General features: G+C 60.8%; 52 protein-coding genes and 3 pseudogenes. 34 read left to right on the top strand and 21 right to left on the bottom strand.

All coding sequences use genetic code 11. The features are described 5' to 3' along the window. The first annotated feature begins 726 nt into the window (after positions 1 to 726). The 15 genes and pseudogenes from K0H47_RS18975 (at position 727) to K0H47_RS19040 (ending at position 16,253) form a co-directional block, all read left to right on the top strand. Complete coding sequence (locus K0H47_RS18975; RefSeq protein WP_003219575.1) at positions 727 to 1,140, top strand: NADH-quinone oxidoreductase subunit A; 414 nt, start codon at positions 727 to 729, stop codon at positions 1,138 to 1,140. A 10-nt stretch (positions 1,141 to 1,150) separates the two neighbouring features. Then, positions 1,151 to 1,825, top strand: a complete 675-nt coding sequence (locus K0H47_RS18980; RefSeq protein ID WP_003219572.1) for an NADH-quinone oxidoreductase subunit B family protein — start codon at positions 1,151 to 1,153, stop codon at positions 1,823 to 1,825. A 72-nt stretch (positions 1,826 to 1,897) separates the two neighbouring features. Continuing rightward, a complete protein-coding gene (gene nuoC, locus K0H47_RS18985) occupies positions 1,898 to 3,682 on the top strand; it encodes an NADH-quinone oxidoreductase subunit C/D (protein WP_003219570.1) in 1,785 nt (594 codons plus the stop codon). 2 nt (positions 3,683 to 3,684) lie between these two features. Next, entirely contained in the window at positions 3,685 to 4,182 is a 498-nt protein-coding gene (gene nuoE / locus K0H47_RS18990; protein ID WP_219273410.1) for an NADH-quinone oxidoreductase subunit NuoE, read from the top strand. After that, entirely contained in the window at positions 4,179 to 5,534 is a 1,356-nt protein-coding gene (gene nuoF, locus K0H47_RS18995; protein WP_093198717.1) for an NADH-quinone oxidoreductase subunit NuoF, read from the top strand. The genes nuoE and nuoF overlap by 4 nt, the downstream gene beginning before the upstream one ends. Positions 5,535 to 5,669: 135 nt before the next feature. Continuing rightward, a complete protein-coding gene (nuoG, locus tag K0H47_RS19000) occupies positions 5,670 to 8,384 on the top strand; it encodes an NADH-quinone oxidoreductase subunit NuoG (RefSeq protein ID WP_177070318.1) in 2,715 nt (904 codons plus the stop codon). Beyond that, complete coding sequence (nuoH, locus tag K0H47_RS19005) at positions 8,381 to 9,388, top strand: NADH-quinone oxidoreductase subunit NuoH (RefSeq protein WP_003219563.1); 1,008 nt, start codon at positions 8,381 to 8,383, stop codon at positions 9,386 to 9,388. Before nuoG ends, nuoH begins: the two co-directional genes overlap by 4 nt. An 11-nt stretch (positions 9,389 to 9,399) precedes the next feature. After that, positions 9,400 to 9,948 (top strand): NADH-quinone oxidoreductase subunit NuoI, encoded by a 549-nt coding sequence (gene nuoI / locus K0H47_RS19010; RefSeq protein ID WP_003174725.1) that lies wholly within the window; start codon positions 9,400 to 9,402, stop codon positions 9,946 to 9,948. Between the two features lie 9 nt (positions 9,949 to 9,957). Further along, positions 9,958 to 10,461 carry an NADH-quinone oxidoreductase subunit J gene (gene nuoJ / locus K0H47_RS19015; protein WP_017476146.1) on the top strand — a complete coding sequence of 168 codons (504 nt, stop codon included), beginning with the start codon at positions 9,958 to 9,960 and terminating at the stop codon, positions 10,459 to 10,461. Positions 10,462 to 10,463: 2 nt separating this feature from the next. Further along, positions 10,464 to 10,772 carry an NADH-quinone oxidoreductase subunit NuoK gene (nuoK, locus tag K0H47_RS19020; protein WP_003219560.1) on the top strand — a complete coding sequence of 103 codons (309 nt, stop codon included), beginning with the start codon at positions 10,464 to 10,466 and terminating at the stop codon, positions 10,770 to 10,772. Then, a complete protein-coding gene (nuoL, locus tag K0H47_RS19025) occupies positions 10,769 to 12,622 on the top strand; it encodes an NADH-quinone oxidoreductase subunit L (RefSeq protein ID WP_003219559.1) in 1,854 nt (617 codons plus the stop codon). Before nuoK ends, nuoL begins: the two co-directional genes overlap by 4 nt. 49 nt (positions 12,623 to 12,671) lie before the next feature. Next, positions 12,672 to 14,204, top strand: a complete 1,533-nt coding sequence (gene nuoM / locus K0H47_RS19030; protein ID WP_017476147.1) for an NADH-quinone oxidoreductase subunit M — start codon at positions 12,672 to 12,674, stop codon at positions 14,202 to 14,204. Between the two features lie 7 nt (positions 14,205 to 14,211). Further along, positions 14,212 to 15,675 (top strand): NADH-quinone oxidoreductase subunit NuoN, encoded by a 1,464-nt coding sequence (nuoN, locus tag K0H47_RS19035; RefSeq protein ID WP_017476148.1) that lies wholly within the window; start codon positions 14,212 to 14,214, stop codon positions 15,673 to 15,675. An 80-nt stretch (positions 15,676 to 15,755) separates the two neighbouring features. Continuing rightward, a pseudogene (locus tag K0H47_RS31430) lies at positions 15,756 to 15,833 on the top strand (outer membrane lipoprotein carrier protein LolA); the annotation flags it as partial. Between the two features lie 105 nt (positions 15,834 to 15,938). Beyond that, positions 15,939 to 16,253: a DNA-binding transcriptional regulator gene (locus tag K0H47_RS19040; protein WP_017476150.1), complete on the top strand. Its 315-nt coding sequence runs from the start codon at positions 15,939 to 15,941 to the stop codon at positions 16,251 to 16,253. Positions 16,254 to 16,312: 59 nt separating this feature from the next. Here K0H47_RS19040 and K0H47_RS31435 read toward each other — a convergent pair whose 3' ends face one another. The 3 genes and pseudogenes from K0H47_RS31435 to K0H47_RS19050 all read right to left on the bottom strand — a co-directional run bounded on the left by K0H47_RS31435 (position 16,313) and on the right by K0H47_RS19050 (position 19,382). Further along, positions 16,313 to 17,134: a methyl-accepting chemotaxis protein gene (locus tag K0H47_RS31435; RefSeq protein WP_374106764.1), complete on the bottom strand. Its 822-nt coding sequence runs from the start codon at positions 17,132 to 17,134 to the stop codon at positions 16,313 to 16,315. Positions 17,135 to 17,170: 36 nt separating this feature from the next. Then, positions 17,171 to 17,992, bottom strand: a pseudogene (locus tag K0H47_RS31440) (cache domain-containing protein); the annotation flags it as partial. Between the two features lie 70 nt (positions 17,993 to 18,062). Next, positions 18,063 to 19,382, bottom strand: coding sequence for a Na+/H+ antiporter family protein (locus tag K0H47_RS19050; RefSeq protein ID WP_167410187.1), 1,320 nt, complete (start codon positions 19,380 to 19,382; stop codon positions 18,063 to 18,065). A 1,390-nt stretch (positions 19,383 to 20,772) separates the two neighbouring features. On the opposite strand from K0H47_RS19050, the pseudogene K0H47_RS31445 reads away from it, so the two are divergent. Together K0H47_RS31445 and K0H47_RS31450 are read left to right on the top strand one after the other, a co-directional pair. Continuing rightward, positions 20,773 to 20,919: pseudogene (locus K0H47_RS31445) on the top strand (HAMP domain-containing protein); the annotation flags it as partial. Between the two features lie 102 nt (positions 20,920 to 21,021). Beyond that, a complete protein-coding gene (locus K0H47_RS31450) occupies positions 21,022 to 21,777 on the top strand; it encodes a methyl-accepting chemotaxis protein (protein ID WP_373568913.1) in 756 nt (251 codons plus the stop codon). 42 nt (positions 21,778 to 21,819) lie between these two features. On the opposite strand, the gene K0H47_RS19060 is transcribed toward K0H47_RS31450, so the two are convergent. Genes K0H47_RS19060 through K0H47_RS19075 form a run of 4 tightly spaced genes read right to left on the bottom strand, consistent with a single transcriptional unit; the run spans position 21,820 to position 24,432 of the window. Next, complete coding sequence (locus K0H47_RS19060) at positions 21,820 to 23,136, bottom strand: sensor histidine kinase (RefSeq protein WP_219273412.1); 1,317 nt, start codon at positions 23,134 to 23,136, stop codon at positions 21,820 to 21,822. Continuing rightward, entirely contained in the window at positions 23,133 to 23,801 is a 669-nt protein-coding gene (locus tag K0H47_RS19065; RefSeq protein WP_017476155.1) for a response regulator transcription factor, read from the bottom strand. The genes K0H47_RS19060 and K0H47_RS19065 overlap by 4 nt, the downstream gene beginning before the upstream one ends. Then, a complete protein-coding gene (locus K0H47_RS19070; protein ID WP_063031437.1) occupies positions 23,801 to 24,124 on the bottom strand; it encodes a PepSY domain-containing protein in 324 nt (107 codons plus the stop codon). Before K0H47_RS19070 ends, K0H47_RS19065 begins: the two co-directional genes overlap by 1 nt. Next, the gene (locus tag K0H47_RS19075) at positions 24,124 to 24,432 is read right to left on the bottom strand and encodes a PepSY domain-containing protein (protein ID WP_093198738.1); all 309 of its coding nucleotides are present in this window, start codon (positions 24,430 to 24,432) and stop codon (positions 24,124 to 24,126) included. Before K0H47_RS19075 ends, K0H47_RS19070 begins: the two co-directional genes overlap by 1 nt. 159 nt (positions 24,433 to 24,591) lie before the next feature. On the opposite strand from K0H47_RS19075, the gene K0H47_RS19080 reads away from it, so the two are divergent. From K0H47_RS19080 to codA, 7 genes are all read left to right on the top strand, one after another. Next, positions 24,592 to 25,671 (top strand): hypothetical protein, encoded by a 1,080-nt coding sequence (locus K0H47_RS19080; protein WP_063031441.1) that lies wholly within the window; start codon positions 24,592 to 24,594, stop codon positions 25,669 to 25,671. A 180-nt stretch (positions 25,672 to 25,851) separates the two neighbouring features. After that, positions 25,852 to 26,208: a 6-carboxytetrahydropterin synthase QueD gene (queD, locus tag K0H47_RS19085; RefSeq protein ID WP_003190259.1), complete on the top strand. Its 357-nt coding sequence runs from the start codon at positions 25,852 to 25,854 to the stop codon at positions 26,206 to 26,208. Positions 26,209 to 26,301: 93 nt separating this feature from the next. Continuing rightward, positions 26,302 to 26,754, top strand: a complete 453-nt coding sequence (locus K0H47_RS19090; protein WP_177070324.1) for a GNAT family N-acetyltransferase — start codon at positions 26,302 to 26,304, stop codon at positions 26,752 to 26,754. Positions 26,755 to 26,764: 10 nt separating this feature from the next. After that, a complete protein-coding gene (locus K0H47_RS19095; RefSeq protein WP_093198753.1) occupies positions 26,765 to 27,388 on the top strand; it encodes an NUDIX hydrolase in 624 nt (207 codons plus the stop codon). 201 nt (positions 27,389 to 27,589) lie between these two features. Further along, entirely contained in the window at positions 27,590 to 28,858 is a 1,269-nt protein-coding gene (codB, locus tag K0H47_RS19100; RefSeq protein ID WP_063031447.1) for a cytosine permease, read from the top strand. Next, the gene (locus K0H47_RS19105) at positions 28,855 to 30,072 is read left to right on the top strand and encodes a PucR family transcriptional regulator (RefSeq protein ID WP_219273413.1); all 1,218 of its coding nucleotides are present in this window, start codon (positions 28,855 to 28,857) and stop codon (positions 30,070 to 30,072) included. The genes codB and K0H47_RS19105 overlap by 4 nt, the downstream gene beginning before the upstream one ends. Before the next feature lie 27 nt (positions 30,073 to 30,099). Beyond that, positions 30,100 to 31,335: a cytosine deaminase gene (gene codA / locus K0H47_RS19110; protein WP_093198764.1), complete on the top strand. Its 1,236-nt coding sequence runs from the start codon at positions 30,100 to 30,102 to the stop codon at positions 31,333 to 31,335. Positions 31,336 to 31,337: 2 nt separating this feature from the next. Here codA and K0H47_RS19115 read toward each other — a convergent pair whose 3' ends face one another. The 6 genes from K0H47_RS19115 to K0H47_RS19140 all read right to left on the bottom strand — a co-directional run bounded on the left by K0H47_RS19115 (position 31,338) and on the right by K0H47_RS19140 (position 39,230). Continuing rightward, on the bottom strand, positions 31,338 to 33,488 hold the full coding sequence (locus K0H47_RS19115) for a lipase family protein (protein ID WP_219273414.1): 2,151 nt from the start codon (positions 33,486 to 33,488) through the stop codon (positions 31,338 to 31,340). A gap of 11 nt (positions 33,489 to 33,499) precedes the next feature. After that, on the bottom strand, positions 33,500 to 34,294 hold the full coding sequence (locus K0H47_RS19120; RefSeq protein ID WP_219273415.1) for a hypothetical protein: 795 nt from the start codon (positions 34,292 to 34,294) through the stop codon (positions 33,500 to 33,502). Next, positions 34,287 to 35,129, bottom strand: a complete 843-nt coding sequence (locus K0H47_RS19125; RefSeq protein ID WP_219273416.1) for a DUF4123 domain-containing protein — start codon at positions 35,127 to 35,129, stop codon at positions 34,287 to 34,289. The genes K0H47_RS19120 and K0H47_RS19125 overlap by 8 nt, the downstream gene beginning before the upstream one ends. Continuing rightward, positions 35,129 to 37,171 (bottom strand): type VI secretion system tip protein TssI/VgrG, encoded by a 2,043-nt coding sequence (gene tssI, locus K0H47_RS19130; RefSeq protein ID WP_219273417.1) that lies wholly within the window; start codon positions 37,169 to 37,171, stop codon positions 35,129 to 35,131. The genes K0H47_RS19125 and tssI overlap by 1 nt, the downstream gene beginning before the upstream one ends. 311 nt (positions 37,172 to 37,482) lie before the next feature. After that, the gene (locus K0H47_RS19135; protein WP_219273418.1) at positions 37,483 to 38,472 is read right to left on the bottom strand and encodes a diaminopimelate epimerase; all 990 of its coding nucleotides are present in this window, start codon (positions 38,470 to 38,472) and stop codon (positions 37,483 to 37,485) included. After that, positions 38,469 to 39,230 (bottom strand): FadR/GntR family transcriptional regulator, encoded by a 762-nt coding sequence (locus K0H47_RS19140; protein WP_017476170.1) that lies wholly within the window; start codon positions 39,228 to 39,230, stop codon positions 38,469 to 38,471. The genes K0H47_RS19135 and K0H47_RS19140 overlap by 4 nt, the downstream gene beginning before the upstream one ends. A 234-nt stretch (positions 39,231 to 39,464) precedes the next feature. Between K0H47_RS19140 and K0H47_RS19145 the strand changes: the two genes are divergently transcribed. Genes K0H47_RS19145 through K0H47_RS19175 form a run of 7 tightly spaced genes read left to right on the top strand, consistent with a single transcriptional unit; the run spans position 39,465 to position 45,662 of the window. Continuing rightward, positions 39,465 to 40,205: an SDR family oxidoreductase gene (locus tag K0H47_RS19145; protein WP_177070340.1), complete on the top strand. Its 741-nt coding sequence runs from the start codon at positions 39,465 to 39,467 to the stop codon at positions 40,203 to 40,205. 28 nt (positions 40,206 to 40,233) lie between these two features. Beyond that, positions 40,234 to 41,079 carry an ureidoglycolate lyase gene (locus tag K0H47_RS19150; RefSeq protein WP_219273419.1) on the top strand — a complete coding sequence of 282 codons (846 nt, stop codon included), beginning with the start codon at positions 40,234 to 40,236 and terminating at the stop codon, positions 41,077 to 41,079. Positions 41,080 to 41,099: 20 nt separating this feature from the next. Continuing rightward, entirely contained in the window at positions 41,100 to 42,377 is a 1,278-nt protein-coding gene (locus K0H47_RS19155) for an L-fuconate dehydratase (protein WP_218264542.1), read from the top strand. Positions 42,378 to 42,415: 38 nt separating this feature from the next. Further along, positions 42,416 to 43,276 (top strand): amidohydrolase, encoded by an 861-nt coding sequence (locus tag K0H47_RS19160; protein ID WP_219273420.1) that lies wholly within the window; start codon positions 42,416 to 42,418, stop codon positions 43,274 to 43,276. Continuing rightward, positions 43,273 to 44,046, top strand: coding sequence for an SDR family oxidoreductase (locus K0H47_RS19165; RefSeq protein WP_063031471.1), 774 nt, complete (start codon positions 43,273 to 43,275; stop codon positions 44,044 to 44,046). The genes K0H47_RS19160 and K0H47_RS19165 overlap by 4 nt, the downstream gene beginning before the upstream one ends. Continuing rightward, on the top strand, positions 44,043 to 44,390 hold the full coding sequence (locus K0H47_RS19170) for an L-rhamnose mutarotase (RefSeq protein WP_219273421.1): 348 nt from the start codon (positions 44,043 to 44,045) through the stop codon (positions 44,388 to 44,390). The genes K0H47_RS19165 and K0H47_RS19170 overlap by 4 nt, the downstream gene beginning before the upstream one ends. A gap of 51 nt (positions 44,391 to 44,441) precedes the next feature. Continuing rightward, positions 44,442 to 45,662: a sugar MFS transporter gene (locus K0H47_RS19175; RefSeq protein ID WP_219273422.1), complete on the top strand. Its 1,221-nt coding sequence runs from the start codon at positions 44,442 to 44,444 to the stop codon at positions 45,660 to 45,662. Here the strand turns inward: K0H47_RS19175 and K0H47_RS19180 are convergent. Beyond that, positions 45,604 to 46,425: a helix-turn-helix domain-containing protein gene (locus K0H47_RS19180; protein WP_219273423.1), complete on the bottom strand. Its 822-nt coding sequence runs from the start codon at positions 46,423 to 46,425 to the stop codon at positions 45,604 to 45,606. The genes K0H47_RS19175 and K0H47_RS19180 overlap by 59 nt on opposite strands. 92 nt (positions 46,426 to 46,517) lie before the next feature. Between K0H47_RS19180 and K0H47_RS19185 the strand changes: the two genes are divergently transcribed. Further along, the gene (locus K0H47_RS19185; RefSeq protein WP_201139869.1) at positions 46,518 to 46,763 is read left to right on the top strand and encodes a hypothetical protein; all 246 of its coding nucleotides are present in this window, start codon (positions 46,518 to 46,520) and stop codon (positions 46,761 to 46,763) included. A gap of 277 nt (positions 46,764 to 47,040) precedes the next feature. Beyond that, positions 47,041 to 48,192, top strand: a complete 1,152-nt coding sequence (locus K0H47_RS19190; protein ID WP_063031481.1) for an MFS transporter — start codon at positions 47,041 to 47,043, stop codon at positions 48,190 to 48,192. Positions 48,193 to 48,236: 44 nt separating this feature from the next. Here K0H47_RS19190 and K0H47_RS19195 read toward each other — a convergent pair whose 3' ends face one another. The 6 genes from K0H47_RS19195 to K0H47_RS19220 all read right to left on the bottom strand — a co-directional run bounded on the left by K0H47_RS19195 (position 48,237) and on the right by K0H47_RS19220 (position 54,940). Further along, entirely contained in the window at positions 48,237 to 48,851 is a 615-nt protein-coding gene (locus tag K0H47_RS19195) for a hypothetical protein (protein WP_063031483.1), read from the bottom strand. A 491-nt stretch (positions 48,852 to 49,342) separates the two neighbouring features. Continuing rightward, positions 49,343 to 49,549, bottom strand: a complete 207-nt coding sequence (locus tag K0H47_RS19200) for a hypothetical protein (RefSeq protein WP_063034008.1) — start codon at positions 49,547 to 49,549, stop codon at positions 49,343 to 49,345. Positions 49,550 to 49,766: 217 nt separating this feature from the next. After that, a complete protein-coding gene (locus K0H47_RS19205; RefSeq protein ID WP_257626699.1) occupies positions 49,767 to 50,417 on the bottom strand; it encodes a hypothetical protein in 651 nt (216 codons plus the stop codon). Positions 50,418 to 50,930: 513 nt separating this feature from the next. Continuing rightward, positions 50,931 to 53,336, bottom strand: coding sequence for a TonB-dependent receptor (locus K0H47_RS19210; RefSeq protein WP_063031485.1), 2,406 nt, complete (start codon positions 53,334 to 53,336; stop codon positions 50,931 to 50,933). Positions 53,337 to 53,432: 96 nt separating this feature from the next. Next, a complete protein-coding gene (locus K0H47_RS19215) occupies positions 53,433 to 54,407 on the bottom strand; it encodes a FecR family protein (protein WP_093210107.1) in 975 nt (324 codons plus the stop codon). A gap of 32 nt (positions 54,408 to 54,439) precedes the next feature. Then, positions 54,440 to 54,940, bottom strand: coding sequence for a sigma-70 family RNA polymerase sigma factor (locus tag K0H47_RS19220; protein WP_063031487.1), 501 nt, complete (start codon positions 54,938 to 54,940; stop codon positions 54,440 to 54,442). Positions 54,941 to 55,086: 146 nt separating this feature from the next. Between K0H47_RS19220 and K0H47_RS19225 the strand changes: the two genes are divergently transcribed. Continuing rightward, the gene (locus tag K0H47_RS19225; protein WP_081253180.1) at positions 55,087 to 55,644 is read left to right on the top strand and encodes a GNAT family N-acetyltransferase; all 558 of its coding nucleotides are present in this window, start codon (positions 55,087 to 55,089) and stop codon (positions 55,642 to 55,644) included. Here K0H47_RS19225 and K0H47_RS19230 read toward each other — a convergent pair. Continuing rightward, positions 55,622 to 56,500, bottom strand: coding sequence for an EamA family transporter (locus tag K0H47_RS19230; protein ID WP_219273424.1), 879 nt, complete (start codon positions 56,498 to 56,500; stop codon positions 55,622 to 55,624). The genes K0H47_RS19225 and K0H47_RS19230 overlap by 23 nt on opposite strands. Between the last annotated feature and the right edge of the window lie 7 nt (positions 56,501 to 56,507).

Here is a 56,507-nt window from a genome sequence, read left to right on the forward strand (position 1 = left end):
TTAGAAGCAAAATCAAAAGCTAAAGCGGGCACGGTCAAATGTGGGAGCTGGCTTGCCTGCAATAGCATCAACTGGGTGTACCTGATCCACCGAGTTGTCTGCATCGCAGGCAAGCCAGCTCCCACAGAAAAGCAGAGCCACCCCGCCCGTAGCAGCTGTCGAGCCTAGGCGAGGCACCGAGTGGTGGGGCAAAGACCTTTTGGTTAATTTTGGCTGGGCCGGCATTCCGGGCGTTTGCCAAAAGTGACCCGCTCCGTTACCGCAGCAACGGATATGTATACAGCCCCCTACGCCCCCCCCCTCACCACCAAATTTCGACCAAAACATTGATCCAGAGCGGTATCCCCACCCGCAAAGTCAGTTAAAAGATCCGCTTTACCAACTAACACCACCCACACAAGTAACAGCAACTTCCTCCGCTAAACCCCGAACAGCTGTTTAAAACCCACGCAAACAATATTCATTATCATTTAGAGCATGAAAACTTCTTTACAGCTTAAACAAAACATAATTGGTGAAATGCCCGCTAATGCCCGCCCCACAAGGGCTACAGCCCCAAGAAGGTGCACTATGTCCTTATTCCATCGAATAATTTCGCTATAGGAATTTTACTTGCCCGGTGTTTAGCCATAAAATCACCGCGATTGATTGCGCTGCGACATATCGTCACTGCATCGTTACTTTTTCGAGCTCAGAGACCTTTGCTCTCTGTTAAGGATTTCCAGCATGACCGAAGCGACAGGACTCATGGCCCACAACTGGGGCTTTGCCATTTTCCTCCTCGGTGTTGTCGGCCTCTGCGCCTTCATGCTCGGTGTCTCCAGCCTCCTCGGGTCAAAAGCCTGGGGCCGCAGCAAAAATGAACCGTTCGAGTCCGGCATGCTGCCTACAGGTGGCGCCCGCTTGCGGCTCTCAGCCAAATTCTATCTGGTCGCGATGCTCTTCGTGATCTTCGATATCGAAGCCCTTTTTCTCTTTGCCTGGTCTGTGTCCGTCCGCGAAAGCGGCTGGACCGGATTCGTCGAAGCCCTCGTTTTCATAGCAATTCTGTTGGCAGGCCTTGTCTACCTATTCCGAGTGGGCGCCCTTGACTGGGCTCCGGAAGCTCGTCGTAAGCGGCAAGCGAAGCTGAAACAATGAGGCTTTGGCGATGCAATACAATCTCACCAGGATCGACCCGGATGCTCCTAACGAGCAGTACCCCATCGGCGAACGGGAAACCGTTTCCGATCCGTTAGAAGACCAAGTCCACAAAAACATCTACATGGGCAAGCTGGAAGACGTGCTGAGTGGCGCGGTCAACTGGGGACGTAAGAACTCCCTGTGGCCGTACAACTTCGGTCTGTCCTGCTGCTACGTGGAAATGACCACCGCCTTCACGGCGCCCCACGACATCGCGCGCTTTGGCGCCGAAGTTATCCGGGCATCGCCGCGTCAGGCGGATTTCATGGTTATCGCCGGTACCTGCTTTATCAAGATGGCGCCGATCATTCAGCGTCTCTACGAGCAAATGCTCGAGCCAAAGTGGGTTATCTCCATGGGTTCGTGCGCCAACTCCGGTGGCATGTACGACATCTACTCCGTAGTTCAGGGGGTGGACAAGTTCCTGCCCGTGGACGTCTACGTGCCTGGCTGCCCGCCCCGCCCTGAAGCATTTCTGCAAGGCTTGATGCTGTTGCAGGAATCGATTGGCAAGGAGCGTCGCCCACTTTCCTGGGTTGTCGGAGATCAAGGCGTATACCGCGCCGAGATGCCGTCACAAAAGGAACAGCGCCGCGAACAGCGTATTCAGGTAACCAACCTGCGCAGCCCCGACGAAGTCTGATCCAGAACCGCTTCTTTTATAGAACGAAAACCTGGCTTCATTCTTTACGTTGACCGAAAGCGATAAAAAACCATGACTACAGGCAGTGCTCTGTACATCCCGCCTTATAAGGCAGACGACCAGGATGTGGTCGTCGAACTCAATAACCGTTTTGGCCCTGACGCCTTCACCGCCCAGGCCACACGCACCGGTATGCCGGTGCTGTGGGTGGCGCGTGCCAGGCTCGTCGAAGTCCTGAGCTTCCTGCGCAACCTGCCCAAGCCGTACGTCATGCTCTATGACCTGCATGGCGTGGACGAGCGCCTGCGCACCAAGCGCCAGGGACTGCCGAGCGGCGCCGATTTCACCGTGTTCTACCACCTGATGTCGCTGGAACGTAACAGCGACGTGATGATCAAGGTGGCCCTCTCCGAGAGCGACCTGAGCGTCCCGACCGTGACCGGTATCTGGCCCAACGCCAACTGGTACGAGCGTGAAGTGTGGGACATGTTCGGCATCGACTTCCCGGGCCACCCGCACCTGTCGCGCATCATGATGCCGCCGACCTGGGAAGGTCACCCGCTGCGCAAGGACTTCCCTGCCCGCGCCACCGAATTCGATCCCTTCAGCCTGACCCTCGCCAAGCAGCAGCTTGAAGAAGAGGCTGCACGCTTCCGTCCGGAAGACTGGGGCATGAAGCGCTCCGGCACCAACGAAGACTACATGTTCCTCAACCTGGGCCCGAACCACCCTTCGGCTCACGGTGCCTTCCGCATCATCCTGCAACTGGACGGCGAAGAAATCGTCGACTGCGTGCCGGACATCGGCTACCACCACCGTGGTGCCGAGAAAATGGCCGAGCGTCAGTCGTGGCACAGCTTCATCCCGTACACCGACCGTATCGACTACCTCGGCGGCGTGATGAACAACCTGCCGTACGTGCTCTCGGTCGAGAAGCTGGCCGGCATCAAGGTGCCGGACAAGGTCGACACCATCCGCATCATGATGGCCGAGTTCTTCCGGATCACCAGCCACCTGCTGTTCCTGGGTACCTATATCCAGGACGTCGGCGCCATGACCCCGGTGTTCTTCACCTTCACCGACCGTCAGCGCGCCTACAAGGTCATCGAAGCCATCACCGGCTTCCGCCTGCACCCGGCCTGGTACCGCATCGGCGGTGTCGCACACGACCTGCCACGTGGCTGGGAACGTCTGGTCAAGGAATTCATCGACTGGATGCCCAAGCGCCTGGACGAGTACCAGAAAGCCGCCCTGGACAACAGCATCCTCAAGGGCCGGACCATCGGCGTCGCCCAGTACAACACCAAAGAGGCCCTGGAATGGGGCGTCACCGGTGCTGGCCTGCGTTCCACCGGTTGCGATTTCGACCTGCGCAAGGCGCGCCCGTACTCCGGCTACCAGAACTTCGAATTCGAAGTCCCGCTGGCGGCCAACGGCGATGCCTACGACCGCTGCATCGTGCGCGTCGAAGAAATGCGCCAGAGCCTGAAGATCATCGAACAGTGCATGCGCAACATGCCGGAAGGCCCGTACAAGGCGGATCACCCGCTGACCACGCCGCCGCCGAAAGAGCGCACGCTGCAACACATCGAAACCCTGATCACGCACTTCCTGCAAGTTTCGTGGGGCCCGGTGATGCCGGCCAACGAGTCCTTCCAGATGATCGAAGCGACCAAGGGTATCAACAGTTATTACCTGACGAGCGATGGCGGCACCATGAGCTACCGCACCCGGATTCGTACGCCAAGCTTCCCGCACCTGCAGCAGATCCCTTCGGTGATCAAAGGTGAAATGGTCGCGGACTTGATTGCGTACCTGGGTAGTATCGATTTCGTTATGGCCGACGTGGACCGCTAAGCATGAATAGCACGCTTATCCAGACAGACCGTTTCACCTTGAGTGAAACCGAGCGCTCGGCCATCGAGCACGAGCTGCATCACTACGAAGACCCGCGCGCGGCGTCGATCGAAGCCTTGAAGATCGTCCAGAAGGAACGTGGCTGGGTGCCCGACGGCGCCCTCTACGCCATCGGCGAGATCCTCGGCATCCCCGCCAGCGACGTTGAAGGCGTGGCGACGTTCTACAGCCAGATCTTCCGCCAGCCGGTTGGCCGCCACATCATTCGCGTGTGCGACAGCATGGTCTGCTACATCGGTGGCCACGAGTCCGTGGTCAGCGAAATCCAGGGCAAGCTGGGCATCGGCCTGGGCCAAACCACTCCGGACGGCCGCTTCACGCTGCTGCCGGTGTGCTGCCTGGGCAACTGTGACAAGGCGCCGGCGTTGATGATCGACGACGACACATTCGGTGACGTGCAGCCTGCTGGCGTCACCCAATTGCTCGAGGGCTACCCATGACCCTGACTTCCTTCGGTCCTGCCAACCGCATCAAGCGCACGGCTGAGACTCACCCGCTGACCTGGCGCCTGCGTGACGACGGCGAAGCCGTTTGGCTCGACGAGTACCAGGCCAAGAACGGTTACGCGGCCGCGCGCAAAGCCTTTGCCGACATGGCCCAGGACGACATCGTCCAGACCGTGAAAGACGCAGGCCTTAAGGGCCGCGGCGGTGCAGGCTTCCCCACCGGGGTCAAGTGGGGCCTGATGCCGAAAGACGAATCCATCAACATCCGCTACCTGCTGTGCAACGCGGATGAAATGGAGCCGAACACCTGGAAAGACCGCATGCTGATGGAGCAACTGCCCCATCTGCTGATCGAAGGCATGCTGATCAGTGCTCGCGCACTGAAAACCTACCGTGGCTACATCTTCCTGCGTGGCGAGTACACCACCGCCGCCAAGCACCTCACCCGTGCCGTGGAAGAAGCCAAGGCAGCCGGCCTGCTGGGTAAAAACATCCTCGGTTCGGGTTTCGACTTCGAACTGTTCGTGCACACCGGCGCCGGGCGTTACATCTGCGGTGAAGAAACCGCACTGATCAACTCCCTCGAAGGCCGCCGCGCCAACCCGCGTTCCAAGCCGCCCTTCCCTGCCGCCGTGGGCGTGTGGGGCAAGCCGACTTGCGTGAACAACGTTGAAACCCTGTGCAATGTGCCGGCAATCATCGGCGACGGCGTGGAGTGGTACAAGTCGTTGGCCCGCGCAGGCAGCGAAGACATGGGCACCAAGCTCATGGGCTTCTCCGGCAAGGTCAAGAACCCGGGCCTGTGGGAACTGCCTTTCGGCGTGACCGCACGGGAGCTGTTCGAGGACTACGCCGGCGGCATGCGCGACGGCTATACCCTCAAGGCCTGGCAGCCAGGCGGCGCCGGTACCGGCTTCCTGTTGCCTGAGCACCTGGACGCACAAATGTACGCCGGCGGCATCGGCAAGGTGGGCACCCGTATGGGTACAGGCCTGGCCATGGCCGTAGACAACACCGTGAACATGGTGTCGTTGCTGCGCAACATGGAGCAGTTCTTCTCCCGTGAATCCTGTGGCTTCTGCACCCCGTGCCGCGATGGTTTGCCATGGAGCGTCAAGCTGCTGATGGCCCTGGAAAACGGCGAAGGCCGCGAGGGTGACATTGAGACCCTGCTGGGTCTGGTCGGTTTCCTCGGCCCAGGCAAGACCTTCTGTGCTCACGCACCGGGCGCCGTGGAGCCATTGGGCAGCGCGATCAAATACTTCCGCTCGGAGTTCGAAGCCGGCATCGCGCCTACCAGCGCCGCCGTCCCGCCTCTGGCAAGGCCGATTGTTGTCGGCGCGTAACGCTTAACAAGGCGAAGGGTCCGTGCCCTTCGCCTTCTCATGTGCTGACGCCTTCAAGGCTGTGTTGATGCACATGAATAACAAGATTCCATTAGCCACGCCCGCTGACACCGGGCCAACGAAGAACTTTGAACCATGGCCACTATCCACGTAGACGGCAAAGAGCTCGAAGTCGATGGGGCAGACAACCTGTTACAGGCGTGTCTGTCGCTAGGCCTCGACATTCCATATTTCTGCTGGCACCCCGCCCTTGGCAGCGTTGGCGCTTGCCGCCAGTGCGCGGTCAAGCAGTACACCGACGAGAACGACACCCGTGGTCGTATCGTGATGTCCTGCATGACCCCTGCCACCGACGGCAGCTGGATCTCCATCGAAGACGAAGAAGCGAAAGTGTTTCGCGCCAGCGTCGTCGAATGGCTGATGACCAACCACCCGCACGACTGCCCTGTGTGTGAGGAAGGCGGCCACTGCCACCTGCAAGACATGACCGTGATGACCGGCCACAACGAGCGCCGGTATCGCTTCACCAAGCGCACCCACCAGAACCAGCAACTGGGCCCGTTCATTTCCCACGAGATGAACCGCTGCATCGCTTGCTACCGCTGCGTGCGCTTCTATAAGGACTACGCTGGCGGTACCGACCTCGGTGTGTTCGGCGCCCACGACAACGTGTACTTCGGTCGCGTTGAAGACGGCACCCTGGAAAGCGAGTTCTCCGGCAACCTCACCGAGGTCTGCCCGACCGGTGTGTTCACCGACAAGACTCACTCCGAGCGCTACAACCGTAAGTGGGACATGCAGTTCTCGCCGAGCATCTGCCATGGCTGCTCCAGCGGTTGCAACATCTCCCCGGGCGAGCGCTACGGCGAACTGCGTCGGATCGAAAACCGCTTCAACGGTTCGGTCAACCAGTACTTCCTGTGCGACCGTGGCCGTTTCGGCTATGGCTACGTCAACCGCGAAGACCGCCCACGTCAGCCACTGCTGGCCGACGGCGCCAAGCTGAGCCTCGACGAAGCATTGGATAAAGCCGCTGACCTGCTGCGCGGTCGCAACATCGTCGGTATCGGTTCGCCCCGCGCCAGCCTCGAAAGCAACTATGCGTTGCGCGAGCTGGTAGGCGCCGAACACTTCTACTCGGGTATCGAAGCCGGTGAGCTGGAGCGTATCCGCCTGGTGCTGCAAGTTCTGAACGACAGCCCGCTGCCGGTTCCGAACATGCGCGACATCGAAGACCACGATGCGATCTTCGTCCTCGGTGAAGACCTGACCCAAACCGCTGCACGCGTGGCCCTGTCCCTGCGCCAGTCGGTAAAAGGCAAGGCCGAAGACATGGCCGACGCCATGCGCGTCCAGCCTTGGCTCGACGCTGCGGTGAAAAACATCGGCCAGCACGCGCTGAACCCGCTGTTTATCGCCAGCCTGGCTGAGACCAAGCTCGACGACATCGCTGAAGAATGCGTACACGCCGCGCCTGACGACCTGGCCCGCATCGGTTTCGCCGTGGCCCACGCCCTCGACGCCAGCGCGCCGGCCGTTGAAGGCCTGGACGCTGAAGCCGTTGAACTGGCCAAGCGTATTGCTGACGCCCTGCTGGCCGCCAAGCGTCCATTGATCATTGCCGGTACCTCGCTGGGTTCCAAGGCGCTGATCGAAGCCGCTGCCAACATTGCCAAAGCCTTGAAGCTGCGCGAGAAGAACGGGTCCATCAGCCTGATCGTGCCAGAGGCTAACAGCCTTGGCCTGGCCATGCTCGGTGGCGAGTCCCTGGACGCCGCCCTGCAAGCGGTGACCGACGGCAGCGCCGATGCGATCGTGGTACTGGAAAACGACCTGTACACCCGTACTGATTCGGCCAAGGTCGACGCAGCGCTGAACGCGGCCAAAGTGGTGATCGTTGCCGACCACCAGAAAACCGCCACCAGCGACCGCGCCCACCTGGTACTGCCCGCCGCCAGCTTTGCTGAAGGCGACGGTACCCTGGTCAGCCAGGAAGGCCGCGCCCAGCGCTTCTTCCAGGTGTTCGATCCGAAGTACATGGACGCCAGCATCCTGGTTCACGAAGGCTGGCGCTGGCTGCATGCCCTGCGCGCTACCCTGCTGAACCAGCCGATCGACTGGACCCAGCTCGACCACGTGACTGCCGCCACAGCCGCAGCCGCACCGCAACTGGCACGCATCGTCGACGCTGCACCGTCTGCCTCGTTCCGTATCAAGGGCATGAAACTGGCCCGTGAACCGCTGCGTTATTCCGGCCGTACCGCCATGCGTGCTGACATCAGCGTGCATGAGCCACGTACGCCACAAGACAACGACACCGCGTTCGCCTTCTCCATGGAAGGTTACTCGGGTTCGGTCGAGCCACGTCAGCAGGTGCCTTTTGCCTGGTCGCCGGGCTGGAACTCGCCGCAAGCCTGGAACAAGTTCCAGGACGAAGTCGGTGGTCACATCCGTGCTGGCGACCCGGGCACCCGCCTGATCGAAAGCACCGGTGACTCGCTGAACTGGTTCGCCAGCGTTCCGCGTCCGTTCAATCCGGCCCAGGGCACCTGGCAGGTTGTGCCGTTCTTCCACCTGTTCGGCAGCGAAGAAACCTCTTCCAAAGCCGCGCCGGTACAAGAGCGCATCCCACAAGCCTACGTGTCTGTTGCCAAGTCCGAAGCCGACCGCCTGGGCGTCAACGACGGTGCCCTGCTCAGTTTGAACGTTGCTGGCAAGACCCTGCGTCTGCCACTGCGCATCAACGAAGAGTTGGGTGCTGGCCTGGTTGCATTGCCAAAAGGCCTCGCGGGGATTCCTCCGGCGATCTTCGGCCTCACCGTTGACGGTCTGCAGGAGGCAGCTCAATGACCTGGTTCACCCCTGAAGTGATCGACGTGATCATCGCGGTGGTCAAGGCCATCGTGATCCTGTTGGCCGTGGTCGTGGCGGGCGCCTTGCTCAGCTTCGTCGAACGTCGCCTGCTGGGCTGGTGGCAGGACCGTTACGGTCCGAACCGCGTTGGCCCGTTTGGTATGTTCCAGATCGCCGCCGACATGCTGAAAATGTTCTTCAAGGAAGACTGGACCCCGCCGTTTGCCGACAAGGTGATCTTCACCCTGGCACCGGTCGTGGCCATGAGCGCCTTGCTGATTGCCTTCGCAATCATCCCGATCACCCCGACCTGGGGCGTGGCGGACCTGAACATCGGCTTGCTGTTCTTCTTCGCCATGGCCGGCTTGTCGGTCTACGCGGTGCTGTTCGCCGGTTGGTCGAGCAACAACAAGTTCGCCCTCCTGGGCAGCTTGCGGGCTTCGGCCCAGACCGTGTCCTACGAAGTGTTCATGGGCCTCGCGCTGATGGGCATCGTGGTGCAGGTGGGCTCGTTCAACATGCGCGACATCGTCGAGTACCAGGCGCAGAACCTGTGGTTCATCATTCCGCAGTTCTTTGGCTTCTGCACCTTCTTCATCGCTGGCGTCGCCGTGACTCACCGTCACCCGTTCGACCAGCCGGAAGCGGAACAGGAACTGGCCGACGGTTACCACATTGAATACGCCGGCATGAAATGGGGCATGTTCTTCGTAGGTGAGTACATCGGCATCATCTTGATCTCGGCCCTGCTGGTCACGCTGTTCTTCGGTGGCTGGCACGGTCCGTTCGGCATCCTGCCGCAGCTGGCGTTCTTCTGGTTCTTCCTGAAGACCGCGTTCTTCATCATGTTGTTCATCCTGCTGCGCGCTTCCATCCCGCGTCCACGGTATGACCAGGTGATGGATTTCAGCTGGCGATTCTGCCTGCCGCTGACCCTGATCAATTTGCTGGTGACTGCTGCCGTTGTGTTGTTGAACACGCCAGCGGGCGCGGTTCAGTGAGGATTTGACCCATGTTCAAATATATTGGCGACATCGTTAAGGGTACCGGTACCCAGTTGCGAAGCCTGGTGATGGTGTTCGGTCACGGCTTTCGCAAACGCGACACCCTGCAATACCCGGAAGAGGCGGTGTACCTGCCGCCGCGTTATCGCGGCCGCATTGTCCTGACCCGCGACCCCGACGGCGAAGAGCGCTGCGTGGCCTGCAACCTGTGCGCCGTGGCGTGCCCGGTAGGTTGCATCTCGCTGCAGAAAGCTGAAACCGAAGACGGTCGCTGGTACCCGGACTTCTTCCGCATCAACTTCTCGCGCTGCATTTTCTGCGGCCTCTGCGAGGAAGCTTGCCCGACCACCGCGATCCAGCTGACACCGGATTTCGAGATGGCCGAGTTCAAACGTCAGGACCTGGTGTACGAGAAAGAAGATCTGCTGATCTCTGGTCCCGGTAAAAACCCTGATTACAACTTCTATCGTGTTGCAGGTATGGCCGTTGCCGGTAAGCCGAAAGGCGCCGCACAAAACGAAGCCGAGCCGATCAACGTGAAGAGCTTGCTGCCTTAAGGAAGAAAGATGGAATTCGCTTTCTATTTCGCATCGGGTATTGCAGTGGTGTCCACGCTTCGCGTGATCACCAACACTAACCCCGTGCACGCCCTGCTCTACCTGATCATTTCGCTGATCGCCGTGGCCATGACCTTCTTCAGCCTCGGCGCACCGTTCGCCGGTGTGCTGGAAGTGATCGCCTACGCCGGCGCCATCATGGTGCTGTTCGTGTTTGTGGTGATGATGCTCAACCTGGGGCCGGCCTCGGTCGCCCAGGAACGCGTCTGGCTCAAGCCCGGCATCTGGCTCGGCCCGGTGATCCTGGCAGCCCTGCTGCTGGCTGAACTGCTGTATGTGCTGTTCGCTCACCAGAGCGGCCAGGCCATCGGCCACACCACCGTAGACGCGAAAGCCGTGGGCATCAGCCTGTTCGGCCCGTACCTGCTGGTGGTCGAACTGGCTTCGATGCTGCTGCTCGCTGCAGCCATCACCGCCTTCCACTTGGGCCGCAACGAAGCCAAGGAGCAATGACGATGCCTGCTATCCCTTTGGAGCATGGTCTGGCGGTCGCCGGCATCCTGTTCTGCCTTGGCCTGGTCGGCCTGATGGTCCGCCGCAACATTCTGTTCGTGTTGATGAGCCTGGAAATCATGATGAACGCCGCGGCACTCGCGTTCATCGTGGCCGGTAGCCGTTGGGGCCAGCCGGATGGACAAGTGATGTTCATCCTGGTGATCAGCCTGGCAGCCGCCGAGGCCAGTATTGGCCTGGCGATCCTGCTGCAACTGTATCGTCGCTTCCACACGCTTGATATCGACGCTGCCAGTGAGATGCGCGGATGAACATGATCTTTCTGACTTTCGTATTTCCCCTGATTGGTTTCCTGCTGCTGTCGTTCTCCCGTGGACGCTGGTCGGAAAACCTCTCGGCCTTGGTGGGCGTGGGTTCCATCGGCCTGTCGGCGATTGTCGCCGCCTACGTCATCTGGCAATTCAACGTTGCGCCGCCTGAAGGCGGTCACTACACCCTGGTGCTGTGGCAGTGGATGTCGGTGGAGGGCTTCAAGCCCAACTTCGCCCTCTACGTCGACGGCCTGTCGATCACCATGCTTGGCGTGGTGGTGGGTGTGGGCTTCCTGATCCACCTGTTCGCGTCGTGGTACATGCGCGGTGAAGCCGGTTACTCGCGCTTCTTCGCCTACACCAACCTGTTTATCGCGAGCATGCTGTTCCTGGTGCTGGGCGATAACCTGTTGTTCCTGTACTTCGGCTGGGAAGGCGTGGGCCTGTGCTCGTACCTGTTGATCGGTTTCTACTACAGCAACCGCAACAACGGTAACGCCGCACTCAAAGCCTTTATCGTGACCCGGATCGGCGACGTGTTCATGGCCATCGGCCTGTTCATCCTTTTCCAACAGGTGGGCACGCTGAACATCCAGGAACTGCTGGTGCTGGCACCGCAGAAATTCCAGGTTGGCGACTTCTGGATCACCCTGGCAACCCTGATGCTGCTGGGCGGCGCTGTCGGTAAATCCGCGCAACTGCCGTTGCAAACCTGGTTGGCGGATGCGATGGCCGGTCCTACCCCGGTTTCGGCACTGATCCACGCCGCAACCATGGTGACCGCCGGTGTCTACCTGATTGCCCGTACCCACGGCCTGTTCACCCTGGCGCCAGAGATTCTGCATCTGGTGGGCCTGGTAGGTGGCGTGACCCTGGTACTTGCAGGTTTTGCTGCCCTGGTCCAGACCGACATCAAGCGTATCCTCGCCTACTCGACCATGAGCCAGATCGGCTACATGTTCCTGGCCCTGGGCGTCGGTGCCTGGGACGGCGCGATCTTCCACCTGATGACCCACGCCTTCTTCAAGGCCCTGCTGTTCCTTGCTTCCGGTGCGGTGATCGTTGCCTGCCACCACGAGCAGAACATCTTCAAGATGGGTGGCCTGTGGAAGAAACTGCCGTTGGCCTACGCCAGCTTCATCGTCGGCGGTGCGGCCTTGTCGGCCCTGCCACTGGTGACCGCAGGTTTCTACTCGAAAGACGAAATCCTCTGGGAAGCCTTTGCCAGCGGTAACCATGGCCTGCTGTACGCCGGCCTGGTGGGTGCATTCATGACCTCGCTGTACACCTTCCGCCTGATCTTCATCACCTTCCACGGTGAAGCCAAGACTGAAGCCCATGCAGGCCACGGCATTTCCCACTGGTTGCCACTGTCGGTGCTGATCATCCTGTCGACCTTCGTCGGCGCCATGATCACCCCGCCTCTGGCCGGTGTTCTGCCGGAAAGTGCCGGTCATGCCGGTGGTGCAGCCAAGCACAGCCTGGAAATCGCCTCGGGTGCCATCGCCATCGCCGGTATCCTGTTGGCCGCCCTGCTGTTCCTCGGCAAGCGCCGCTTCGTCACCGCCATCGCCAACAGTGGCATTGGCCGCTTCCTTTCGGCCTGGTGGTTCGCTGCCTGGGGCTTCGACTGGATCTACGACAAACTGTTCGTCAAGCCTTACCTTGCGATCAGCCACGTTCTGCGCAAAGACCCGCTCGACCAGACCATCGGTTTGATCCCGCGCGCCGCCAAGGCCGGTCACACCGCCCTGAGCCGCAGCGAGACTGGCCAATTGCGCTGGTATGCAGCTTCCATGGCGGCCGGTGCCGTCCTGGTGATCGGCGCCATCATCGTGGTCGCGGTCTGACTATGCACATTGCGAACTTTGCGAACTTGCGAAAGGAAACGAGCCCGTCATGATTCTGCCCTGGCTAATCCTGATCCCTTTTATCGGCGGCCTGCTCTGCTGGATGGGTGAACGCTTCGGCGCCACCCTCCCCCGCTGGATTGCGTTGCTGACCATGTCCCTGGAACTTGCTCTCGGCCTCTGGCTGTGGGCCCATGGTGACTATTCATTTGCTCCGGCACCGGGTGTCGATCCAACCTTCGCGCTTGAATTCAAGCACGTGTGGATCCAGCGCTTCGGCATCAACGTGCACCTGGCCCTCGACGGCCTGTCACTGTTGATGATCCTGCTGACCGGCCTGCTGGGTATCCTTTCGGTACTCTGCTCCTGGAAAGAGATCCAGCGTCACGTGGGCTTCTTCCACCTGAACCTGATGTGGATCCTGGGCGGTGTTGTCGGCGTGTTCCTCGCCCTCGACCTGTTCATGTTCTTCTTCTTCTGGGAAATGATGCTGGTGCCGATGTACTTCCTCATCGCGCTCTGGGGTCACAGTTCTTCGGACGGCAAGAAAACCCGGATCTACGCGGCGACCAAGTTCTTCATCTTCACCCAGGCTTCCGGCCTGATCATGTTGGTGGCGATCCTGGGTCTGGTACTGGTCAACTTCAACAGCACGGGCGTGATCACGTTCAACTACGCCGACCTGTTGAAAACCAAGATGTCCCTGACCACCGAGTACATCCTGATGCTGGGCTTCTTCATCGCGTTCGCGGTGAAGCTGCCGGTGGTGCCGTTCCACTCCTGGTTGCCTGATGCTCACGCCCAGGCGCCGACCGCAGGTTCTGTGGACCTGGCCGGTATCCTGTTGAAGACGGCGGCCTACGGCCTGCTGCGTTTCGCCCTGCCGCTGTTCCCGAATGCCTCGGCCGAGTTTGCGCCGATCGCCATGACCCTCGGTCTGATCGGGATCTTCTACGGTGCGTTCCTGGCCTTCGCCCAAACCGACATCAAGCGTCTGATTGCCTTCTCGTCCGTTTCCCACATGGGCTTCGTACTGATCGGCATCTACTCCGGCAGCCAACTGGCGCTGCAAGGTGCGGTGATCCAGATGCTGGCGCACGGTGTGTCGGCAGCGGCACTGTTTATCCTCAGTGGTCAGTTGTACGAGCGCCTGCACACCCGGGACATGCGTGAGATGGGTGGCGTGTGGTCGCGTATCGCCTACCTGCCGGCCATCAGCCTGTTCTTCGCCGCCGCGTCCCTGGGCTTGCCGGGTACCGGTAACTTCATCGGCGAGTTCCTGATCCTGATGGGTGCCTTCGTGCATACACCTTGGATCAGCGCAATCGCTACCTCCGGCCTGGTGTTCGGTTCGGTCTACTCGCTGATCATGATCCACCGCGCGTACTTCGGTCCGGCCAAGTCCGACACCGTGCTGCACGGCATGGACGGTCGCGAACTGATCATGGTGCTCGGCCTTGCGGTACTGCTGGTGTTCATCGGCGTGTACCCGCAACCGTTCCTGGATACCTCTGCCGCAACGATGCATGGCGTGCAGCAATGGTTCAGCACCGCCTTCACTCAACTCGCTTCGGCCCGGTAAGAGCGCTATGGAATTCACGATCCAACACTTTATCGCGCTTGCGCCGCTGCTGATTTCCAGTCTCACCGTTGTGGTGGTGATGCTGGCGATCGCATGGCGCCGCAACCACTCACAGACCTTCCTGATTTCCGTGGCAGGTTTGAACCTGGCCTTGCTGTCGATTATCCCGGCACTCAAGGTCGCACCGCTGGCGGTCACGCCGCTGTTGATGGTCGATGACTTCGCGCTGCTGTATATCGCGTTGATCCTCGTGGCCACCCTGGCCTGCGTCACCCTCGCCCACGCCTACCTCGGCGAAGGCGGCACGGGTTACCCGGGCAACCGCGAAGAGCTGTACCTGCTGATCCTGCTGGCTGCGACCGGCGGTATCGTGCTGGTCAGCGCGCAGCATCTGGCCGGCTTGTTCATCGGCCTGGAACTGCTGTCGATTCCGGTCTACGGCCTGGTGGCGTATGCCTTCTTCAACAAGCGTTCCCTGGAAGCCGGCATCAAGTACATGGTGCTGTCGGCCGCCGGTTCCGCGTTCCTGTTGTTCGGTATGGCCCTGCTCTACGCAGAAGCCGGCAGCCTGAGCTTCAGCGGTATCGGTCACGCCCTGGCAGCCTCCGGCAGCCCTGCGCCCATCGCCCAACTGGGCCTGGCCATGATGCTGATCGGCCTGGCGTTCAAACTGTCGCTGGTGCCATTCCACCTGTGGACCCCGGACGTGTACGAAGGCGCCCCGGCGCCGGTGGCTGCGTTCCTGGCTACTGCGTCGAAAGTCGCCGTGTTTGCGGTGATGGTGCGTCTGTTCCAGATCTCCCCTGCGGCCAACACCGGTGTACTCAGCAACGTGCTGACCATCATCGCCATCGCCTCGATCCTGTTCGGTAACCTGCTGGCGCTGACCCAGAACAACCTCAAGCGTCTGCTGGGTTATTCGTCCATCGCGCACTTCGGTTACCTGCTGATCGCCCTGGTGGCGAGCAAGGGCCTGGCGATGGAAGCCATCGGCGTGTACCTGGTCACCTACGTGATCACCAGCCTCGGTGCCTTCGGTGTGATCACCCTGATGTCCTCGCCTTACAAAGGCCGTGACGCAGACGCCCTGTACGAATACCGCGGCCTGTTCTGGCGCCGTCCGTACCTGACTGCCGTACTGACCGTGATGATGCTGTCCCTGGCCGGTATCCCGCTGACCGCTGGCTTCATCGGCAAGTTCTACATCGTGGCGACCGGTGTTGAAGCCCACGAATGGTGGTTGGTAGCCTCCCTGGTACTGGGCAGTGCCATCGGCGTTTTCTACTACCTGCGCGTGATGGTGACCTTGTACCTGATCGAGCCAAACCTGCGCCGTGTGGACGCCGAGTTGCACTGGGAACAGAAAGCAGGCGGCGTGATGCTGCTGGCAATCGCCCTGCTGGCGTTCTTCCTGGGTGTGTACCCACAACCGTTGCTCACCTTGGTGCAGCATGCGGTGATGGCGGGTTGATCGCTTAGTTAGATGCAGTAAACAAAACGGCGCCTTCGGGCGCCGTTTTGCTTTCCACTGTAGGAGCAAGCTTGCTCGCGATGGTCGTTAACGATGACGCGGGGTATCTGAAACAACGCAGCGCTTTTCAGTTTTTCGCGAGCAAGCTCGCTCCTACAGAAACGGCGGAGTTGTCTGACCCCACACACAATCTCTACTGATATCGCCCTCTCAAGCGCCACCGTAGAGTTGCCGGCCTATACGCAATCTACGTAGGCATACCCATGAAACGTGACATCTTTTCCGAACTGGTCGAAGGCCTCGACGCGCTGGCAGATGAACGAGAAGGCAAGGTAACGCTGCGCAGCCACAAGGTGCAGTTGAGCAAGCTGGCACCGCTCACTGCCGACGAAGTAGTCGCTGTGCGTCAACAACTCAATCTGTCGCGCTCGGTGTTTGCGATGTACCTGCGCACCAACACCCGGACCCTGGAAAATTGGGAGCAAGGCCGGGCCACACCCAATGCTCAAGCGGCGACCTTAATTCGGCTGGTGGCGAAGTTTCCGGAGACGGTGGAACGTTTGGCGCTGTTGACCTGATCGATCAATCTAGCCGGCCCCATCGGCAACAGGACGTTGCCGATGGCTCAAGCCTGCAATCAAATCCTGAACTGCCCCACCAACTGCCCCAACCGCTGCCCCAGGTCCGCCAGGCTGCGGGAGGTCTGGGCACCCTGTTGGGTTTCATCGGCCACGCTGTCCACCGCCACCGCGATCTGATGCACGCTGCGGTTGATCTCTTCGGCCACGGCGGTTTGTTCTTCCGCCGCGCTGGCGATCTGCGCGTTCATTGAGTTGATGGTGCCAATCAGTTGCGACATGGTGTCCAGGGACGCACCGGCTTCGTTAGCCTTGGCCGAAGTCCCGTCGCCGGCGTCGCTGGAGCGGCGCATGGATTCCACGGCGGCTTCGGTGCCTTTTTGCAGGCGGTCGATCATGCCCTGGATTTCCTGGGTGCTCTGCTGGGTGCGGCTGGCCAGCGCCCGAACTTCGTCGGCGACCACGGCAAACCCACGGCCGGCCTCCCCTGCCCGCGCGGCTTCAATCGCGGCGTTGAGGGCAAGCAAGTTGGTCTGCTCGGCAATCGAGCGGATCACCCCCAGCACACTGACAATCGAGGAAACGTCCTGCTGCAAGCTGTCCAGAGATACGCCGCTGGTGCGGATGTCGTTCACCAGCGCGTGAATCTGCGCGATGCTGCCATCCACGACTTTTTTCGCGGCCTGGCCTTCGGCGTCAGTCTGCTGCGCCGCAACCGCCGCGCCTTGGGCACTGCGGGCTACTTCATGGGCCGCGGAGGACATTTCGTTGATCGCAGTAGCCACCTGGTCCGTCTCGTGACGCTGGCGTTCCATGGCTTTTTCCGAGCGATTGGCTTGCTCGGCGACCTGGCTCACCAGGCCGGTAAGCTGGGAAGTCATTTCAGTGATCTGGCGCACCAAGCCGTGGATCTTGTCGACAAAGCGGTTGAACGAACCGGCCAGTTCCCCCAGTTCGTCCTGGCTGGTGATGGCCAGGCGGCGGGTCAGGTCACCCTCACCGGCCGCGATGTCGTCGAGGTTGATCTTCATCAAGTGCAGCGGTCGCAGGATGGTATTGGCCACCAGCATGCCCACGGCGGCGATCACCAACAGCACTACCACGGCAATCCCGATAATACTCAGCACCACGCCTTCCATGCGCTTCTCGACCTTGGCCTGAACCTCGGCAACTTGTGCATCGATACCGTCCAGGTTCACCGACGTACCGATCACCATGTCCCACTTGGGCAGGTATTCGGTGTAGCCGAGCTTGGGCACCAGTTCGGTCTGGCCGGGCTGCGTCGAGCTGTATTGCAGATAGTGGGTGCCGTCCTTGCCGACTTTCACCAGGTCACGGTTGACGTAGACGCCATTCGGGTCGCGGTTGTCCTTGAAGCTTTTGCCGACGCCGTCCGGGCTGTTGCCCTTGAACAGGCGAATGGTCTCGGAGTCGTAGCCGAAGAAATAACCGTCCTTGCCGTAGCTGGTGTTGGACAGCAGCTTGACCACCTGTGCCCGCGCCGCCGTGTCGCCCTGGGCGGCAGCGTCGTACAGCGGCTTGATGGTGGTCATGGCCACCTCGACGTAACCGCGCAAGGTGGTCTTGGCGTCGTTGAGCAGGTTCTGACGGGTTTCTTCAACCTCGTTACGAGCCTGCTCCCGGAGGATCCAGACCGTGGTCAGGCTGATGATCACGGCAAACAACAACACGGGCAGGACAGCAAGGGACAGTACTTTGGCCTTTAGACTCAGACGCATGGCTCTTCTCTCTTAAGGGACAACTTAAGAGGTTAACGGCTAGTTACAATAAATCTGTAGGACAATCCCGTCAGAGCGTCATCGCGGCAAACCAGCCAAACGCCAGCAGCGGAATGTTGTAGTGCAGGAAGGTCGGCACCACGGTGTCCCAGATATGGTGATGCTGGCCGTCGATGTTCAAACCCGAAGTCGGGCCCAGGGTGGAGTCCGACGCCGGTGAGCCGGCATCACCCAATGCCCCGGCCGTGCCGACGATGCACACGATGGCCAGCGGGCTGAAGCCCAACTGCACGCACAACGGCACAAAGATCGCTGCGAGGATCGGCACCGTGGAAAACGACGAGCCGATACCCATGGTCACCAGCAACCCCACCAGCAGCATCAGCAGCGCGCCCACACCACGGCTATGGCCGATGAAAGCCGCGGAGGCTTGCACGAGTGTCTGTACTTCACCGGTGGCCTTGAGCACTTCGGCAAAGCCGGACGAGGCGATCATGATGAAGCCGATCATCGCCATCATCTTCATGCCTTCGGTGAACAGGTCATCCGTATCGCGCCAGCGCACAATCCCCGACACCGAAAAGATCAGGAACCCGGCCAGGGCGCCGATGATCATCGAGTCCAGCCACAGTTGGATAATGAACGCCGCCGCAATCGCCAGGCCGGCCACCAGCAGGGTCAGCGGGTTGTACTGCACCGCCACCTGCTCGACCCGCTCGATTTTCTCCAGGTCGTACACACGCTTTTTGCGGTAGCTGATAAACACCGCCACCAGCAGGCCGACCACCATGCCCAGCGCCGGGAGGCCCATGGCGTGGGTGACGTTGACGTGGCTGATGTCGACGCCGCTCTTGGCCACGTTGGCCAGCAGGATCTGATTCAGGAAGATATTGCCGAAGCCCACCGGCAGAAACATGTAGGGCGTGATCAGGCCGAAGGTCATGACGCAGGCGATCAGCCGACGGTCCAGCTGCAGCTTGGTCAGCACGTATAAAAGCGGCGGTACCAGCAGCGGGATAAACGCGATGTGGATCGGCAGGATGTTCTGTGAGGCGATGGCCACCACCCAGAGCAGGCCGATCAACAACCATTTGACGTGACTGCCGCCCGTGGCTTCCTGGCGATCCACCAGCAGCAGGGCTTTGTCCGCCAGCGCATGGGCCAGGCCGGATTTGGCAATCGCCACGGCGAACGCGCCAAGCAACGCGTAGGACAACGCCACCGTCGCACCGCCACCCAGCCCGCTGTTGAACGCCTTGAGCGTTGCATCGATGCCCAGGCCGCCGGTCAGGCCACCCACCAGGGCGCCGACAATGATCGCGATCACCACATGCACGCGGGACAGGCTGAGCACCAGCATCGTGCCGACCGCGGCGATTACTGCATTAATCATCGTTACCTCAAGACAGAAAAACTAAAAAAAGCACGCACCTGCCCGGGCTGCTGTCGGGAACGGCTGCCGCAAACCAGGTTTTAAAGGAGTTTTATTAGAGGGCGCGCACTTTGCAGCAGGTGGGCGGGCATGTCAAAGAACGGCGTCGCAAACGAGTTTAAATTGATCGTTTGAATAAAGAAAAATCCTGTGCTGCCGATACAGGCAGATCGTCTCTGTCGTATCGAAAGTTAAGGAAGGCTCCATGTCGCTCAGACAGCTGTCCATTCAATGGAAAATTACCCTGCTGGCCGGTCTTTGCCTGCTGGGCATCGTGACCTTGCTGGTAGGTCTCTCGCTGTACCGCATGGCGCAGAGCTCCGAACTGGTCAAGGCTTCCAGTATGGAAATGCTCGACGAAGCCGCCCAGGCCCGCATTGAAGCCCAGGGTGAAGTGCAGGCATTGGGCATTCGCCAGCAGTTCATGGACGCCTATCAATACGGCCACGGTTTTTCCCGGCAGGTGCTGTTCCTGCGCGAACAGGCCGAGAAACGCTTCCTGGATGCCTTCGACCTGCGCGAAGACCTCACCCGCCAGGTCAAGGCCGCACTGCAGGCCAATCCGGAACTGCTGGGCCTGTCCTTGGTGTTCGAGGCCAACGCACTGGATGGCAAGGACGAGTTGTTCGCCAACCAGCAAGAGCTGGGCAGCAACGATAAAGGCCGTTTTGCGCTGTACTGGTCCCAGCCGACTGCGGGCAAACTGACTTCAATGTCGCTGCCCGAAAGCGACATGTCCGACACCAGCGTCGGACCCAGCGGCGAAAAAGCCAACGCCTGGTTCACGTGCCCGCGTACCACCCTCAAGCCGTGCGTGATCGAACCCTACTTCTACGTGATCGACGGACAAAAGGTGCTGATGACCAGCATCGTCTTCCCGCTGATGGTCAACGGCAAAGTCATCGCCTCGCTGTCGGTGGACATCAACCTCAACAGCCTGCAAGCCGTCAGCCAGGGCGCCAGCCAGAAACTCTATGACGGCCAGACCAGCGTCAGCATCATCAGCCCGGTGGGCCTGCTGGCCGGCTACAGCCCGGACGCCGGCAAACTCGCCCAGCGCCTGGACGCCGTCGACACGGCCAACGGCGCGCAGCTGGTCAGTTCGCTTTCCACCAGCACCCAGACCCGCAGCGTGCGCACCGACCATCAACTCAAGGTGCTCGCGCCGTTCCAGCCGATCCCCGATGGCAAACCGTGGGGCGTTCTGCTGGATGTACCGGAAAAAGTCCTGGTCGCCCCGGCTGAGACCCTCAAGTCCAAACTGGATGCCGACAATGCCAAAGGCACCCTGCTGGAACTGAGCCTGGGCCTGCTGGCAGCAATCGTCGGCCTGTTGCTGGTGTGGCTGATGGCCCGCAGCGTAACCCGGCCGATCCTCGGCGTGGCGCGCATGCTGGAAGACATTGCCAGTGGCGAAGGCGATCTGACCCGGCGCCTGGCCTACAACAAGCACGATGAACTCGGCGAGTTGGCTGGCTGGTTCAACCGCTTCCTCGACAAGCTGCAGCCGATCATTGCCCAGGTCAAACGCTCGGTGCAGGACGCCCGTGGCACCGCCGACCAGTCGGCGGCGATTGCCACTGAAACCAGTGCCGGCATGGAGCAGCAATACCGCCAGGTCGACCAGGTGGCCACCGCCTCCCATGAAATGAGCGCCACCGCCCAGGACGTTGCCCGCAGCGCAGCGCAAGCCGCCCAGGCCGCCCGCGATGCCGACCAGGCCACCCGTGAAGGCTTGACCGTGATCGACCGCACCACCACCAGCATCGGCCACTTGGCGGCGGACATGAGCACCGCGATGACCCAGGTTGAAGGGCTGGCCGCCAACAGCGAGAAGATCGGCTCGGTATTGGAAGTGATTCGTGCAATCGCCGAGCAAACCAACCTGCTGGCACTGAACGCCGCCATCGAAGCAGCCCGTGCGGGTGAAGCCGGTCGCGGTTTTGCGGTGGTCGCCGATGAAGTGCGCAACCTGGCGCGACGTACCCAGGAGTCGGTTGAAGAAACCCGCCTGGTGATCGAGCAACTGCAAAGCGGTACCCAGGAAGTGGTCGGTTCCATGAGCAACAGCCATCGCCAGGCCCAGGGCAGCGTCGAACAGGTGGGCCAGGCCGTGACCGCCTTGCGCCAGATCGGCGATGCGGTGACGGTGATCAGCGACATGAACCTGCAGATCGCCAGCGCCGCCGAAGAGCAAAGCGCGGTGGCCGAGGAGATCAACAACAACGTAGCGACGATTCGCGATGTGACGGAGTCGTTGTCCGAGCAGGCGAATGAGTCGGCGCGGGTCAGCCAGGCGTTGAACAGCTTGGCGAATCAACAGCAGAGCCTGATGGACCAGTTCAGGGTTTGATGACACGCCGGTGGTGAAGAAGCTTGCTTCTTCACCACCCTGCTAGTGGCGACGTGGCAAGTCGATTACTACCGTTAAACCACCAAGTTCGCTTTCTTCAAGCCGCAGTACCCCGCCCCACACCTCTACGATATCCCGCACAATACCCAGCCCCAGACCATGCCCGTCAGTCTGCTCATCCAGCCGCGTGCCTCGGCTGAACACCTGGTCGCGCTGATGCTCGGGAATCCCCGGCCCATCATCTTCCAGCACCAGCCGAAAGCCTTCCGGGGTTTCACTGATGCTCAATACAATTTCCGCGTCCGCCCATTTGCAGGCGTTGTCCAGCAGGTTACCCAACAGTTCCAGCAGGTCTTCACGGTCCCACGGCAAATGCAAACCGGGGGGGACGCGGTAACTCAAATCCAGGTGTTCGCCATGGATCATGTTCAGGGTCGCCAGCAACCCTGGCAATTCACCATCGCAATCAAACAAGGCACCCGGCAGCGTCTCGCCGGCCAGGCGCGCACGATTGAGTTCGCGATTAAGCCGTTGTTGCACCTGCTCCAACTGTTCGCGCAGCAGCTTGCTCAGTTGTGGTTGGTCCTTGAGCTGCTCACTGGATGCCACACTCAGCAACACTGCCAATGGGGTCTTCAAGGCATGGCCAAGATTGCCCAGGGCATTGCGCGAGCGCTTGAGGCTGTCTTCGGTGTGGGCCAGCAAATGGTTGATCTGCGCCACCAGCGGCTCCAGTTCCACCGGCACCTGGGTGTCCAGTTGCGAGCGCTGGCCTTGTTGCAGTTGCGCGATCTGGTTGCGCGCGGTCTCCAGCGGGCGCAAGGCGCGGCGCACGGTGACCCGTTGCAGGATCAGGATCAGCAACAGCGCCGCCAGCCCCAGCACCAGCCCGATCTGGCGCATCAGGCGAAAGCTTTCCCTGACCGGGGTGTAGTCCTGGGCCACGCTGATGGAAATCGATTGGCCAAAGCGCTTGTAGTCCGAACGCAGTACCAGCAACTGCTGGCCTTCCGGCCCCAACTGCAGGTTGCCCTTGAGCCCGGCGTGAGGCAGTTGCGGCAATTCCTGGTCCCATAGCGAACGGGAACGCCAATGGGTGTCGGCAAAATCAATACGGAAATAGTGCCCGGAAAACGGACGCTGGTACGCAGGAGACAACCGCTGTTCATCCAGTTGCACCCCCGCAGGCCCACGCACCAATGCCACCAGCAGGTTTTCACTGTCGTTGCGCAAGCCCGATTCCAGGTAGCGTTGCAGACCCATTTCGAACAGCCACAGGCTGGTTTGCGCCAGCACCAGGCCGACGATCACCATGACGCTGATCAGCCCCAGGCTCAGGCGCCGCTGGATCGACTTCATGCAGGGCTGGCGCCGAAACGGTAACCCTGCCCGCGCCGGGTCTCGATCACGCTGCGGCCCAACTTGCGGCGCAGGTGATTGACGTGGACCTCCAGCACATTGGAATCACGTTCGGTCTCGCCATCGTACAAATGTTCGGCCAAGTGGCTTTTTGAAAGGATTTGCTCGGGGTGCAGCATGAAGTAACGCAACAGCCGAAATTCGGCGGCGGTCAGTTGGATCTCCTCGCCATCACGCATCACACACTGGCGGCCCTCATCCAAATGCAAGCCGGCGGCCTGCAAGGTCGGCTGATTAGCCTGGCCATGGGAACGGCGCAGTAAGGCCTGGATACGCAGGTGCAGTTCTTCGGGATGGAACGGTTTGCTCAGGTAATCGTCGGCGCCCGCCTTGAGCCCTTCGATGCGCTCAGCCCAGGAGTCGCGGGCAGTGAGGATCAGCACCGGCGTGGCCAGGCCGGCGGCACGCCACTGCGTCAACACTTCAAGCCCGGGCAAACCCGGCAGGCCGAGGTCAAGGATGATCAGGTCGTAGGGCTCGCTGCGCCCCTGATACACCGCATCACGCCCATCCGCCAGCCAGTCCACGGCATAGCCCTGACGGTTTAGCCCAGCCATCAGCTCATCGGCCAGGGGGACGTGGTCTTCCACCAGGAGCAGGCGCATCAGTCGTCTTCCTTGTCTTTGAGCAGTTCACCGGTGTTGGCATCAAGTTCGATCTCGCGCACCACGCCTTCCACCGTCAACAGTTCGATTTCATAGATATAGCGCACAGGTCGATCCTTGTGCTCTTCAAGCTCGGCGTCCAGCAACTTGGCGCCCGGGTAGCGCTCGAAAGCCGGGCCCAGCAGGTGTTCAAGCGGCGCAATGACGCCCTTCTGGCGCAGGCGCAGCGCTTCGTCCTGGCCCAGGTCCCGAGCGGCCAGGCCTGAGCAAAATGCCAGGAGCACCAGCGCCACCTGGACGCTGGTGCGTAGATTTACCTTCATTACGTATCCTGATGATCCTTGAGGACGGTCCCGGTCACAGCGTCCAATTCCAGGTCCCACTCAACGCCCTGGGCGTCGCGCAGTTCCACCTGATAAAGGTACTTGCCGTATTCCTCTTCAAGCTCGGTTTCATGCACGGTGGCGCCGGGATGTTTGGCCAGTGCGATGGCGTTGAGCTTCTCGAAAGACACAATGGTACCAGCGTCGCGCAACTTCAGTGCTTCGTCCGGCCCCAGGTCGCGAGCCTGGGCGACGCCTGCGGTGAGGACGATGATACTGCTGGCGATCAAGGCTGTGAGGGATTTCATGGTGAGTCTCCGTTTCAGGATATTTTGCCTACGGGGCTCACGGTACTGGATCCAACTTAACTGAAACTGAATTGCCACCATGGCAATTCTGCGTAATACCTTTGCCTGCAACCGCGCAAGATTTCCTATACTGCCCCGCTCGCTGTCGATGAGACCGGTATGACTGCTATCCACATGAAGTTCCCCGCCCTGACCCTCAAGGCCGGTAAACGCGCCTTCACACGCATTCGTGAGCAGGGGCTTGCGCCTGCGGACGTCGGCATCCTTCCCGGCGCCGCCGGCGGCCCCAAGGCCCTCGGCATCCAGGGTCTGGACCTGGCGCTGTTCGGCGACTGGCTGCCCCGCGCGCCACGTGAACGTGCACTGATCGGCGCCTCGATTGGTTCCTGGCGGTTTGCCAGTGCGTGCCTGCCCGACCCGGTGCAAGGCCTGCTCGACCTGGGCCGGCTGTACAACGAACAGAGTTTTGCCAAAGGCGTGACCATGGCTGAAGTCAGCCAGAGTTGCGTGCGCATGCTCGATGACCTGCTGGCCGGCCGCGATGCCCGCGTGCTCGACAACCCGAACTACCGGCTGAACATCATGGTGGTCAAAAGCCATGGCCTGCTCGCCGACGATCATCGCGGTCGCCTCGGTTTGGGGCTGTCCTCGGTAATCGCCGACAACCTGCGGGGCCGCGCACGGTTGTCCCGGCACTTCGAACGGCTGATCGTCCACGACCCACGCCAGGCGCCACCACTGCATGCGCTGGAGGATTTCCCCTCGAGGTTCCTGAATCTGGAACTGGGCAACCTGCGCCAGGCGTTGCTGGCGTCAGGCTCGATCCCCATGGTGATGCAAGGCGTGCGCGACCTGCCGGGCGCCGGTGCTGGCACCTATCGCGATGGCGGCCTGCTGGACTATCACCTCGACCTGCCCTACCACGGCGATGACATTGTGCTGTACCCGCACTTCACCGACCGGGTCATTCCCGGCTGGTTCGACAAGGGCCTGCCGTGGCGCCGCGCCAATCAACAGGGACTGCAGGATGTATTACTGCTGGCACCGTCGAAGGAATACCTGGCCCGCCTGCCCCACGGCAAACTGCCGGACCGCAGTGACTTCAAGCGCTTCATGGGCGATGACCCGGGCCGCAACAAATATTGGCAAACCGCGATGAGCGAAAGCCAGCGGCTGGGGGACGAGTTTCTGCAACTGGCCGACAACGGGCAATTGGGCGAACGCCTGCTGGCCCTCTAGCGCCCTCTCCGTAGCAGCTGTCGAGCCCAAGCGAGGCTGCGTCGACAGCACCTCGGTTTGCCAGACAAACCGTCAACGCAGCCTCGCCAAGGCTCGACAGCTGCTACGCGGTATGCGCGCGGCCGCGACAAACTGTTAAACTCGCCGCCTGCCAGACACCTCACCGAGCTGAAAAACCCTGTGGAAATCTTCAAAGAGTTTACCTTCGAGTCCGCCCACCGCCTGCCCCACGTTCCGGAAGGCCACAAATGCGGGCGCCTGCATGGCCATTCGTTCAAGGTGGCGATCCACCTCAGCGGCGACCTCGACCCGCATACCGGCTGGATCCGTGACTTCTCGGAGATCAAGGCGATTTTCAAGCCGCTCTACGAACGCCTCGATCACAACTACCTCAATGACATTCCGGGCCTTGAAAACCCCACCAGCGAAGTGCTGGCCAAGTGGATCTGGAATGAGTTGAAACCGTTGTTGCCGGAACTCAGCGCGATTCGCATCCATGAGACCTGCACCAGCGGCTGCATCTATCGCGGCGAGTAAGCCGGCGATGTAAAAAACCACCCTTGCGGTGGTTTTTTTATGCCGGCAAGTCCCTTACAGTCAGGGCCTCTTGCACAGAAGGCGCACGCTGCGATGCCACCCCTTATCCGCCCCGCTACCGTTGACGATATCGCCTCCATCGAGGCCATCGTCTACGCCGCCTACTCCCCTTACATCGAACGAATCGGGCGCAAGCCAGGGCCGATGCTGGATGACTATGGCCACCAAGTTGCAGCCGGAGGGGTGCACGTGCTTGAGCGCGCGGGCCGGGTGCATGGCTTTGTCGTACTGATCCATCACGACGAGTACCTGCTGCTGGATAACCTGGCCGTCGACCCCGGCGCCCAGGGTTTAGGTTACGGGCGCCTGCTGCTGGAGTTCACCGAACGCCAGGCCAGGCACGGTTCCATCCGCCTCTATACCAATGAAGCGATGACCGAAAATATCGCGTTGTACGCCCGCAAAGGGTATGTGGAAACCCATCGCGCCGAAGAAAACGGCCTGCGTCGGGTTTACATGCAAAAAGAGCTCACCGCCTCGCACTGAAGGAGTTCCCATGGAAAACACCTGGCTGGCCCAGGCCAAGCGCTTGCAAGCGTTGGCCTCCACGGGGCTGCACTTCTGTACCGATGACTTCGAGCGCGAGCGCCTCGAGGAAATCGCCCAGATTGCCCACAGCATGCTGGCGCAGTTGGGCGAGGTGCCGCTGGAGCGCATCACCGGGCTGGTGCCGGATTTTGCCAAGCGCTATTCAACGCCCATGATTGATGTGCGGGGCGCGGTGATTGAGGGCGACCGGATCCTGTTGGTGCGCGAGCTGACGGATGGCTGCTGGGCGTTGCCTGGTGGTTATGCGGATATTGGTTTGTCGGCTGCTGAAAACATCATCAAGGAGATCCGCGAAGAAGCCGGGCTGACGGTCACCGCCCGGGCGTTGTACAGCGTCACCCACAAGGCCAAAGGCTTGTACCGGCCGGATATCCGCGACTTCTACAAACTCTATTTTCTGTGCGAACGGGTTGATCAACTGGCACCAACAGCGGGGTTCGAAACCACGGAAGTCGGGTTCTTCAGCCTCGACGACCTGCCGCCGTTGTCCCGTGGCCGCACCATTGAAAGCGACCTTGAAGCGGCCTTTGCATTTCATCGCGGCGAGACCACTCACACCCTGTTCGATTGAATAACCGGTGATCCAATTTGTATCACCGCTGCACCGCTTTCGCGCCTGACTGGGCAGAAAGACCAATCCCTCTGCGCACACCCCCTGTTTGGCTATAAATACTGTGCAACCTGCACAGTACTGACCGTGCGCCTGTCACTGCCTTGCACTTGGCACGACGGGTGCAATAGGCCTGCGTCACTCATTCAGGGAGAACGGCACATGACGCAGAACGAACCGGGCAATGACTACCCTCTCAGCGAGGTGCCCATGCATGCCCGCAAAGGCCTGGCCTCCACCGCCATGGTGCTGCTGGGCTTTACCTTTTTTACCGCGACCATGTTCGCCGGCGGCAAGTTGGGGGTGGCCTTCAGCTTTACCCAGATGCTCGGCGTCGTGGCCCTGGGTAACCTGCTGTTGGGTATCTACGCCGCAGGCTTGGGTTACATCGCGTTCAAGAGCGGTTTGAACTCGGTGCTGATGGGGCGCTTCTGCTTCGGTGAAGTGGGCAGCAAGTTGAGCGACTTGATCCTCGGTTTCACCCAGATCGGCTGGTACGCCTGGGGCACCGCCACTGCTGCCGTGGTACTGGGCAAGTATTTCGAGTTGAGCCAGGGCAGCGTACTGGGGTTGATGGTGCTGTTTGGCATGGTGTTCTGCGCGACGGCCTATGTGGGCTATCGCGGGTTGGAGATTCTGTCCTACATCGCCGTGCCGGCCATGGGCATTTTGCTGTTTCTGTCGATGTGGGTCGCCACGGTAAAAGTCGGCGGATTGGACGGGCTGCTGGCCGTGGTACCTACCGGTGAACTGGATATGTCCACCGCCATCACGCTGGTGTTCGGCACCTTCGTCAGCGGCGCGACCCAGGCCACCAACTGGACGCGGTTCTCGCGCTCGGCCAAAGTCGCGGTGCTGGCCAGCCTGATCGGCTTCTTTATCGGCAATGGCTTGATGGTGTTGATCGGTGCCTACGGCGCCATCGTCTACCAGCAGCCCGACGTGGTCGAGGTGTTGCTGCTGCAAGGCTTTGCCATGGCGGCCATGGCAATGTTGTTGCTGAATATCTGGAGCACCCAGGACAACACCATCTACAACTTCGCCGTCGCCGGCTGCAACCTGCTGCGCACCAAGCGCCGCAAAACGGTGACCCTGGCCGGCGCGGTGATCGGCACCCTGCTGGCACTGCTGGGCATGTACGACATGCTGGTGCCCTACCTGATCCTGCTGGGCACGGTGATTCCACCGATTGGCGGCGTGATCATGGCGGACTTTTTCTATCGCTACCGTGGCCACTATCCACGCCTGGCCGATACGCGCCTGCCGGCTTTCAACTGGCCAGGACTGATCGCCTATGCCGTGGGCACGGTGCTGGCCTTTCATTCGCCGTGGGTTGCTCCACTGGTGGGGATTGTGGCGGCGTCGCTGACCTATATCGTGCTGACCAGTGTGCTACGGGTGCGGGCGCCCTTGGCTGACGTGCGGGCATGAGCCTGACGATAGCCGATGTGCTGGCCTTGCCCGGGCTGGAGTCGATGTGCCTGCGGGCCGGGGAAGCCGGCCTGGAGAATACGGTGCGCTGGCCCTATGTCGCGGAAAACAGCGGCATCGCAGAATGGGTGCTGGGGGGCGAACTGGTGTTTGTCACCGGCATCAACCACCCACGGGATGAGGCCAATCTGCTGGAGCTGCTGGACGAAGCCTGTCAGCGCCAGGTCGCCGGCCTGGTGATCCTCACGGGGCCGGACTATATCCACGCGATTCCCCAGCGTCTGCTGGAAGCGGCGCAAGAGGCGTGCATGCCGCTGATCGAACAGCCGTACTCGTTGAAGATGGTGCTGGTGACCCAGGCCATCGGGTCGGCGTTGATCCAGTCGCAACAGCTGGGGCGCTCGCGACATGATGTGCTGGAGCGCCTGCTGGCCGGTGATTACCAATCCCTGGATTTGCTGTTGCACCGCGCCGCGCAGCTGGACATGCCGTTGGCCGGACATTGGCAGCTCGTCCAGCTGCAACTGGACGGCAGCGAAGCACTGTTCGCCCAGGGTGAGGCGCCGGTGGTGGAGGCACAGCTTGCCCGTCAGCACGATGCCATTACCCGGCGTTTGCGCCAGTTTTCGGCGCAGCACCCTTCGCGTTTGCCCGTGCTGGGGCGTGCCGGACAATGGACGTTGCTGTTGCCGGCGATGGACGCCGGTGCGGCATTGGCCAACCGCCAGTTGTTGGCAGGCTGGTTGAAAGCACTGAACCTGCGCCTGACGCCGTTGAAACTGTTTATTGGCCTGAGTGCTGCCGCTCACCCACCCGCGCGCCTGGTCCAGGCCCTGGATGAGGCGCGCCAGGCGTTGGCCGCCGCGCGACGGTTCAGTGAGCGCGCCGGGCTGTGCGTCTACGATGAGTTGGGGGTACTCAAGTTGCTCAGCGGCGTGCGTGATCGCGCCCTGCTCGACCAGTTTCTCAACGAACGCCTGGGGCCGCTGCTGCGGCACGACGTGCACCACGGCCCAAGCCTGATGCCAACCCTGGAAGCCTGGTTCCACGAGAATGGTAACCTTGTGGCCGCCGCCCAGCGGCTGGCGGTTCACCGCAACACCCTGACGCACCGCGTCCAGCGCATCGAAGCCCTGTGCGGCCTGAGCCTGGACAATGCTTATGACCGACTGGACATCGGCATCGCGCTGATGATCTGGCGGCTGTCTGCCTGACTGTTTTTTGCCAAGAGGAACTTGCCCATGCACATCATCAACGCCCGCCTGCGCAACCGTGAAGGCCTGCATGATCTGCACCTGGAACACGGCCGGATCGCCAGCATCACCCAACAAGGCGCTGCTCCCATAGCCGGCCCCGACGATCTGGACGCCGCCGGCAACCTGGTGGTACCTCCCTTTGTCGAGCCGCACATCCACCTCGACGCCACCCTGACCGCTGGCGAGCCGCGCTGGAACATGAGCGGCACACTGTTTGAAGGCATCGAGTGCTGGGGCGAACGCAAGGCCACCATCACCCTGGAAGACACAAAGACCCGCGCAAAAAAAACCATCCAGACCCTGGCCGCCCATGGCATCCAGCATGTGCGCACCCATGTCGACGTCACCGACCCGGACCTCACCGCGCTCAAGGCCATGCTCGAAGTGCGCGAGGAAACCGGCCACCTGATCGACCTGCAAATCGTCGCCTTCCCCCAGGAGGGCATCGAGTCCTACCGCAATGGCCGCGAGTTGATGGAAGAGGCCATTCGCCTGGGTGCCGACGTGATCGGCGGCATCCCGCACTTTGAATACACCCGCGACCAGGGAGTGAGTTCGGTGAAGTTCCTGATGGACCTGGCCGAGCGCACCGGTTGCCTGGTAGACGTGCACTGCGACGAAACAGACGACCCGCACTCGCGCTTCCTCGAAGTGCTGGCAGAAGAAGCCCGCAGCCGCGACATGGGCGCTCGCGTGACCGCCAGCCACACCACGGCCATGGGCTCTTACGACAATGCCTACTGCGCCAAGCTCTTCCGCCTGCTGGGGCATTCGGGCATCAGCTTTGTCTCCTGCCCCACCGAAAGCATCCACCTGCAGGGCCGCTTCGACACCTTCCCCAAACGCCGCGGCGTGACCCGGGTCAACGAACTGCTGGAGGCCGGCATGAACGTCTGCTTCGGCCAGGACTCCATCGTCGACCCTTGGTATCCACTGGGTAACGGCAATATTTTGCGGGTGCTGGAAGCCGGGCTGCATATCTGCCACATGCTCGGCTACCGCAACCTGCAAAGCGCACTGGACCTGGTGACCGACAACAGCGCCAAGGCCATGGCCTTGGGGGATCGTTATGGCCTGGAACCGGGACGTCCAGCGAACCTGTTGATCCTGTCTGCGGACAGCGACTATGAAGTGATTCGCAGCCAGGGATTGCCGCTGTATTCGATTCGCGCAGGCAAAGTGCTGATGAAGCGCCAGCCGGCGCAGGTGGAGTTTTTGTAGGCTCATACGATTGAGTCGATATCGAGGGTTTGCGGCTTTCCCCAGCCGTCATCCGGTTGTGGCGGGATGCTCGCCACTTGGGTGAACTCACGGTTTTGCGGGTGGGCGAACCAGCGCTTCAGGCTGGATTGCAGGGTTGGGGATGAAGCGTGGCTGCCATAGACGTCGCGGGCCTGGAGGCGGCGCCAGCGGAGGGTTTCCAAACGATCGCGACTGTCTTTCAGCCGATCGACTTCCTGACTCAACGGCTCGTGGTGTTCGTAGCCACGCTGGTTGGCTGGACGGTGTAGGTCCAGTTTTTTTCGTTGTTCCCGTAACTGGTGCTGCATGGTGAACAGGGCTTTGTCGATCAGTTCAAATTCACGGGAGGTCACGAGGGTGCCATGGGTATCGAGGGTTTGCTGCCAACGGCGCAACGTGGCCCAGGCGGCGGGGATATAGCTGACGATCATGGAGTGATGGGCACTCTGAACAAGCTGTTTGATCAAGTTGGCGCGATCCGGCATGTCGCCATTGAGCCGCAATGCGCGTTTGCAAGCCGCGTCCTCGATGGATTCACAGCCAGGGGTCCACAAGATCGAGGACTCTGTACCGTCCGGTAGCAGGACCGGCATGAAGTGTTGCTGCGCGCCATGGTGTTGGTAAGGATTGCCGGTCAGCCGGACCAAGCCCAAGGCAAACAGCAGACCGCCGGGCGCAGGGTTGCTGAATAGCAACACGGCGCCAGGGATCCAGAGTTTGGCAGTGGTGTTCATCCAGGGCGCAGGCACACTCGGGACAGGGTCATTGTGATTGACGATGCGGTGGTGCACCAGAGCGGAGGCACCGTCGGTGAATTCGGAGTCGGCAGCTCGGGGGGCTCCGTAGGTATATAGGAGGATGTTGTAGTGGGCATGTTCAGTTCGACGTAATCCCTCAGCCAGTAACAAGGCAATAGCACCACCAAGGCTGTGCCCGCAAATCACGATGCGCTGCCCTGTATAAAATTGGTCAAGGTAGCGCCTTACAAAATCACGCATGGCCTGATAAGCCTGATGAAAGCCTTCATGAGCCTTGCCTACACCATCGACAAACGACACTTGATGGGCATTTGCATCCCGCAGTTTATCGGCGCCACTGGCCGTGCCCCTTATAGCAACAAGGATCACTTCATCGTGATGGCAGATATATGCCTGAGTGTCAGTGCCGTGCTTTTTATCGTCAAAAAAATGCACGCGTGCCGGATGTTCCTGCTCTGTCCCCAACTCAGTGCGATTTTGCTGATACAAATCAGGGTCGAAGGGCAAAATTTCGAAACGCCGGGAATACGGTACGTCTTCATAAACCGGGTAAAAGTGTTGCACTAGCTCAACATCGACTTTCCAGGGTTCCTGATACCCCGATAGCCTGTCGGCAAAGAATTGACCAACGCTGGGGTCCATTGGAAAGCTGACTTGATCGATGGGTTTTGTTGGAGGCTCCTGTCCAAAATCGCAATAGCTCAACGTGGACATCAGTGCCAATTGATAGAGGTTCAAGGCACAGAATTGATCCTCGGTGGACAGCATAGGGCGCAGTGCTCGCAATGGGCGAACCTCAAGTACTGTATGCCGGTTGGGAAATAAAACGACACCAACCAACGTCGGCTGGGGTGGCCCGAATCCAAGGTCGGCCATCATTTTTAGTGCATGTCGGGGGGGCCGATGAGTACGGGACATCACGCGTGGCAAGTGAGCGGCGTATCGGACCAGATCACGTACTTCGACCTGATAGAACAGGTCCGTCTGATTCTTCGAAAGGCTTCGTTCGACACGCTGGCCATCGGCACGGAGAAACCGGGTTTGTTCCGCACGAACCTGGAGCTCGGTGATGGGTAGCTTGTAAGCCAGACGCGTCATCAAATCGGTATATGGCTTTTCTGAACCGGAGTAGCGTTCATCCAACTTAATGACGAGCGGACCACAGTAAAAATCATCTCGCCTGGCAAAGCCCTCACCATCCAGACGACCGAAGTACTCACGCCCCGCGCTGTCATAACAAGTGTAAGGCAGACCGCCGTAGGCCTTTCCGTCCCCAGACTCATCTACTAGGCAGAAACTTGCCCAATGTCCTCGTAACGAACAAGCAGGTGCCTTGTCACTAAAAAACGGTTGCTTCCGTGCATCCTGTTTCATGAATAAGCTCCCTATTCTGTACACGTTGGATAGACGTCGCATACGCGTCCATCCGGCATTTTGATAGCTTTGAAATCAGTAGTATTCCCACGGCAATACGCAAACACATCGTCCAAGCTTTCCCCCATACAGCGTCTCCAGCCTCCCGGAACGGCAACCCAGTTGTCGTCTACAGCGGGTAGTTCCTCGTTTGCCACTGCCAGCACCATCCTCAGTGTTTTCCCCTCTAACTGATCCCGTTGTACAAAGCCTCCTGCTCGCGACTTACTCGGTTGTCCAATGGCGTCCAACGAATTACACATAAGGATTTTCCTGATCGCATGCAGCGGTCCGATCGTCCTGAAAAACCACTGACACCGCCCCAGTAACTCCTGAACACCCGACTCAGGCATCCCGGCCCTACCTTCTTCCAACCGATCCAACACATTCACGAACGCAAAATCCCCCCCAACATCCGCCGACCGCTCTCCCCACTTCGCATACATATCAAACGTAATACTGCGCAACACCAACGGGCACCCATCCACCACCTCCGTCAGCGGTACTTCAAAGCTCACCCGATTGGCGACCGGCTTCCCAAGGGTGTCAAAAACCTTGTCCTCCGGCTGCTTGCCCCGGCGCTTGGGTAAGGTGCAGATCTCACCTGTTGCCGGTCGATAAGCCGCATCACTCTTGAAGCGAAAATTCGCCGGCAGGTCGACTTCCAGTGTGAAACTATCCACTGGTTTCATCGCACAACCGGAAGCAGCCATCACGCTGCAAACGAATCCCCCTCGCCACACGCTCAACATAAATCCCCTACGCATCCTGCTTCTCCCGCTCCACCCGACGCCACTCCCCAACCACCCGCTGAAAATGATCCTCAGCCACTTCCCCCCGCATCGGCTGCCATCGAATAAGCACGTCCCCAGTGGCTTCCACCAACCGCCGCACCACCAAAAACTCCAGCTGTTCCGGTCTCTCCCATTGCCAAGCCCGCGCTTGCTCCAGCACCTGTTCCAGCCAGATTCTCGGGTTCTGAAATTCAGCCAGTTGACTGAGCGCCTCGCTGTACTCAGCCAGCAGATAACGCAGGATATTGGCCTGCAGAATCGCTGCCGCCTGTGGGTTCGGCACCTCCAGCCACGGCGCAGGATCGGGCACCGGATACGCCCCCGGAGCCGGGTTATCGACACAGCACCAACGCTCACCCTGCCAGTAACACACGCTGATCAGCGGCCCGAGAAAAACAGGCCAGTCCTGATCAGGCAGGTGAACCAAGGCCCGCGCCAAGGTGCGGTTATCGTGGAAGCGGTACAGCGCCTGACTGCCCATCGCCCCCACCACCAACCTCTCGCGCCAGTGCCGGGTAACACCCGATAAATCATCACCAGGCAGGCTGCCCAACCATCCCCAGTTACGCTGAGGGTTTTGTAACAAACCCACCAATCCGGGTTCGTTGACATGGTCGAGCAACAGGAGCATCGGGCCATCCGCAGACATTTCCGATGCGACGGTTTCACCATAGAGGCTGCAATACTCAGCCACCGTGCGTGTCGCCAGCAGTAGCCCCCGCGCATCGCTTTCACCCTGTAGAACCAGGCAAAGCCGGCGCCCTGCCTGCTGCTGTTCAGCCATCCACTGGCCAGGCGCGATCTCCATCAAGCCGCCCTCCCCGTGAATTCGCACAGGCCTTCACGGCAGCGCTCGCACACTGGACAGAAGTCCGCATCCAGTCTTCTGGCCAGCTCCATGACTGCGCCTTGGATAACCGAAACCTTCGGCCCATCCGCTACAAGTGCGGACGAAGCAGCCACGTCACCCGGTCCAACTGGGTTGGCTGTACGAGTCCCAGCAGGTACACCGCCCAACGTGATCGGCCGACTGCTGAAAATCCCTCCGGCCTGTATCAGCAAATGCTCACCACCCGCCTTGAAGCTCAACTGCGCACCGGCATCGATAACCAGGTTGGCGCCCGCTTTGAGATGGACCTGTTGCCCCGCTTCGATCACCAGGGTCTGGCCGACATGCGTCTGGCTGTTGCCCTGCACGTGCAAGTGATCATCAGCCCCAAGCCGAACCTTGCGGTCGCCGGCGATGCTGCGGTGGTCCTCGTCTCCCAGGGTGGTCGTACTCAAGCCTTGGATGGTTTCCCGACGTTCGCCCACGACTTCCAGCCGACTGTCGTGGCCTACCTGCTGTTCCAGGTCGCGTTGGGCGCGCAGGTAGATGAGTTCCTGGCCGCTACGGTCCTCGAGGTGCAATTCGTTGGCCCCCGCCCCGCCTGGCGAACTGCGGCTGCGCAGAACGCTACGGGTCTTGTGTTGCGGCAACGGATAGGCAACCGGTTGCAACGTGTTAGGCAGGCAACCATTGATCACTGGCCGGTCCGGATCACCTTCCAGGAACGTCACCAAGACCTCCATGCCCACGCGCGGGATCATCACCGCGCCAAAGCTGTCGCCCGCCCAACCGGTTGCCACCCGCACCCAACAGCTGCTCTTGTCGTCGTTCTTGTCCAGCCGGTCCCAGTGAAAGCGAATTTTTACCCGCCCGTGTGCGTCGCAATGCACGTCCTCACCCACGGGGCCGGTGACCGTTGCGGTCTGACAGCCGCTGATGCGCGGTTTGGAGTGCGTGATCGGTGGGCGGTAAGCGGCGCGCCAAGGCGTGGCGGTAAATCGATTGCGATAGCCTTGGAATGCCTCGACATCCACTACCGCCTCCTCCAGCACCTGCGGTTGATAGCCTTCGTGGCGCACGCTGGTGATCAACCACAAGTCATTGCAGGAGAGGTCCGGGTGGTCGCGCAGTTCCAGGAAATGCCCACTGCGCAAAGCTGGCTGATCACTGCGACCCAACGCCCGATGACGGTCCCGCTGATGACGTTCCAGGCTCCGTCGGGCCACCTGCGAACCTCGCAGGTGGCCCGTAAACCCCGCTGGATATTGATAGTCCTCAAGTGCAGGGGAAGATCCGGCTTGCTCCTGCAGACGCAATGACGGATGTTCAAAGTCATAGTCACGCCGGACAACCTGAGTGCTGCGCGTGGCCAGGCGCACATCAAAACGCTGGATCACCAATACTTCGGCCGCTGGGCCACCGGCCGCACAATAGTGCTGCACCGGCAAACGACGGAACACTGTCTGATCATCACCAAACACCAGTACATGGCCGTCCGTACTGTGGCGAAAGTGGTAGTGGATGCCCTCTTCCTCGCACAGCCGCTGGATAAAATGCAGATCGGTTTCCGCGTATTGCACACAGAACGTACGTGGCAGGTACACCACCGGCCCCAATTCAAAGGCATAGGCATCGGCGAAAATACCGTGCTGCTCAAGCACCGCCGCGATGATCTGCGGCACGCTGCGCTGCTGGAAAATCCGCTGGTCGCAACGATGGGCCAGATAGGCCAGACGCGGAGCAAGGGTCAGGTGGTAGCGGGTCAGCCGCCGGCCCGGGTCTTCCCGGCCAATGGCATAGATCTGCCCGTGAAGGCCTTCACCTGGTTCACCAAAATCCAGATAGGCCGGTTGATGAAGCAGCTTCTCCAGATCAAGGCCGGGGTTTTCACTGACCCACTGCACTTCAATGAAAAAAGGCTGATCGATACTTTCGCTGCCTTTAAACGCCAGTACCTGAAGTTCCTGTTTTATTCCTGCGACGATCAGTTTGAAGCGTGACGAAACAAGCGTGTTGAACATCCGTTGTTACCCGCCATTCATTGTCGAGCTGAAATGGCCCCTTCACAAAACGCAGAAAAAGCCACTCAGTTCGAAGCCGATAAAAAGTGCCTGAACCCCAGGAATACTAGCGATTTCAGGCGAAATTCGGCCGCTTCAAAATAAAAAAGAAGATTCGTACATCGATATTGGAAGGGTCTTTTATCAATTACAGAAATGCAGTTAAACAGCCAGTACTCACTAACAGGAATACTCTTACGCCGCCATTCACCAAGACCGCTTATTTATAGAGAAGCGGCTGACAAAGATAATTAAGCCAGCCACATCCTTCTTCAAACTTCCTGCAGCCGCGCAGTCCCGAACAGGCTAACGCTCAGCAACTCACCCGCCCCTGCTTGCAACCGCACGGGCGCCGTACCGCCCGGCATCACCACTGCCACCTCACCCGCCGTCACCCATCCTACAGACCACGCGGCGCATGCCACGGCACTGGCGCTGGTCCCGGAGGACGCCGTCGGTCCCTCACCACGCTCAAACACCCGTGCGATCACGCGGTTGCCTGAATCCCGGGCGACCCATTGCAGGTTGACCCCGGAAATACAAGGCTGGCCGGCCCCGGCAGGTGGTGCAAAAGCAATCGCTCTCAGCGGATCAAACAACGCTGGCCGATGCATCTGCGCGTTGTCCGGCAACACTGACGCGTCCTGTACCAGCGTCACACAGTGAGGATTGCCCACACGCACAAACTGGCTGTGATTCCACTCAGGGTTGAGCGCAGCCAGTGGCAAAACCTGGCTCACCTCGGTTCCTTCAAGCGAGACGACTGCCACACCAACCGCCCCTACCGCCAAAGGCCCGAATTCGGGTCGCCCCAGCGCCAGCCAGAAGCCCTGCACCTGTTCATACTCCGCAGGCTCAACCCGCGTAACCACTGGAGACAGTGCATCCGTCTTGTCGTGATGCACCCGCAGGTCACAGCCCTGCGCCATCAATCCCTGATCGGTCAACGACTGCGCAAAAATCGTCAGGCCATTGCCACTGCGTTCCGCCAGGGAGCCATCCGTGTTGACGATCAACAGGTCAAAGGGCGGCGCTGCCTGAAACGGCCCCACCAACAAACCGTCACAACGATGCGCCTTGGCCTCTGCCGGGCGCGGCAACTCACCCCAACCGCACTCCGCAGCAATGGCCGCCAATGCCCAGACACCCCGAGTGCCAGCGGCCAAGTCGGCACGGTCCGGCACGCCGATACCCTTGCTGCGTAACTGCGCCGGGCTTACCACCCCGTAGATATTTCCGCGGGCGTCGTAGAACACGGTCATTGCGCAGTCCGCATAAAGATCCGTACCACCTCTTCCAGGTGCTTGCGCATGGCCTGTCGTGCACCTTCCGCGTCTCGTTGTTCCAGTGCATCAAGGATCTTGCGGTGCTCGTCTTCCGAGCGATGGGGCATGTCGTCCGAGGTGTAATGCGCCTGTAACCGCTGGAACATGCTGCCGTACCGATGCCCGAGCAGGTGCGCAATCATCAGCGCATAGGCCGGATTGCCCGAGGCCTGGGCGATGCGGATGTGAAACAGGCGATCGCCCGGGTGAGTATGGGAGCCTTCGCGGTTGTCCTGCACGTTGCGCTCGAACGCCTCGCGGATACCCGCGAGTTCCTCGTCAGTGGCGTGTTTGGCTGCCAGGGCGGCGGCCTCCGGCTCAATCAGGCGCCGGGCCTGGAGCAGGGAAAACGGCGGAATCTCAGCGTTGAAATCGACGTGCAGGTTGAGTTCCGGATCGAACTCTTTCCATTGATCCCGGGTAGCCTGGGCCATTACCGGTTCCTGGCTGACTTTCGGTTGCACCGGTTCACACACCAGCACGCCGTTACCCACTCGCACGTCCACCAGGCCGATCACCTCCAGGGCAATCATCGCTTCGCGAACGGAGGCGCGACTCACGCCCAGCAGTTTGGCCAGCTCGCGTTCAGCCGGCAGACGGCTGCCCGGCGGAAATTCTCCGCTGTCGATCAACGCCCGCAACTGGTCGGCAATCTGTCGATAAAGACGTTGGTTATCAATCACTTGAAATGGCATCTAGGCTCAGCTCGATTCATGCACGGCACGGTCCAGGTGATCAACCCGCGAAAAAGCCGCTTGTTGACCGGGAAGACCCATGCTAAAAATTGGATCAATGGCCTGACCATTGGATCGTTTCCAGTGTGCTGATCATAGCAAACCCACCACAGTTCGCTATGCCGCAGATGCAGGCGTTTTACGCCCTCAATGGCCTGACTATTGAGCCAATAATAACAATCAAGGGAGTCTGTCATGGACCTCACCGGTAAACGCGTGCTGATCACCGCTGCCGCCCAGGGCATTGGCCGCGCCAGCGTCGAAGCCTATCTGGCGGCCGGCGCCGAAGTGATTGCAGCCGACATCAATCAACGGGCGCTCGCTGACTTGTCAGGGGCGCAAACGGTCTTGCTCGACGTCACCGACGCCAGTGCTATTCAGCGCCTTGCTGCCGAGATCGGAACGCTCGACGTGCTGTTCAACTGCGCAGGCGTGGTGCACGCCGGCAATATCCTCGAATGCCCGGAAAGCGACTGGACGTTTGCCCTGGACCTGAACGTCACCGCCATGTATCGCATGATCCGTGCATTTCTGCCGGGGATGCTGGCGGCGGGCGGCGGTTCGATCATCAATATGTCTTCGGTGGCCTCCAGCCTCAAGGGCGTGCCCAACCGCTTTGCCTACTGCGCCAGCAAGGCCGCCGTCATCGGCCTGACCAAATCCGTCGCGGCCGATTTCGTCACCCAACGCATCCGCTGCAACGCCATTTGCCCCGGCACCGTAGAGTCGCCTTCGCTGCAGCAACGCATCATCGAACAAGCCCGCCATGAAGGTCGCCAGCAGGATGAGGTGTACGCCGCCTTCACCGCCCGCCAGCCGATGGGCCGCTTGGGCACGCCCCAGGAAATCGCCCAGTTGGCGCTGTACCTTGGCTCCGATGCCAGCGCCTTTACCACCGGCACCACCCAGATCATTGACGGCGGCTGGAGCAACTGACCGCCCACTTCCAATAAGAGGACTGCTCATGAAACTGCTGCGCTATGGTGAAAAAGGTCAGGAACGCCCGGCCCTGCTGGACGCTGATGGACGTCTGCGTGATTTGTCCGCTCACATCAGCGATGTCGCCGGTGACGTCCTGCTCCCGCAAAACCTCGCTCGCCTGCAAGAACTCGACCCCGCGAGCCTGCCTCTGGTGCCGGGCAATCCGCGTTTGGGTGCCTGTGTCGGCCAGGTAGGAAAATTCATCTGCATCGGCCTGAACTACGCCGATCACGCCGCCGAAACCGGCGCACCGATCCCTGAAGAACCGATCATCTTCAACAAATGGACCAGCGCCATCGTCGGCCCCAACGACAACATCGAAATCCCCCGCCACTCCACCAAGACCGACTGGGAAGTCGAGTTGGGGGTGGTGATCGGCCAGGGCGGTCGTTACATCGACGAAAGCCAGGCCATGCAGCACGTGGCCGGTTACTGCGTGATCAACGACGTCTCCGAACGCGAATTCCAGCTGGAACGCGGCGGCACCTGGGACAAGGGCAAAGGCTGCGACACCTTCGGCCCGTTGGGCCCGTGGCTGGTCAGCCGCGATGAAATCGCCGACCCGCACCAACTGTCGATCTGGCTGGAAGTCGACGGTCATCGCTACCAGAACGGCAACACCCGCACGATGATTTTCCAGATTCCCAAATTGATCAGCTACCTCAGCCAATTCATGAGCCTGCAACCGGGGGATGTGATTTCCACCGGCACCCCGCCCGGTGTTGGCCTGGGGATCAAGCCCACGCCGGTCTACCTCAAGCCAGGGCAAAAGATTCGCCTGGGCATCGAAGGCCTTGGCGAACAGAACCAGACCACGGTCGACGCCTGACAAGAACCAAGGAGCCGTTCATGACCACCATTACCGCGATTCGCGTCGAAGATATCCGCTTTCCTACGTCCCAGTCCCTGGACGGTTCCGACGCCATGAACCCGGACCCGGACTACTCGGCCGCCTATGTGATTTTGCAGACCGACAACCCGGCCCTTGAAGGCCATGGCCTGACCTTCACCATCGGCCGTGGCAACGAGATTTGCTGTGCGGCGATCCAGGCCATGCAGCCGCTGTTGATAGGCTTGACCCTGGAATGGATCGCCGAAGACATGGGCCGTTTCTGGCGGCATGTCACCAGCGACAGCCAGTTGCGCTGGATTGGCCCGGACAAGGGCGCCATTCACCTGGCCACCGGCGCGATCGTCAACGCCGCGTGGGATTTGTGGGCCAAGGCCGAAGGAAAACCCTTGTGGCGCCTGGTGGCCGACATGAGTCCGGAACAGTTGGTGCGGTGCATCGACTTCCGCTACATCACCGACTGCATCACCTCCAGCGAAGCCCTGGCCTTGCTGCGCCAACGCGCCGAAGGCAAGGCTGAACGCATGGCCGACCTGCAAGCCAATGGCTACCCCTGCTACACCACCTCCGCCGGCTGGCTCGGTTATGGCGACGAAAAGCTGCGCAGGCTGTGCCAGGAAGCGGTGGATGCCGGGTTCAACCACGTCAAGCTCAAGGTCGGCCATGACTTGCAGGACGACCTGCGCCGCGTGCGCATCGCCCGCGAAGTGCTGGGGCCGGACCGCCAACTGATGATCGACGCCAACCAGGTGTGGGAAGTCGACACCGCCATTGATTGGGTGCGCGAATTGGCGTTTGCCAAGCCGTGGTTTATCGAAGAGCCCACCAGCCCCGACGATATCGAAGGCCATCGCAAGATTCGCCTGGGTGTGGCGCCGGTCAAGGTCGCCACCGGCGAGATGTGTCAGAACCGGATCATGTTCAAACAGTTGATCATGCGCGAAGCCATCGATGTGGTGCAGATTGACGCCTGCCGCCTGGGTGGGGTGAACGAGGTGCTGGCAGTGATGCTGATGGCGGCCAAATATGGCCTGCCGGTTTGCCCCCATGCTGGCGGCGTTGGGCTTTGCGAGTACGTGCAGCATTTGTCGATGATCGATTACCTGTGCATCGCCGGCACCCACGACGGCCGGGTGATCGAGTATGTCGACCACTTGCATGAGCATTTCGAGGAGCCTTGCGTGGTGCGCGGCGCGGCCTATATGCCGCCCAAGGCGCCAGGGTTCTCGATCCAGATGAAAGCCGCGTCCCGGGAGCAATATCGCCACCGGCCGTGACCTGAAGCACACCTTTGATTGGACGGAGCACAATAATAATGTCGTCCCCATCACCTCTGAGGCTCGATGCGCACCAGCATTTCTGGCGCTACCGGGCCGCTGATTATCCGTGGATCGGTGCGTCTGAGGCTGACCTGCGGCGGGACTTTCTCCCACAGGATTTGCGGCCGCTGCTCGACGCTGCCGGCCTGGATGGCTGCATTGCCGTGCAGGCCCGCGCGGGTGAGCAGGAAACCGACGCGTTGCTGGAAATGGCGCGCCAGCACCCGTGGATACTCGGCGTCGTCGGCTGGGTCGACCTGTGCGACCCAGCCCTGGAATATCACCTGGAACAGTGGCGCGACGCTCCGAGACTCAAGGGCTTTCGGCATCAGATTCAGGACGAACCGACGCCTGCCAGTTTCATGGCTGACCCGGGATTCTCCCGTAGCCTGCACCACCTGCAGCAACAAGGCTACGTCTATGAGGTGTTGATCCGCTGCGCCGACCTCGACGCCGCCACCGCCCTGTGCCAACGCCACGACCGGCATCATCTGGTGCTGGATCACCTGGGCAAGCCCGACATCACCAACGGCCCGGCCGGTTGGGCAGAACACCTGGCGCCGCTCGCCGCCCTGCCCCACGTCAGTTGCAAGTTGTCGGGCCTGCTCACCGAAGCCGGGCCCGACCAGCGCAACGCTCGTGCCTTGCGCCCTTACATCGAACTGGCACTGGAACTGTTCGGCGCCGAGCGCTTGATGTTCGGCTCGGACTGGCCGGTGTGCCTGCTGGCAGGCGAATACCAGGGCACCTGCCAATTGCTGCAACAGACCCTCGGCCAGCTGTCGCCCAATGAACAGCAGGCGATCTGGGGCGGCACCGCCCAGCGGGTCTATCACCTTGAAGGAAACTGCCCATGAATCTGCATTTGCAGGACCGCGTGATCATCGTCACTGGCGGTGGCTCGGGGATAGGCGCCGCCATCTCCCTGGGACTGATTGCCGAAGGCGCGATCCCGGTGATTTTCGGTCATCAACCGTTGTCGCCAGCCTTCGCGGCCGAGCTGGAACAGCAAGGCCAAAGCCACTTCATCCGCGTCGAGTTGCGTGATGAAGACGCCTGCCGCGCGGCCGTCAACGAAGTGTTGCAACGCTTCGGGCGCATCGACGGCCTGGTGAACAATGCCGGGGTCAACGACGGTGTGGGGCTGGACGCCGGGCGTGCCGCCTTCGTCGAGTCCCTGGAAAAGAACCTGATTCACTACTACCTCATGACCCACCTGTGCCTCGACGCCCTCAAGGCCAGTCGCGGGGCGATCGTGAATATCAGCTCCAAGACGGCCCTCACCGGCCAGGGTGGCACCAGCGGTTATACCGCCGCCAAAGGTGCGCAGCTGTCGCTGACCCGGGAATGGGCGGCGTCCTTGCTGGAGTTCGGCATCCGGGTCAATGCGGTGGTGCCTGCCGAGGTGCTGACACCGTTGTACCAACGCTGGATCGATGGCTTCGACAACCCCGAAGCCAAGCTCGCCGCCATCGTCGAAAAAATCCCCTTGGGCAAGCGGATGACCACCCCCGAGGAAATTGCCGACAGCGTGTTGTTCCTGCTCTCACCTCGCGCGTCTCACACCACTGGGCAATGGCTGGTGGTGGACGGTGGCTACACCCATTTGGACCGGGCGCTGACATGAGCGGCCAACGTTACTGCCTGGCGCTGGACCTGGTCGACGACGAGGCATTGATCGTCGAGTACCAGCAGTTGCATCAACGCATCTGGCCCGCCGTGGCCGAACATCTGCGCAGCCAGCACATCCTGGAGATGCAGATCTGGCGCCTGGGCACACGGCTGTTCATGGTCATGGACACTGCGGCCGGGTTCAGCTTCGACGGGTTGGACCACGCCGCACGCGCCAACCCTGAAGTGCAAGCCTGGGAAACCATGATGTGGCGTTTCCAAGTGCCCACGCCGTGGACTGACCCTAGTGGCAAATGGCAGCCGCTGACGCAGATTTTCAGCCTCACCGACCAACCGTAGTACCCGCTGCATCGCACGCCTTGATCCCATAAAAACAACAGGAGAAGCGTCATGTTAAGCAAAGACACACACCTGCCTGGCACCCGCGCGGTGCCGACCTATCGCTGGGCGCTGATGCTGGTGACCAGTCTGTTCTTCCTCTGGGGCTTGTCCTACGGTTTGCTGGACGTCCTGAACAAGCATTTCCAGGAAGTCCTGCACGTCAGCAAGGCACAGTCCGGGCTGTTGCAAGGTGCATATTTCGGCGCGTATTTCCTGATCGCCCTGCCGGCGGGGCTGCTGATGGACCGTCACGGCTACAAAGCCGGGATCCTCTTGGGCTTGTGCCTGTATGCAGCAGGCGCCTTGCTGTTCATGCCGGCGGCGGCTGCAGCAAGTTTTCCGTTTTTCCTGTTCGCGCTGTTCGTCATTGCCTGCGGCCTGGGCTGCCTGGAGACTGCCGCCAACCCGTATGCCACGGTGCTGGGCGAACCCCAGGGCGCCGAGCGGCGGTTGAACCTGGCGCAATCCTTCAACGGCCTTGGCCAGTTCTTCGGCCCGCTGATTGGCGGCGCGATGTTCTTCAGCACCGGCAGTACGCCGGTCTCGGACATGAGTTCGCTGCAAACCACCTATGTGGTGATCGCGGTTCTGGTATTGCTGGTGGCGCTGTTGATCGCCCGCACACCGCTGCCGGATCTGCGCGCCCAGGAGCAAGCACTGCAACCGGTGGCCGGCAAGGGGCTGTGGCAGTATCCGGAGTTCGTTGGTGGGGTGATCACGCAGTTTTTCTACGTGGCGGCCCAGGTCGGAGTCGGCGCATTTTTCATCAACTACGTCACCGAGCATTGGGCACAGATGGGCAGCCAGCACGCAGCCTACCTGCTGTCGATCGCGATGCTGGCTTTCATGTTCGGGCGCTTTTTCAGCACCTGGTTGATGGGACGGGTCAGCGCGCAAAAGCTGCTGCTGATCTATGCGCTGATCAATATCGCGTTGTGTGCGCTGGTGGTGATTGGCCTGGAAGGCATCTCGGTGATCGCGTTGATTGCAGTGTTCTTCTTCATGTCGATCATGTTCCCGACGCTGTTTGCCATGGGCGTGAAAAACCTCGGGCCGCACACCAAGCGCGGCAGTTCGTTCATGATCATGGCGATTGTCGGCGGCGCGTTGATGCCGTACTTGATGGGCAAGGTGGCGGATAACAGCACGGTGGCGCTGGCTTATTTGTTGCCTATGGGCTGTTTCGTGGTTGTGGCGGTGTATGCCCGTAGTCGGTTGCGCCATCCATGAAGTATCGCCCCGGCGTCGTCCCAAACGTGCGCCGGAACATGGCAATAAAGGCACTGACGTTTTCATAACCCAAGTCCAGCGCAACCCGGGTGACCGGTACGTGCGCCGCCAGTAACTCCAAGGCGCGCAACAACCGCGCACGCTGACGCCATTGGCTGAAGGTGAACCCGGTCTCGGCGACAAACCGCCGGGCCAGCGTACGCGGGGATACGCTGGCCAACTGTGCCCATTGCTCCAGCAGGCGGTTGTCGCTCGGGTCGTCAGCCAGCGCCTGGGCGATGCGCAACAGCCGCGGGTCCTGGGGCAGCGGCAAGCCAAATGGTTCCTGGGGCAAGCCGGCGATTTCATCAAGGATCACCTGGGCAATTCGCGCCTGTGGCGGCTCCAGCTGCGGCTCGGCCCAGGTTGCCGCGCGCCTGACAGCCTCCAGTAACAAGGCCGACGTGGCGATAACACACGTCTGTTGCGGCAGACCGGCACACGCCTGAGGGTCGACATACACACTCCATCCATCAAACGGCCCGTGGGAACGCAGGGAGTGGGAGCAATCAGGCACGATCCACACCGCGTGAGTGGCCGGCACCACCCAGTGCTGATGCGCCGCCTGTACCGAGAGCAAACCGCGCTGGGCCCCTAGCAGTTGGCCCCGGGCATGCTGATGGGGCGCGGTGGCGCGCTCGACGGGGCTGCTACGCAACGTTGCCACCAGCAAGGGACCGCCGATTGCATTGGCAAGTTGAGGTGAAACGAGGGTGGGCGACATATGGCAGCTTTACCGTATTGAATGACCCGAATAAGGCAGTGTAGCCACATGTACGCGCCTAGACTGTGGATTCATTCATTGAGGACACTGTCATGCGTGCAGAAGACTTGCTTCCCGATCATCTCGACCAAGGCCAATTCAATGGCGTGATCGTGCGCAAAGGCACGGTGGGGGCGTTCCTCGCCAACGCCAGAACCTGGTGCAACCCAGCCACCCCGGGCGAACAGCGACTGCTGGCCGAACAGGACATGCTGGAAGCCCTCCCCGCATTGCAAGCCCTGGGTTTGTTTGAGGTGTTGCAGGTGCGGGATGCCGAGTTGGCCCGGCTGCTGAAGTGAGAGGATCGGCCTGGAAGGTGGTAATCCACCGCAAGAATCCCGGGGTTCGCCAGTTCTCGCGGGGATTACGCACCTTCCAGACCACCTCGCACAGCAGACGATCACTCGTCCTACACGCTGATAGTGGTTGGAAAAGCCAATCGCGTTCCATGCTCCTGGAAAAATTGTTGGCGCTGTGTTCAGGCATGTCAAAGGAACCCGGCTCGCTCGATACGGCCTGATGTGCAAGGATGTTGCGCTGCACATCGTTCGTTGAACGCAAAACCAAGGATTTGTCATGACCGCCATCAGCACCCCAGCGCCCGTGGTACCCGGGCGGCTGGAACAAATGTCCACCCGCATCGCGTTTTTTATCGCCGGTTTCGGCATCGCCGCCTGGGCACCGCTGGTGCCTTATGCCAAGGCCCGCGCCCAACTCAATGAGGGCACCCTCGGCCTGTTGCTGCTGTGCCTCGGCGTAGGGTCGATGATCGCAATGCCGGTCGCAGGGGCCCTGGCCTCTCGCTTTGGCATCCGGCGAGTGGCCACCGGCGGGACCATCCTGATCTGCCTTGGCCTGCCGATGCTCGCCACCGTCACCTCGGTTCCGCTGCTGATGGCTGCGCTGTTTGTATTCGGCGCCGGCCTCGGCACGGTGGACTCCACGGTCAACCTGCAAGCGGTGATGGTCGAACGGGCCAGCGGCAAGACCATGATGTCGGGCTTTCACGGGCTGTTCAGCCTGGGCGGAATTGTCGGTGCGGCGGGGGTCAGCGGGTTGCTGGGTTTGGGGTTATCGCCGTTGCAGGCCACCCTCGCCGTGATCGTTGTCATCGCGGTGGCCTTGCTCAAGGCCGGGCCACACTTGCTGCCCTATGGCAGCGAAAGCTCCGGGCCCGCCTTTGCCGTTCCCCACGGGGTGGTGCTGTTTATCGGCTGCCTGTGCTGCATCGTGTTTCTCGCCGAAGGCGCCGTGCTGGACTGGAGCGCAGTATTCTTGAGCGCCGAGCGCGGCCTTGACGAAGCCTATGCAGGCCTTGGCTACGCAGCTTTTGCCTTGACGATGACCGTCGGGCGCCTTACCGGTGACAGGATTGTTCGCCGTCTGGGGGCAACCCGGGTGATCGTGTTCGGTGGTGCTCTTGCTGCGGCCGGTATGTTGCTGGCGACGCTGTTTCCTGCGTGGGAAACCGCCTTGCTGGGGTATGCCCTGGTAGGTGCCGGGTGTTCGAACATCGTACCGGTGCTGTACACCGCCGTCGGCAAGCAGACCGTCATGCCGGAACACATTGCCGTGCCCGCCATCACCACCCTGGGTTACACCGGCATTCTCGCCGGCCCTGCGGTGATTGGCTTTATCGCCCATGGCAGCAGCCTGAGCACGGCCTTTGTGCTGATTGCCGTGCTGCTGATCGGTGTGGCGATCAGTGGGAAAATATTGCGGGTTTGACGGGTAACCCCATAACGCCTCATTCGTTGAGGCGTTACCCGGGCTTATCGGGTTTTATTGTGCTCGAGCCAACGATCAAGGGTTTTGTTACTGAGCCAACCCTCTTGGTGATGGCTGCCAAAAATACGCCGACCCGTGCCGTGGGCGTTTTCCAGGGACTGCAATAGCCCGGGGCGATCCACAATATTCTTCGCCATATACACCTGCTGTTCATCGTATTTTTTTCGCGCCAACCCCGTGATGGGGTCCAGGACGGGTTCACCCTGGCTGTCGAGTTCGTCCGGGTCCTTGCTCATGGCAACCAGCAACTCGATGTTGACGTAGCCGATGCATTCAAAGAAGCCCTTACGGTCCCGGGACCTGTCACGCAACTCGGTAAACATCGCCTTGAATACCTGGACAAGCTCAGCGTTGCTCTTGGCGTGGAAAGGGTCTGGGCTGAAGGCACTGGGATCGCTGTTGCCGAACACCACACTTTCAGCCTTTGAAAGGCTTTCCCGGGTGATGTAGCCGTCCTGATCGGTAATCGCATCGATCAGGCGCGGGCGCTGGACCAGTGCCTTGGCCAGCAAAATCGCACTGTCGAATTTCTGGTTATCGCCGATTGTTTTGCCGGCGATTCGTTGCAGCGAAGACAGCGTCAGTCCGTCACTTTTCATGGAGTTCTTTCAGCGTGGGAAAACTGACTTTCAGCGCTTTCACCAACTCGCTGTCTGGCAACTGGAGGTTGGGATTCGGTGACCCGGCGCGAGGGGCAACACCGTTTTGAAGCGTACGATGATGCGGCACCACCTCATAGGGCCTGGCCGACCGCAAAGGTGGCCTGTAACCGGAAGACCGAACAGCCGTAGCGCCAGGATGGGCTTGCCGGCCAGCATCACCAGGCTCAATTGAAGCCACCTGAGCGGTACGCCCTCCCTCACCCGCTGTCACATCAAATGGGCCTGTACCACCGGGCTGCAGGTAGCCTGATCCGCGATCAATTCTCATGATTCATCTCCACCAATTTTAGATCCACGCTTGCCTGGACATCACCCCGGTAACGGCCGTATCGCTCGCGCGATTAACAAGCCAAAGGTGTGTGGTGCCCTGCAGGCAATGGTTCCGCCGTAGCGAAGCGTTCCAATGACAACATGTAAAAAGCGAAAAATCAGTGGTCTTTTGGTTCGCTCGGCGAAGCCGGTTTCGTCTCCTGCCAAACGCCTTTGATCGCGCCGACCATCGATCCCATCGCTGCGCAAAACTGGCGTAACACAGAAGCTTCAGCGGCAGGCAACTGCCCGTTGGGCAGCATACCCTTGATGAAGTCGTCGGCAGCCGGAGCCTGAAACTTGTGCTGCCCGGTGAAGTTCTTCACTCGCAGGGCCTCTGCACCCTGCTCGCGATTTATACCCTGCGGCAAAACATCATGACCCGCCGGCGGGTTGGAGGCTGGCGGGGGCCCGGGATGGCGTGACCCAAACGACGTTGACGTCATGTCTAAGCCCTCGCTGGGAATGTAAAAGCAGCGGATTGATCAGAACAGGTCATCACGCCACGAAGCATACGCAGCGCGATCAAGGCCGTGACGGGGTTTAGCGCGACAACCAGCGCAACGCGTCCTTGTGGATCTTGCCGTCGTGGGGACGATTGCCAGTGTTTTCCATTTGTTGGAGCAAATGGGAACGCTGAGTGACTTCCTTCGCCAGTTGAATGAGTGCATCCGTCCGCGGGCGACCGGTCAGAGGCTTCGCAGCAAGTTGGCGCAGCTCTTTGATTTCTATCGCGGGGTTCCAAAAGCCACTTTTCAAATCGCCAAACCGTTCAAGCATGGCTTGGGCAAGCTCCTTGTCGTCGTGATATTTGAAAGGGTTTGTCGAGTTGATGATCATGGTAATTTTCAACCTGTCGATCAACCCATCCAAGTGCCCCGTGGAGCTGTGACGGTCAAGGGCTTCTACCAGTCCCGGCCGTTTCAGGATTTCCCTGGCCGCGCGGATGTTATGGTCGGTGGCGGCGTGACCGGTCAACGGTCTGCTCGCCATGCTTGCCAGGTTTTCCGGCGTGACGTATTGCGCCCCCCGTCCGCCGAAACTATCGAAATTATCCAGCAGATGCTTGGCCAACGCTTCGTTAGTCTTACCTGAATACAGCGGATCCGGCCTGCCGGAAACCGGGCCGCAATACCCTGGATTCGGCTTCGGCGGCTTGCCGATACATGGCCGGCACGGCTCCGGGTCCGGCATCGGTGGCTTGCCGATGCCTGGCCGGCATGCCCCTGGGTCCGGCTTTGGCGGTTTGCCGATACCCGGGCGGCACGGCTCCGGGTCCGGCATCGGTGGCTTGCCGATACCTGGCCGGCAGGCTCCTGGGTTCGGCTTTGGCGGTTTAACGATACCTGGGCGGCACGGCTCCGGGTCCGGCGTCGGTGGCTTGCCGATACCTGGCCGGCAAGCGCCTGGGTTCGGCTTTGGCGGTTTGACGATACAGGGGCGGCACGGGGGCGCAGTGTGGTTGTGAATTGAGGCAGTGGTCTGATTGGACGCGGATACCGACATAGGCATCTCCTGTTCGGCGGGTTTTCAGGGAGCGCCTCCTCCTCCAGAGCACCACGACGAAGTGATCGTCCAGGCACTGTATGAAAAGCGGGCAAACCTGTGTGGCCGAACGGTCGGATTCAGTTCCGGTGAAAGCGAGGAAAGGTCGCAGCCCGTGCCGACAATGCCGGCACAGGCTGCGACCTCTGAATCAACTGCGGGTCAAAACCCGACGCTGGCCTGCACAAAGAACGTGCGCGGCTGGCCCAGGTAGATCCCGGAGTTGTTGTCGCTGGAGCGGGTGTAGTGCTCCTGGTTGAAGACGTTTTTAACCCCGACGCCCAGCTTCAGGTTCGACAGCTGCGCGCCGAAGTCATAACCGCTGCGCACGTTCACCGAGACATAGCCGGGAATGTCCCCGTACTGGCCATCGGCGGTCGGCTGAGTGATGTAAGTCGTGCCGGTACCCGGCGCACGCTGGCCGGACTGCGCGTAGACGTCCAGGTTGTGGGTCCAGTGGTTGATGTCGTAACGCAGCCCCAGGGTGGCCACTTCACGGGAGTACAGCGGCAAGTCGCGCCCCTTGAAGGCAACGTCGCCTTCAGAGGTGGCCTTGGTGTAAGTGAAGCCGGCGTTGGCGGTCAGGCCGTCCAGCCGCGGGTCCAGGTTCGACAAGTCGTAATGGGCCGACGCTTCGATGCCTTCGTGCTTGGTGGCGCCGAGGTTGGTCCAGCCCACATCGTTGCTGACGTATTGCAACTCGTCCGAGAAGTCGATGTAGAACAACGTCACTTCACCGCCCCAGACGTTGTCGTTGTAACGGGTACCGATCTCGTAGGTCTTGGCTTTTTCCGGGTTCAGGCCGTTCGCGGTCTGATCACCGTTACCGCCCTGGCCCAGCTGAAAGTACTGCAGGCTGCCGAAGGACGTTTCGTAGTTGGCGAACAGCTTCCAGGCATCGGAGACGTGGTACATCACGCTCAGGGCCGGCAGCGGTTCGTTGTTGTGGATCTCGCGACGTTTCTCCTGGACCGTGGTGCCATTCAGGGCGACTACCGGACGGTCGTGCCATTCGGTGCGAATCTGCTCAAAGCGAACGCCCGGGGTAACGGTCCACTTGCCGATATCAATCTTGTTATCGATGTAGAACGAGTTGGCCTCGGTGCCGCCGGTCCGGTCCTGGTACACGTGGCCGTCATTCTGGCCTACCGGCGTCGGCACGTTGTTGACCAGCGCCAGGCTGGTGGCCTGCTCGTGCATGCCCTCCTTGAGGTAGCGATAGCCGACGCTGACTTCCTGGGTACTCGGTCCCAGGTCAAACACGTGGGACACCCGCGGCTCGATGCCGAAGGTGTAGTAGGTGCGCGGGTAGGAACCCAGGGTTTTCAGGTCGCGGTTGGCGATGTTGCTGCCGCGGAAACTGTCGGAGTAGTACGTCAGCACTTCAGCCTGGGTGCGGTCGTCGATCTGCCGGATGTACTTGAAGGACATATCCTTGCGCCGGCCATTGAAGTTGTCCCAGTCACGCACCGATTGATACGGGTTGGCATCGTACTGCTTCTGGGTCAGGCCGCCGGGCATGTCGGCGCTGGCGTCGTAGTAGTGGAAATTCAGCGAGAAATCGTCTTGATCAGTCGGCGCCCAATGGGTCTTGAAGATCACGTCGTCGATGTCGTTGGAGTTGTTGCGGTCGCGGTAACCATCGCCCTTGGTCCCGGAATACAACAACGCAGCGCCGATACCGTTGTCGGCGGTGCCGCCGATGAAAGCGTTTTCAATATGCTTCCAGCCGCCGTGGGCTGCCGTTTCCAGGGTGGTGCCGACTTCACCGGAGAATTTTTCCGGAATGGCGCGGGTCACGAAGTTGATCACGCCACCGACGTTCTGTGGCCCATAACGCACGGAGCCCGCGCCGCGCACCACGTCGATGCTGTCGAGGTTGCCCGAGGAAATCGGCGCCATCGACAACTGCGGTTGACCGTAAGGGGCAAATGCCGCCGGTACGCCGTCGATCAATACCGTGGAGCGTGGCGACAGACGCGAGGTCAGGCCGCGCACGCCGACGTTGAGGGAAATATCACTGCCGCCGGTACCGTTGGCCTCCTGCACCTGCACCCCGGGAATGCGGCGCAGCACGTCGCCGACGCTCATCGCGCCCTGCTCCACCATGGCCTCACGACGGACCACGGTGCGCGCGCCGGGGTGGTTCTGCACCACTTCGGCATTCGCATCACCCAGCCAGTCGCCGACGACCTTGATGTCGGTGGCACCCAGCTCCAGCGGCGAACCGGCTTCGCCGGTGCCTTTGCCCAGCGGGCGCAGGGTCACGGAGCCGGCGTCGATTTGATAATCCAGGCCGCTGCCTTGCAACAATTGGCGTAGGGCTTGTTCTGGCGACAGCTTGCCGTCGACGGCCGGGGCTTGTTTGCCGGCCACCATGTCGGGGCTGAAGAACACTTGCAGCGACGTCTGCTGGCCCAACTGGCTCAAGGCCGATCCCAGGGACTGGGCCTGAATATGAATCGCGTCGTCAGCATAGGCCGCCGGCAGTGCGGCGCTGACGGCCAGTGCCAGGGCGAGGGGTGCCCAACGGGATGATTTATTGTTTTTCACGGCGAGTTTTTTCACGTCGAACGGAGTCCTGTGATCGCAAGAGAGTGCGGCTGTTAATGCAAACCAGTTGCAGTTGCACAAGAAGACGAAGAACTCGGAAAAAACCTGAATCTATCGTGAAATTATTTCCTGGCTACCGTCCGGCAAGGTGCGCAAGGCCACCGGAAGAATGTGCGGCAAGGCCTTGAGCAAGGCGTCGGTGTCGGTGGATTTGAACACACTGGTCAAGCGCAGGTTGCTCACCGCAGGCGTACTGACCCGCAACGGTTGCTCGCGGTAACGCGAGACTTCCCGGGCGACTTCGCCGAGGGTAGCGTTGTTGAACACCAGCTTGCCGGTGCGCCAGGCCGTCAGTTCTTCTGGGTTGACGGCGTAGGCAGCCGCCACCTGGCCCCGGTCGTCCACATGGGTGCCCCGGCCGGCCGTGAGCATCACGACGGCATCGGATGTGCGTCCTTGTACCTTGACCGTACCGGCCTCGACCACCACGCGGGTCTGGTCGTCATCGCGACGCACGTCGAAACGTGTACCGGTGACCGTCACCTGCCCTGCCCCCGCCGACACCACAAAGGGCCGGCTGGTGTCGTGTTCGACACTGAACATCGCCTCGCCCTGCTTGAGTTCGATGCCGCGCTGACCTTTTACGTAATGCACCGCCACCACGCTGCGGCTGTTCAAATCCATCAGCGAACCGTCGGGCAGCGCCACCTGCCGGCGCTCCCCCAGCGCGGTGCTGAATTCGGCGTTGTACGTCGCCGGATGATCCAGGCCACTGAACAACCCAAGGCCCAGGGCCACCGCCAGCACACTCGCCGCCACCCCATAGCGCAGCACTGGCCGGCGCTTCGCACGCGGTTCTGGGGCATCGCACAACGCCTGCAAGCGTGCCTTTGGCACCAGGTCAGTGGCGCTCCACAAACCCTGCAGCACATCAAATTCGTACTGGTGCTCGGCATGCTCCGCACGCCAGGCATCAAAACGCTCGCGTTCTTCGACGCTCAACGGGCTGTCCTGCACACGCACAAACCACTGCGCTGCCTCATCGCGGGCCGTCGCACTGCCGCAGGCACACTCACGGGTATCCATCATGGAAGATCCTGTTTCAAAGCGGGCATTGGTCATGGGGCCATAGCGTCCAGGCGGTCACGTAGATGCCGCAGGGTGCGGATCATATACTTTTCCACCATGTTTTTAGACAGGCCCAGGCGCTCGGCGATTTCCTGCTGGGTCAGGCCTTCGATCTTTTGCCAGATGAAAATCTTGCGGCAATTAAGCGGCAACTCGGCCAAGGCTCGCTCGATGGAATCCGCCAGCTGGATCGCGTGCATGAAATGCTCCGGGTCGCCACTGTGGGGAGAACGCTGATCAAAGGCCTCCAGCGTCATCGCCTCCCGACGGTCTTCGCGACGATAGGCGTCAACTGCGATATTGCGCGCCGTTTGATGCAGATAGGCACGAGGTTGCTCAACTGCGCTGGATTTTGACTCAAGCACCCGCACAAAAGTGTCGTGGGCCAGGTCTTCGGCCTGCTGACGGTTTCTCAGGCGGCGCGTCCAGGTCCCGATCAACTCTTCATAGTGCTCGAAAAAGCCTGTTCTGCGGGGCGGCTGAGGAGTCATCTGGGTGCACTGGGGAGGCGGGGCGTGAATAGTAATGCTTCCTATTAAGTGGAGCAATTGCTTCCCGTCGTCCTCTTTCCTTGACCCTTGTGCAACCCGCCCAATCCCGGCAGCATTCGCCCGTGACTTTCACGGACGAGCACCTTATGACCCTGCCCTTTTTCGCCCCCTTTCTCCTCACCACTGAACGCCTGGGCCTGCGTCCTCCCCATCAGGATGATTGGCGCGCGCTGTTTGCCATCTGGTCCGATCCCGAGGCCATGCGCTACTTTTCCTTTCCCACCATGACCCGCGCCGAGCAGGCCGTTGAACGCTTCGGCCAACTGATGGAAGCCTCGATTGCCGGTGAAGACCTGGTGTGCATGGTGGAGTTGCTGGCCACCGGCGAGGTGATCGGCAGTTGCGACCTGTTCAATGTGGATGAGCAATGCGGTCGTGCCGAAATCGGCTTTACCCTGAACCGCCAGCATTGGGGCAAGGGCTACATGAGCGAGGCGGCCCGCGCCGTGATCGACCACGGCTTCAACACCGTTGGGCTGCGCCGCCTTGAAGCCGATATCGACCCACGCAACCTGGGCTCCGCAAGATTGCTCGAGCGCCTGGGTTTTGTGCGCGAAGGCCTGCTGCGCGAGCGCTGGGTGGTCGGCGATGAGATCTCGGACAGCGCGCTGTATGGCCTGCTCAAGCGTGACCGCCCTGCCTGACCCACAACGGGCGTCCCTTCTTCATTCCCACGATCAAGGCCAACAGAATCAAGCCCATGGCCTGCCACTGCGAAACCCCGGGGCGCTCCCCCAGAATCAGCATCGAGCTGACGATACCAAACACCGGGATCAGCAGTGACAGGGGTGCCACCCGGGAAACCGGGTACTCGCGCAACAACAGGTTCCAGCCCCAATAGCAGAAGTGCGTCGCGCCATATACCTGGAACGCCAGCGAGAACAACGCCACGCCGTTCAACTGCCCCGGCAACGCGATAAAGGCTTGCGGGCCGTCCAGCAGCCACGTCAACAGCACCAGCGGCAACGGTGCAAACAGGCTGGCCCAGACCACGAAGGCAAAGATCTCCCGCACCCCGGAAACCTTGATGATGATATTGCCGATGCTCCAGGCCAACGCGCTGAACAGCACCAGGGCAAACCCCAGCATCGTCGCCGTCCCCTGCACACCCAACAGCACCAAGCCCATGGCCGCCAGCGCCACGCTGATCAATTGCGGCAGGGACAGGCTTTCACGAAACAGCAGCACGCCCCAGCCCAGGGTGAAAAATGCGCTGAACTGGATCAATAGCGACGCGCTGCCGGGGGGTACGCCCATGGCGATCCCGAGGTTGATCAAGGCCCACATCGCCACCCCGAAGATCAAGCCGTAGGCCGCCAGCCACTTCACCGCCACCTGGGGTCGTTTTACCAGAAACACCCAGGGCAATGCCGCCAGGGTGAAACGCAGGGCCGTCAGCAACAATGGGTTGATCTCGGCCAGGCCCAGCTTGGTGATGGGGAAGTTGAATCCCCACATGGCCGTCACCAGGACGGCCAATAACAGGTGTTTGTGCTTCATGGTGACG

The sequence above is a fragment of the Pseudomonas sp. Xaverov 83 genome (genome assembly GCF_019352905.1).
GTDB lineage: Bacteria > Pseudomonadota > Gammaproteobacteria > Pseudomonadales > Pseudomonadaceae > Aquipseudomonas > Aquipseudomonas yamanorum.

Excerpts from the sequence above, each read along its gene's own strand:
- K0H47_RS19140 (WP_017476170.1), bottom strand. The coding sequence starts at position 39,230 with ATGCCATTTCAAGTGATTGATAACCAACGTCTTTATCGACAGATTGCC.
- K0H47_RS19205 (WP_257626699.1), bottom strand. The coding sequence starts at position 50,417 with ATGCCGGACCCGGAGCCGTGCCGGCCATGTATCGGCAAGCCGCCGAAG.
- K0H47_RS19095 (WP_093198753.1), top strand. The coding sequence starts at position 26,765 with ATGGAAAACACCTGGCTGGCCCAGGCCAAGCGCTTGCAAGCGTTGGCC.
- K0H47_RS19225 (WP_081253180.1), top strand. The coding sequence starts at position 55,087 with ATGACCCTGCCCTTTTTCGCCCCCTTTCTCCTCACCACTGAACGCCTG.
- K0H47_RS19185 (WP_201139869.1), top strand. The coding sequence starts at position 46,518 with ATGCGTGCAGAAGACTTGCTTCCCGATCATCTCGACCAAGGCCAATTC.
- nuoI (WP_003174725.1), top strand. The coding sequence starts at position 9,400 with ATGTTCAAATATATTGGCGACATCGTTAAGGGTACCGGTACCCAGTTG.
- K0H47_RS19135 (WP_219273418.1), bottom strand. The coding sequence starts at position 38,472 with ATGACCGTGTTCTACGACGCCCGCGGAAATATCTACGGGGTGGTAAGC.
- nuoF (WP_093198717.1), top strand. The coding sequence starts at position 4,179 with ATGACCCTGACTTCCTTCGGTCCTGCCAACCGCATCAAGCGCACGGCT.
- K0H47_RS19165 (WP_063031471.1), top strand. The coding sequence starts at position 43,273 with ATGAATCTGCATTTGCAGGACCGCGTGATCATCGTCACTGGCGGTGGC.
- K0H47_RS31450 (WP_373568913.1), top strand. The coding sequence starts at position 21,022 with ATGGAGCAGCAATACCGCCAGGTCGACCAGGTGGCCACCGCCTCCCAT.
- K0H47_RS19215 (WP_093210107.1), bottom strand. The coding sequence starts at position 54,407 with ATGGATACCCGTGAGTGTGCCTGCGGCAGTGCGACGGCCCGCGATGAG.
- K0H47_RS19150 (WP_219273419.1), top strand. The coding sequence starts at position 40,234 with ATGAAACTGCTGCGCTATGGTGAAAAAGGTCAGGAACGCCCGGCCCTG.
- K0H47_RS19180 (WP_219273423.1), bottom strand. The coding sequence starts at position 46,425 with ATGTCGCCCACCCTCGTTTCACCTCAACTTGCCAATGCAATCGGCGGT.
- codA (WP_093198764.1), top strand. The coding sequence starts at position 30,100 with ATGCACATCATCAACGCCCGCCTGCGCAACCGTGAAGGCCTGCATGAT.
- nuoL (WP_003219559.1), top strand. The coding sequence starts at position 10,769 with ATGAACATGATCTTTCTGACTTTCGTATTTCCCCTGATTGGTTTCCTG.
- nuoK (WP_003219560.1), top strand. The coding sequence starts at position 10,464 with ATGCCTGCTATCCCTTTGGAGCATGGTCTGGCGGTCGCCGGCATCCTG.
- nuoG (WP_177070318.1), top strand. The coding sequence starts at position 5,670 with ATGGCCACTATCCACGTAGACGGCAAAGAGCTCGAAGTCGATGGGGCA.
- nuoC (WP_003219570.1), top strand. The coding sequence starts at position 1,898 with ATGACTACAGGCAGTGCTCTGTACATCCCGCCTTATAAGGCAGACGAC.
- K0H47_RS19155 (WP_218264542.1), top strand. The coding sequence starts at position 41,100 with ATGACCACCATTACCGCGATTCGCGTCGAAGATATCCGCTTTCCTACG.
- K0H47_RS19065 (WP_017476155.1), bottom strand. The coding sequence starts at position 23,801 with ATGCGCCTGCTCCTGGTGGAAGACCACGTCCCCCTGGCCGATGAGCTG.
- K0H47_RS19145 (WP_177070340.1), top strand. The coding sequence starts at position 39,465 with ATGGACCTCACCGGTAAACGCGTGCTGATCACCGCTGCCGCCCAGGGC.
- K0H47_RS19060 (WP_219273412.1), bottom strand. The coding sequence starts at position 23,136 with ATGAAGTCGATCCAGCGGCGCCTGAGCCTGGGGCTGATCAGCGTCATG.
- K0H47_RS19175 (WP_219273422.1), top strand. The coding sequence starts at position 44,442 with ATGTTAAGCAAAGACACACACCTGCCTGGCACCCGCGCGGTGCCGACC.
- nuoH (WP_003219563.1), top strand. The coding sequence starts at position 8,381 with ATGACCTGGTTCACCCCTGAAGTGATCGACGTGATCATCGCGGTGGTC.
- K0H47_RS19190 (WP_063031481.1), top strand. The coding sequence starts at position 47,041 with ATGACCGCCATCAGCACCCCAGCGCCCGTGGTACCCGGGCGGCTGGAA.
- K0H47_RS19195 (WP_063031483.1), bottom strand. The coding sequence starts at position 48,851 with ATGAAAAGTGACGGACTGACGCTGTCTTCGCTGCAACGAATCGCCGGC.
- K0H47_RS19230 (WP_219273424.1), bottom strand. The coding sequence starts at position 56,500 with ATGAAGCACAAACACCTGTTATTGGCCGTCCTGGTGACGGCCATGTGG.
- K0H47_RS19115 (WP_219273414.1), bottom strand. The coding sequence starts at position 33,488 with ATGAAACAGGATGCACGGAAGCAACCGTTTTTTAGTGACAAGGCACCT.
- nuoM (WP_017476147.1), top strand. The coding sequence starts at position 12,672 with ATGATTCTGCCCTGGCTAATCCTGATCCCTTTTATCGGCGGCCTGCTC.
- K0H47_RS19120 (WP_219273415.1), bottom strand. The coding sequence starts at position 34,294 with ATGCGTAGGGGATTTATGTTGAGCGTGTGGCGAGGGGGATTCGTTTGC.
- tssI (WP_219273417.1), bottom strand. The coding sequence starts at position 37,171 with ATGTTCAACACGCTTGTTTCGTCACGCTTCAAACTGATCGTCGCAGGA.
- nuoJ (WP_017476146.1), top strand. The coding sequence starts at position 9,958 with ATGGAATTCGCTTTCTATTTCGCATCGGGTATTGCAGTGGTGTCCACG.
- K0H47_RS31435 (WP_374106764.1), bottom strand. The coding sequence starts at position 17,134 with ATGACTTCCCAGCTTACCGGCCTGGTGAGCCAGGTCGCCGAGCAAGCC.
- K0H47_RS19080 (WP_063031441.1), top strand. The coding sequence starts at position 24,592 with ATGACTGCTATCCACATGAAGTTCCCCGCCCTGACCCTCAAGGCCGGT.
- K0H47_RS19125 (WP_219273416.1), bottom strand. The coding sequence starts at position 35,129 with ATGGAGATCGCGCCTGGCCAGTGGATGGCTGAACAGCAGCAGGCAGGG.
- K0H47_RS19170 (WP_219273421.1), top strand. The coding sequence starts at position 44,043 with ATGAGCGGCCAACGTTACTGCCTGGCGCTGGACCTGGTCGACGACGAG.
- nuoN (WP_017476148.1), top strand. The coding sequence starts at position 14,212 with ATGGAATTCACGATCCAACACTTTATCGCGCTTGCGCCGCTGCTGATT.
- K0H47_RS19220 (WP_063031487.1), bottom strand. The coding sequence starts at position 54,940 with ATGACTCCTCAGCCGCCCCGCAGAACAGGCTTTTTCGAGCACTATGAA.
- K0H47_RS19105 (WP_219273413.1), top strand. The coding sequence starts at position 28,855 with ATGAGCCTGACGATAGCCGATGTGCTGGCCTTGCCCGGGCTGGAGTCG.
- codB (WP_063031447.1), top strand. The coding sequence starts at position 27,590 with ATGACGCAGAACGAACCGGGCAATGACTACCCTCTCAGCGAGGTGCCC.
- K0H47_RS18975 (WP_003219575.1), top strand. The coding sequence starts at position 727 with ATGACCGAAGCGACAGGACTCATGGCCCACAACTGGGGCTTTGCCATT.
- K0H47_RS18980 (WP_003219572.1), top strand. The coding sequence starts at position 1,151 with ATGCAATACAATCTCACCAGGATCGACCCGGATGCTCCTAACGAGCAG.
- K0H47_RS19090 (WP_177070324.1), top strand. The coding sequence starts at position 26,302 with ATGCCACCCCTTATCCGCCCCGCTACCGTTGACGATATCGCCTCCATC.
- K0H47_RS19160 (WP_219273420.1), top strand. The coding sequence starts at position 42,416 with ATGTCGTCCCCATCACCTCTGAGGCTCGATGCGCACCAGCATTTCTGG.
- K0H47_RS19075 (WP_093198738.1), bottom strand. The coding sequence starts at position 24,432 with ATGAAATCCCTCACAGCCTTGATCGCCAGCAGTATCATCGTCCTCACC.
- K0H47_RS19070 (WP_063031437.1), bottom strand. The coding sequence starts at position 24,124 with ATGAAGGTAAATCTACGCACCAGCGTCCAGGTGGCGCTGGTGCTCCTG.
- K0H47_RS19040 (WP_017476150.1), top strand. The coding sequence starts at position 15,939 with ATGAAACGTGACATCTTTTCCGAACTGGTCGAAGGCCTCGACGCGCTG.
- nuoE (WP_219273410.1), top strand. The coding sequence starts at position 3,685 with ATGAATAGCACGCTTATCCAGACAGACCGTTTCACCTTGAGTGAAACC.